Origin of the sequence: Roseovarius lutimaris, assembly GCF_900115165.1 — a bacterium.
Taxonomy (GTDB): domain Bacteria; phylum Pseudomonadota; class Alphaproteobacteria; order Rhodobacterales; family Rhodobacteraceae; genus Roseovarius; species Roseovarius lutimaris.
In genome coordinates this window covers 1-56,803 of the sequence record NZ_FOVP01000008.1, presented here as the reverse complement: position 1 = coordinate 56,803, position 56,803 = coordinate 1, and the positions used below count along the sequence as shown (strand labels likewise).

The following is a 56,803-nucleotide window of genomic DNA, read 5'->3' as shown; positions in this document are numbered from 1 at the left end:
AGTCTGCCCCGTCAAGCCAGCGACGCGCCTCCATCACGGGCGGGCTGAAGGTGCAGGCAGTGCGGGGCAGGGACATATTTCATCTCCGGATAGCGGGGTGCTCTTCGGGCCTCTCAGCCCGCTTCGCGAGGCGGGCACGCAAGGGCGCGAAGAGCCGCGCGGTTACTTGCCACGGTAAGGCTCAACGTATTGCAAAGCCATATCCCAGGGAAAGAAAATCCAGGTGTCCTGACTCACTTCGGTGACAAAGGTCTCGACCTGTGCGCGGCCCATCGGCTTGGCATAGACCGTGGCCACATGCGCCTTTGGCATATGCTGGCGCACCACTTCCAGGGTGCGCCCGGTATCGACAAGGTCATCGACGATCAGCACGCCAGTTCCATCGCCGACAATCTCGCTGTCCGGGGATTTGATCACCCGTGGCTCGCTTTGGGTCTGATGGTCATAGGATTTGACGCTGATCGTGTCGACGATGCGAATATCAAGCTCGCGCGCCACGATCATTGCGGGCGCCATGCCGCCACGGGTGATCGCCACGACCGCGCGCCAGCCGCCCTCGGGGGCGACGTTCTGCAAGCGCCATGCAAGGGCGCGGGCGTCGCGGTGAAGCTGATCCCAGCTGACGTGAAAGCCCTTTTCGTGTGGAAGCCAATCGCTCATCTCTGTCACCTGTCCAGTAAAAGTTTCAATCCCAGGGCGCCCATCACAAGCGCCGCAGCGCGATCAATCACCGGCTTGGTGCCAAGATAGGCCCGGCGCGCCGAGGCGCCCGAAAGCAACAGGGCAAAGACCCCGTAAAACAGCCATTCGACCAGCGCATGATTGGCGACAATCAACGCGATCTCTGTGGCGCCAAGCCCCTTGGGGAATATCACGACAAGCACCGAGGCGGCGAATAAAACCGACTTTGGGTTGCCAAGGTTGATCAGCGCGCCATCAACAAACGCCCGGCCGCGTGGCCGGGCAGAGGGGCCAATCACGTCTTTGGCGCCGCGCCATGTGGCAAAGGCGATGTAGAGGAGGTAGATCGCCCCGGCGGTCTTGAGCAGGGCATAGGCCCAGGGAAAGACCGCGAACACCCCCTCAAGCCCAAGTAGTGCCGCCAGCGTCCAGCCCGCCGCAACCGCGCCTAGCCCCAGACCCGCCGCAATCCCCGAGGCGCGCCCATCCGCAAGCGCGGTGCGCAGGGCAAACAACAGCGCCGGTCCGGGGCTTAGCAGGGCCGCGGCCAGAACCGCATTGAATGCCAGAAGATCGAGCCAGGTCATCACGGGGCCCTGCGCGCTCAGGTCGCGTCGATGTCAGGCGCGTCAACTGCTTTCATGCCGACAATATGATAGCCTGCATCCACGTGCAGGTTCTCGCCGGTCACACCGCTGCCGAGATCCGACAGCAGATAAAGCGCGGAGCGCCCCACATCGTCAATCGTCACATTGCGGCGCAGCGGTGAGTTGAGCTCGTTCCATTTCAGGATATAGCGGAAATCGCCGATGCCGCTGGCGGCCAGCGTCTTGATCGGGCCTGCGCTGATGGCGTTGACGCGGATACCGTCCTTGCCGAGATCCTCGGCCAGATACTTTACACTGGCCTCAAGCGCGGCCTTGGCGACGCCCATCACATTGTAATGCGGCATCACCTGCTCGGCGCCGTAATAGGTCAGGGTCAGGGCGCTTGCCCCTGCGGTCATCATTTTCTCGGCGCGCTGCATCACGGCGGTAAAGGAATAAACCGAGATATCCATCGTCATCATGAAATTGTCGCGACTGGTGTCGACATAACGACCGCGCAATTCGCTCTTGTCGGAAAATCCGATGGCATGAACCACGAAATCAAGCGTGCCCCAGCGTTTTTCCAACTCGGTAAACAGCGCATCAACCGAGGCCATGTCGCCGACATCGCAGGGCAGAACAACATCCGAGCCAAGTTGAGCGGCGAGCGGATCAACCCGCTTCTTGAGCGCATCCCCCTGATAAGAAAAGGCAAGTTCGGCGCCCGCGTCGGCACAGGCTTTGGCGATGCCCCAGGCAATTGATTTATCATTGGCAAGACCCATGATAAGCCCGCGTTTCCCCGCCATCAGATTATTTGACATTCCCAGCCCCCGGCCCAATTCTGCGTTATCTGTCCTTTAGGCGATAGGCGGGATTGCATCAAGGGCCGCGTCCCTCCACTTGGGCAGAGACCCGCAACAATGGGTATTTTCGGCACGATGCGCGAGGCCAGTGTCACGGGTATCCTATAGAAGAGAAGATCATTACCATGCAACGAGACGGAATTTTCGCAGGCGACACCCCGTTCGAGATCGCCCGCCGCTGGCTGGCCGAGGCCGAATCCTCTGAACTGAACGATCCCAATGCTGTCGCTCTGGCCACGGTTGACGCAAGCGGGCTTCCCAATGTGCGCATGGTTCTGCTCAAGGAAATCGCCGAAGACGGGTTTGTCTTTTACACCAATTACAACAGCGCCAAAGGCACAGAACTTGCCGGGAACGGACAGGCCGCGATGGTGCTGCACTGGAAATCGCTCCGCCGCCAGATTCGCATTCGCGGGCCGGTGGTGCGTGAAGAGGGCGCAAAGGCGGATGCCTATTACGCATCGCGCTCGCTCAAGAGCCGCCTTGGGGCCTGGGCCTCGGACCAGTCCAAGCCGCTGGATTCGCGCGCAACCCTGATGGCGAAGGTGGCCAGGATCACCGCTCAAAAAGGGCCGAGCCCGTCACGCCCACCCTTTTGGGGAGGTTTCAGAATCGCACCGGTTGAGATTGAATTCTGGGCAGATGGGGCATTCCGCCTTCATGATCGCTTTGTTTGGCGCACCGAAACTCCGGGTGGAACTTGGGAAATCCAACGTCTGAATCCATGAATTTCACGTCACGTGAAATGCAATATGCTGAAAAGTAAGATTATTTTTGGCTTGCATGAGGAGGGCGTTATAACGCAAGTGTTAACACAGTCTTGGGGATGAAGACTGTTAGGTAGGACAACGTGACCACAGAAAACGAAGATATTCGCAGAGTAAGAGGCCGTGTTAAGTGGTTCGACCCGGTCAAAGGGTTTGGGTTTGTAGTCGCCGACGAGGGCGGCCCTGATATATTGCTGCATGCTAATGTTCTGAGGAATTTTGGCCAAAGCTCGGTGGCCGATCGTGCCGCCGTTGAACTTGACGTGCAAAGCACTGAGCGCGGCCGTCAGGCGGTTACAGTCCATCTGATCGAGCCGCCTGATGTCTCAGAGACGGGCGGGCTGGCCGATTTTGATGATATTGACCCCGAAATCATTCGCGCGGCACCGCTTGAACCGGCGCGCGTCAAATGGTTCGACAAGGGCAAGGGATTTGGGTTTGCCAACACCTTTGGGCGCGATGAGGACGTGTTTGTTCACATAGAAGTGCTGCATCGCTCGGGTTTGGCCGATTTACAACCCGGTGAGGCATTGGCCATCCGCGTGATTGAGGGTAAAAGGGGCCGAATGGCAACTGAGGTGTGCGGATGGGAAATGGCAATAAAGGCGTCGGACTTGTAACGGCGGGTGTTCTGGCCTTTGCGGGGGCGATGGCCTCGGCCGAGGACTGTCGCGAAGATGCGGTGATTTTCCGCAGCGATGCGGGCATGGCGCGGTTTCGTGTCGAGGTTGCCGATGACAAGGCCGAGCGCGCGCAGGGCCTGATGAACCGGGAAACCCTGTCGAAAAGTGCGGGCATGCTGTTTGTCTATCCGCACCCGCAGCGGGTTGGATTCTGGATGAAGAACACCCTTATCCCGCTCGACATGATCTTTTTGGACAAAACCGGCACTGTCGCAAAAGTGCACAGCAATGCACAGCCGCATGATGAAACCCCGATCATGGGCGGAAATAACATTTTTGCGGTTCTGGAAATCAACGGTGGTCTGGCCAGCAAGATCGGCATTCGCGAAGGCTGGCAGATGCGTCACCCGAGCTTTGCCCAGGAGACGGCGGCCTGGCCCTGCGACGGATAAATTCAGGAGCGGTCAGTTAGGGCTTTTCAATCGCGGGAATCGCCTTTAGATACGCGCTCAAGTCGGGGCGTAGCGCAGCCTGGTAGCGCACCTGTTTTGGGAACAGGGGGTCGTGAGTTCGAATCTCTCCGCCCCGACCACAAAATCCCATGTTAGACGGCTTGGATCGTCCATTTTTCGAGTGGGCGGTTTTTGCTATTGGCGATGATCAAAGCCAGGGGGTGTTGCGTGGGGGTCACTTTGACCTGGGGCAGCAACCTAAGGGTGTCGCGCATGCCCGGTACTGCCGCATCGCAGCAAGATCCCGGTTGTGGTCAGTTCCGAATCCCGCTCGATCTTTCAGTGATTTTTCAACTGTGCCTGCTAAGTCAGCCGAAGAACAAGGCTTCTTCTTGGGGCGAGACAGGGGCTGGCCTGTGGACAACTCTGGAATGAATCACGCGGGCGTGACCCGGCAATGTGATCTTGCTCATAGTCAAACGATTTTTGTTAAAAAAACGTGAAAAATGTCGTTGACCAACTATGGGTGAATACGTCAGTTTGTGTCAGCAGGGTGTAAGAACACAACATATAGTGGTCAGGCCCGGCGGGGAGTAAAATCCACCAGATAGCCAGACTCGGTACAGGGCATATTCTTCGCGGCGCGTCGGGCGCAAGCGAAGGGGATATCATTGTGCCTATCGTGTCGAGCGGGCGGAAAAAAATGGCTTAGGCCGAACAGAAAATTGCTGAACATGGGGCAGTCGATATGAAGATCGAAAGAAAATTCACCACCTCCGGGACCGACGCATATGCGGCGTTGAACTTTGTGACCACCAGCTCAGAAATCCGCAATCCGGATGGCACCACGGTGTTCCGCCTCGACGATGTCGAAGTGCCCGCAGGCTGGAGCCAGGTGGCGAGCGACGTCATTGCCCAGAAATATTTCCGCAAGGCCGGCGTGCCGACGCGTCTCAAGAAGGTCAGGGAAAAGGATGTTCCGGAATTCCTGTGGCGCTCGGTGCCCGCAGAGGACGGCGTTGAAACCACTGGTGAAACCAGTGCCAAGCAAGTGTTCGACCGGCTCGCCGGGGCCTGGGCCTATTGGGGCTGGAAGGGTGGCTATTTCACCACCGAGGCCGACGCGAGCGCCTATTATGACGAGATGCGGTTCATGTTGGCCAATCAGATGGCCGCCCCGAACAGCCCGCAGTGGTTCAACACCGGTCTGCATTGGGCCTATGGCATCGACGGTCCCGGCCAGGGTCACTATTATGTTGATTTCCAATCCGGCAAGCTGACCAAATCCAAGAGCGCCTATGAGCACCCGCAACCGCACGCCTGTTTCATTCAGTCGGTGGCCGATGATCTTGTCGGCGATGGCGGCATCATGGATCTCTGGGTTCGCGAGGCGCGTCTGTTCAAATACGGCTCGGGCACCGGCACCAACTTTTCAAGCCTGCGCGCCGCGGGGGAAAAGCTGTCGGGCGGTGGTAAATCCTCGGGGCTGATGGGGTTTCTGAAAATCGGTGACCGCGCGGCGGGCGCGATCAAATCGGGCGGCACCACGCGTCGTGCGGCCAAGATGGTGATCTGCGATGCCGACCACCCCGATATTCAGGAATTTATCAACTGGAAGGTGAAAGAAGAGCAGAAAGTCGCCAGCATCGTTGCCGGCTCGAAGATGCACGAGGAAAAGCTCAACGAAATTTTTGCCGCGATCCGCGCCTGGGATGGCAGCAGCGAGGATTCGGTTGATCCCAAGAAAAACGAACAGCTCAAATCCGCGATCCGCGGCGCCAAAAAGGTCGCGATCCCCGAGACTTACGTCAAGCGCGTGCTGGATTACGCCAAGCAGGGCTATGAGAGCATCGAATTCCCGACCTATGACACCGATTGGGATTCTGAGGCCTATGCAAGCGTGTCGGGCCAGAATTCGAACAACTCGATCCGGGTGACCGATGCCTTCCTCAAGGCGGTCAAGGATGATGCCGACTGGGCCTTGCTCAACCGCACCGATGGCACCGTCGCCAAGACCATCAAGGCGCGCGATCTTTGGGAAGATGTCGGTCACGCCGCATGGGCCTGCGCCGATCCGGGCATTCAGTATCACGACACCGTCAACGCCTGGCATACATGCCCCGAAGACGGCGAGATTCGCGGCTCGAACCCGTGCTCGGAATATATGTTCCTTGACGATACCGCCTGTAACCTCGCCTCGATGAACCTGTTGAAGTTCTTTGGCGACGGAAAATTTGACGCCGACGCCTATGTCCACGCCTCGCGGCTTTGGACCGTGACACTGGAAATCTCGGTGACCATGGCGCAATTCCCCTCCAAGGAAATCGCGCAGCGCTCTTATGATTTCCGCACCCTTGGTCTTGGCTATGCCAATATCGGTGGCTTGCTGATGAATATGGGCCTTGGCTATGATAGCGACGAGGGCCGCGCGCTCTGTGGTGCTCTGACTGCCGTCATGACTGGCGTCGCCTATGCCACAAGCGCCGAAATGGCCGGCGAGCTGGGCGCCTTTCCGGGCTACAAACGCAACCAAAACCACATGCTGCGTGTCATCCGCAACCACCGCAACGCCGCCTATGGCGCGACCGAGGGCTATGAAGGCCTTGCCGTCAAGCCGGTGCCGCTCGACCTGAGCAATTGCCCCGACAACCGCCTTGTCGATCTGGCGATGGCAAGCTGGGATGAGGCGCTCAAGCTTGGGGAAAAGCATGGGTTTAGAAATGCGCAGACATCCGTGATTGCCCCGACCGGCACCATCGGTCTTGTGATGGATTGCGACACCACCGGGATCGAGCCTGACTTTGCCCTGGTGAAGTTCAAGAAACTGGCCGGTGGCGGTTACTTCAAGATCATCAACCAATCGGTGCCTGCCGCGCTTGAAAAGCTTGGTTATGGCTCGGCGCAGATCGAAGAGATTGTCAGCTATGCCGTCGGTCACGGCACCATCGGCAATGCGCCGGGGATCAACCACACCTCGCTTGTGGGGCATGGTTTTGGCGCCAATGAACTGGCCAAGGTTGACGCGGCTCTTGGTTCGGCCTTTGATATCCGCTTTGTGTTTAATCAATGGACGCTTGGGCTTGAATTCTGCACCAATGTTCTGGGCATCCCGGCCGAGCAGCTCAACAACCCGACCTTTGATTTGCTGGCGCATCTTGGCTATTCGAAAAAAGATATCGAGGCGGCCAATGATCATGTCTGTGGCTCGATGACCCTTGAGGGCGCGCCGCACCTTGCGCCTGAACATTACCATGTCTTCGATTGCGCCAATGCCTGCGGTAAGAAAGGCAAGCGTTATCTGTCGGTTAACAGCCATATCACCATGATGGCCGCGGCCCAGTCGTTTATCTCGGGCGCTATTTCCAAGACCATCAACATGGCCAATGACGCTACCATCGAGGATTGTCAGAAAGCCTATGAGCTAAGCTGGTCGCTTGGGGTCAAGGCCAATGCGCTCTATCGCGACGGCTCGAAACTAAGTCAGCCTTTGGCCGCTGCGCTTGTCGAGGATGATGAGGATGCCGCAGAGATCCTTGAAAGCGGATCGGCGCAGGAAAAAGCCGGTGTTCTGGCCGAAAAGATCGTTGAAAAGATCATCGTCAAGGAAATCCAGAAATCGCACCGCGAAAAGCTTCCGGGGCGTCGCAAGGGCTATACCCAAAAGGCGATTGTTGGCGGTCACAAGGTCTATCTGCGCACCGGCGAATATGAAGACGGCAACCTTGGTGAAATCTTCATCGACATGCACAAAGAGGGGGCCGGCTTCCGCGCGATGATGAACAATTTCGCCATCGCCGTGTCGGTTGGCCTTCAGTACGGCGTGCCGCTTGAGGAATTCGTCGATGCCTTTACCTTCACCAAGTTCGAACCAGCCGGCATGGTGCAGGGCAATGACAGCATCAAGAATGCCACCTCGATCCTCGACTATATCTTCCGCGAACTGGCGGTAAGCTATCTTGACCGCACCGATCTGGCGCATGTCAAACCCGAAGGCGCAAGCTTTGACGACCTTGGGCGAGGTGAAGAAGAGGGCGTGTCGAACGTCTCGGAAATGAGCGGCGATGCCGCCAGCCGGTCGCTTGAAGTGCTCAAGCAGATCAGCTCGACCGGCTATCTGCGCAAGCGTCTGCCGCAAGAGCTTATCGTGCTGAACGGTGGGCAGAACATGGCCCGCGCTGTCAACAATGCGATGGACCCGGTCAGCGCGCTGGAAACCCTGGTGCCGGCCACGTCGCCGGGATCAATGACCGCGACCGTGGCGACCACCACCACGGCGATGGCATCCGGCACAGTTGCCATGGATGCGCGCACCAAGGCCCGCCTGCAGGGTTATGAGGGCGAGGCTTGCGGCGAATGCGGCAACTACACGCTGGTGCGCAACGGCACCTGCATGAAATGCAACACCTGCGGTTCGACAAGCGGGTGCAGCTAAGGCTTCGGGCAAACGCAACAGGTTCTGGGGCGGGTGCGCTCGCCCTGAACGCGGATCGGGATACAGGCGAAAAACAATCGGGCGGTAAAAAATCCACCCGATCCGTGACACTGGGGGGCCTCGTGCCCCCCTTTTTCTTGGGCGATCAAGTGGGTGCATCCGGTAAATGGCATAAAAACAGCGATTTACGGCCCAAAGTTAAGGTAAATGGTAGGCCCGGAGGGACTCGAACCCCCAACCAAAGCGTTATGAGCGCTCTGCTCTAACCAATTGAGCTACAGGCCCGACCTGAGTGCCGTGGTAAAAGCTGGCGCGCGGGGCGTCAAGGCTTTCACATTGCGAAGGCCCGGCCGATGGTCTAACCGGGGCAAAGCGAAAGACGGAGCACAGTCATGACCGATAAAAAGACGGGTATAACCTACGCCGATGCCGGTGTGGATATTGATGCGGGCAACGCGCTTGTCGAGCGGATCAAACCCGCCGCCAAACGCACGCAGCGCTCCGGTGTGATGTCGGGCCTTGGTGGGTTCGGCGGACTGTTTGATCTCAAGGCGGCGGGCTATGACGACCCGGTTCTGGTCGCGGCGACGGATGGTGTCGGCACCAAGCTTCGGATCGCGATTGATACCGGGCATGTCGACGGTGTCGGCGTCGATTTGGTAGCGATGTGCGTCAATGACCTGATCTGTCAGGGGGCCGAGCCGCTTTTCTTTCTCGACTATTTTGCCACCGGTAAGCTAGAGCTTGATCAGGCCGCGCGCATTATCGAAGGCATTGCGCGGGGCTGCGAAGGCTCGGGCTGTGCCTTGATCGGCGGCGAGACCGCGGAAATGCCGGGCATGTACCCGAAGGGCGATTTTGACCTTGCCGGTTTTGCCGTCGGCGCGATGGAGCGCGGCCAGGACCTGCCGCGCGATATTGCTGAGGGGGATGTTCTCTTGGGGCTCGCGAGCGACGGCGTGCATTCCAACGGCTATAGCCTTGTGCGCCGCATCGTCGAGATGTCGGGCCTTGGCTGGGGCGATGACTGTCCCTGGGCGACGGGCAGCCTTGGCGCGGCACTGCTGACGCCGACGCGGCTTTATGTGCGCTCGGTTCTGGGCGCGATGAAACAGGGCGGGGTCAAGGGCATGGCCCATATCACCGGCGGCGGTGTGACCGAGAACCTGCCGCGCGTTCTGCCCGACGGGCTGGCGGCGACGGTCGATCTTGGGGCCTGGGATTTGCCGCCGGTGTTCCGCTGGCTGGCCGAAACCGGCGGCATGGCCGAGGCTGAATTGCTCAAGACCTTCAATTCGGGCCTTGGCATGATCGTGGTCGCCGATCCGGCGCGCGCGCCCGAGGTGAAATCGGCGCTGGAAGCTGCGGGCGAAACCGTCTCCGAGATCGGCCATGTCACGCGCGGTGATGGCACAGTGAGTTACACAGGCGCCTTGCTGTGAGCAAACGCGTCGCGATTTTTCTTTCGGGTGGTGGGTCGAACATGCGCAGCCTGGTGGCGGATATGACCGGCGATCATCCGGCGCGCCCGGCGCTTGTGCTCTCGAACCGCGCCGATGCGGGCGGGATTGACTGGGCCAAGGGGCAGGGGATCGCGACCGAAGTGGTCGATCACCGCCCCTTTAAAGGCGACCGCGCCGCGTTTGAGGCAGAGATCGCTGCGCGGCTTGTGCCCTACGCCATCGATCTGATTTGCCTTGCGGGCTTCATGCGTGTGCTGACGGCGGGATTTGTGGTGCCCTGGCAGGGCAGAATGCTGAATATCCACCCCTCGCTTTTGCCCAAATATCGCGGGTTGCACACCCATGCCCGCGCGCTTGCGGCGGGTGAGGCCGAGGTCGGTTGTAGTGTGCATGAGGTCACCGCAGAACTTGATGAGGGCCCGATCCTTGGACAGGCGCGCGTGCCGGTCCTGAGCGATGATACGCCCGAAACGCTGGCCGCGCGGGTTCTGACGCAGGAACATATTCTTTATCCGGCCGTATTGCGGCGCTTTGCGGCGGGGGATCGTACCCCGATTTTCCTGCCCTGAGTGGGACCTGACGGTGCGGGGCATTCCATCTCGTCGCAATCTGACCTATACCGCGCCCGGACCACCGCAGGGCACACATAAAAGAGCAAGAGCACCCGGTATGAAAACCATCACCACGACCGAAGAGCTGGCCAGCTATTGCGCCATGGCCGCAAAGCACGATTATGTCACCGTCGACACAGAGTTTTTGCGCGAGCGCACCTATTATTCCAAGCTCTGCCTCGTGCAGTTGGCGGTGCAGAGTGACGACCCGGATAGCGCCGTTCTGGTCGATCCGCTGGTCGAGGGCATGTCGCTTGAACCGCTTTATGATCTGTTTCGCGACACATCGGTGGTCAAGGTGTTTCACGCCGCACGGCAGGATCTGGAAATTTTCTATGTCGATGCCGGGGTGATCCCCGACCCGCTGTTTGACAGTCAGGTCGCGGCGATGGTCTGTGGCTTTGGCGAACAGGCGGGATACGAGACGCTGGTGCGCAAGATCTGCAAGCTGCCGGTTGACAAGACCTCGCGCTTTACCGACTGGTCGCGCCGCCCGCTGAGCGATGCGCAGAAAACCTATGCGCTGGCCGATGTGACACATCTGCGCGACATCTACGAATATCTTGCGAAAAAGCTTCAGACCACGGGGCGCGACAAATGGGTCGCCGAAGAGTTGCGCGTGCTGACCAATCCGGGCACCTATCGGGTTGATCCCCAAGACGCCTGGAAAAGGATCAAGACCCGTAACTCTTCCGGAAAATTCCTGGCAGTGGTGCGGGAACTGGCGCGGTTTCGCGAAGAGTTTGCCCAATCGCGCGATGTGCCACGCAGCCGGGTTTACAAGGATGATGCGCTGGTCGAGCTGGCCTCGACCAAACCCGCGACGCATCAGGATCTCGGGCGCTCGCGTCTTTTGATGCGCGAGGCCCGCAAGGGCGAGATTGCCGATGGCATTCTGGCGGCGGTCAAGGCCGGGCTGGCCTGCCCGCCCGAGAAGGCGCCGAAAGTCGATAGCAGCAATGACAAGCTACAGGTGAACCCGGCGCTGGCCGAGCTGTTGCGGGTGTTGCTCAAGGCCAAGACCGAAGATTACGGGGTGGCGTCCAAGCTTATTGCGTCGGCGGCCGATCTAGACCTGATGGCGGCGGGCAAGCGCGATGTGGCGGCCTTGCAGGGCTGGCGGCTTGATGTGTTTGGCCGCGATGCCCTGCGGCTTTGCGATGGCGAAATCGCACTGGCGGTCAAGGGCCAGGTGATCGAGGTTGTGGATCTTTAGCCGGGTCTAGCGGCTGCTGCTGCGCGCGTTGCGCGCGCCGGTCACGGTGATGGTGCGCGCCTGGTCCAGGGTCTGGGTCGAGATGAACTGGGCCGCCTGCACGGTGCGCGCGCGCTGTGATCCCGGAGGCTGAGTTTGCGGTTGCAGCGCCAGTAGTTTGTAGCTCAGCACCCCGTTGACCGGGCGTTCGTCCTTGTCGTCAGGGACCAGACGCACGTCAAACGCGCCCTGATGCGCGCTCAGCCCGATGACGCGGATGATGGCGCCGTCGCTTGTGCGCTCGATCCGTAGGTCGGTGATCTGATCCACCGGCGTGCCGTCATAGACCTCGGCCTTGTTACGGCGAAAGATACTGTCTTCCTCTTCAGGGATCAGCGGGTTCACGGTTTCGGCCGAGGCCGCCGCGACCGGGCGGGATTGGCTTTTGCCGAACCAGTTGGCCGGATTGACCCGCGAGCCGCGCAAACCGCCACAGCCCGCAAGAGCCATCGAAGAAACCATCGTGAGTGCAAGAAGGATGCGCATCAGTACCGCCTTTGACATCTTTTCCTTCGGTTACCCTATCCGGGCGGGGTTGAAAAGGTGCAAGCTGGGACTGGACGTTGATCAATGCGGCACTTAGGTCTTGCAGCAACCAATGAGGAGCACGCGATGGCCACCGAGACATTTGAAGAGATTGTTGCCGATTTCGAGTTTCTGGAGGAGTGGGAAGACCGCTATCGCTATGTCATTGATTATGGCAAGGCGATGCCGGGGCTTGAGGATGCGTTGAAGGTGCCCGCCACCAAGGTCGAGGGCTGTGCCAGTCAGGTCTGGCTGCATCCGCGTATCGAGGCGGGGAAGTTCAGTTTCGAGGGCGATAGCGACGCGATGATCGTGCGCGGTCTGATCGCGGTGCTGCGCGCGTTATACAACGGCCTGCCAGTGGGTGAGGTCACGACCGTGGATGCGCCCGGCGAGCTTGGGCGGCTTGGGCTTAATGATCACCTGTCGGCGCAACGCTCAAACGGGCTTCGCGCGATGATCGAACGGATTCGTCTGGTGGCGAGTGAGGCGGCCTGACGGGGGTGACCAGGCGGTGCGCCGTTGGCGCGCAGGTTTGGTTTGATGAGGGGTTTCACCCCTCAAACTCCCCAGAGTATTTTTGGAAAGATGAAATATTTCAGTATTTTGATGCCTGATTTTCAAGTGATGTCTTAAGGTCACCGTAGCCGGTAAAGCGGTATTCAAACGCGAGGCCAAGCCGGTCTGCGCAGGCGCGTGCCTTGCTGAGCAGCGCCGGGTCTTCGGTCTGTGCTTGATAGATCAGCGTGGTGTAATTGCCGAAAATCATGTCACGCAATTCGGGGTGGCGATCAAGCCCCATCGGTTTCCACACGAAAGCATCGAATTGGCGGACCAGAAAATCGGTCAGGAAAAACGCCCGCATGTCATCATCGCCACGTGCCGCGAAGGCATCATTGCCCTCGAAAAAAGAATAGCAATGCGGGCCTGCGATCATCTCGACGCCGAGGTCGGCGCATTTCGCCGCTAGCTGGCCACCGGTGCCGCAATCGGCATAGACCACAAAGATATGATCGTAAGCGGCGCGATTGTTTTCAACCGCCTCTGCAACCGCCTCGGTGATCTTGTCGGGGTAGAGGTGCAGTTTGGCGGGCAGGCAGGTCAGATCCATGTGATCCCACCCGTTGAGCCGTTTGAGCGTCAGGATTTCATGCGCCAGGGCCCCGCAGGCAATCAGCAGGATGCGCCCGCCGTGGTGTGCCTCAAGGCCGCTATGGGTCAGGGTGTCATCGCTTGGTGGCTTGGTCATGGCGGCTCCTCTCGCGAATACGGCCCGCAAATGACCGCGGGCCGTCACGCTTTTACGCGGCTGCGCAGCTTAGCCTGCGGCGAGCTTGTTGTGTTTGCGCGCCATGAAATCCTTGGCGGTTTCCACGGCCACGGCGGCATCGCGGCAATAGGCATCGGCGCCGATGGCCTTGCCGAATTCTTCGTTCAGCGGTGCGCCACCGACCAGAACCACGTAATCGTCGCGCTTGCCCTGTTCGATCAGCGTGTCGATCACAACCTTCATATAGGGCATCGTGGTGGTCAAAAGCGCCGACATGCCAAGGATGTCGGGCTCTTCGGTTTCGAGCGCCTCAAGGTAATTCTCGACCGGATTGTTGATGCCGAGATCGACAACCTCAAAGCCGGCGCCTTCCATCATCATCGAGACAAGGTTCTTGCCGATGTCGTGAATGTCGCCCTTGACCGTGCCGATCACCATCTTGCCAACGCGCGGGGCGCCGGTTTCGGCCAGAAGCGGTTTGAGGATGGCCATGCCGCCCTTCATTGCGTTGGCGGCCAGGAGCACCTCGGGGACAAAGAGGATTCCGTCGCGGAAGTCCTTGCCAACGATGGTCATCCCACCGACAAGTGCCTCGGTCAGCACCTGATAGGGCTGCCAGCCACGCTCAAGAAGGATATTCACGCCTTCCTCGATCTCTTCCTTGAGACCGTCGTAAAGGTCGTCAAACATCTGCTGAACAAGTTCTTCATTGTCCAGCTCCGACAGGATGATGTCGTCTTCTTGGTCAGACATTTCGGGAATCCTCAGATTGCTGTGCGCGCGGGGCACGGAGTGTTTGTGTCTTGTGCAGCTTTCGACAATTTGTCGCGGGTCCACTTTCCGGAATACGACACTGGCCGTCCTGCAACCGACTTATAGCGACAAATTGCGGAGCACCCCACGTCGAAATTGTCATGATCTATATAAGCCTGTTGCATATGTTCCCTTTATGTTCCATAAATTTCACATGTCCGAGAGTGAATCGATATCGCCCGGCCTGCGGGTCGCTGCTCGCGGGGCGTGCAGCAATCTCGCCGGTCGCTATGAGGCGACCGAGACGCGCTATGAGCCCGATGGCTGGGCGCAGGAGACGACAGAGCAACCGCTGCGCACCCATGTCAGCGATGAGGTCGCGCGCCGGATCATAACCTATAACCGCTCGCCTGATCTTCCGTTTGACCGGTCGATCAATCCCTATCGCGGCTGCGAGCATGGGTGCATCTATTGCTTTGCCCGCCCGACCCATGCCTGGCTTGGGCTATCGCCGGGGTTGGATTTCGAGACCCGGCTTATTGCGCGGCCCAATGCGGCGGCGCTGTTGGATGCAGAGTTGCGCAACCCGCGTTATGCGCCGCGCCCGATTGCGATTGGCACCAATACCGACCCCTATCAGCCGATCGAGCAGAACCGAGAGATCACCCGCGCCTGTCTTGAGGTCTTGCGCCGGTTCCGGCACCCGGTGGCAATTGTGACCAAGGGCACGCTGATTGAGCGCGATCTCGATATTCTGTCGGATATGGCGGCACAGGGGCTGGTGCGGGTTGGTGTTTCGGTGACCTCGCTTGATGCGGATCTTGCGCGCAAGCTTGAGCCGCGGGCGCCGTCGCCCAAGCGGCGGTTGGCCACAATTCGCGCGTTGAGCGGGGCGGGGGTGCCGGTGCGCATCATGACCTCACCGGTTATTCCGGGGCTGACGGATCATGAGATCGAGACGCTGCTTGCTGCCGGTCGCGAGGCGGGGGCGGATGCGGCGAGCTGGATCATGCTGCGGCTGCCGCTTGAGGTGGCGCCGCTTTTCCAGGACTGGCTGACGGCGCATTACCCCGACCGTGTGAACCGGGTGATGAACCGGGTGCGCGAAATGCACGGCGGCAAGGTATATGAGGCCGATTGGGGCAGGCGCATGCGCGGCAGCGGTGTTTATGCGCGCCTTATCGCGCGTCGATTCGAGGCCGCGGCGACGCGGCTCGGGCTCAATGGGCCTCAGCCGGGGCTTCGCACCGATCTGTTTGATCGCCCGTTTCAACGGGGCGATCAAATGTCGCTTTTCGGATGAGGCTCGTCAGGCCTGACAGCCCGCCTCGCGAGGCGCGCACGTAAGGGCGCGAAGAGCCAATCGCTAAGCGCGGCGGCGGCGATTGCGGCGCGGCGCGGGGGTGTCATCGCCGGTGCCATCCGCCGCCGAGGAAAACGCCCCAAGCGCATCGGTGATCTGATCCAGCGTCGGGCGTTCGCCACGCGGGCGGGTTTCCAGGGCCTCGCGCATTTTCGACAGATGCTCGGGCATGGTGCCACAGCAGCCGCCGATAATCGTCGCCCCGGCATCGCGCGCCAGAACCGCATAGTCTGCCATCAGATCGGGCGTGCCGTCGTAATGGATGTGCCCGTCATGATATTTCGGGATGCCGGCATTGCCTTTTGCAATGATCGGGCGCTCGCTGCCCTGGGCGACAAAGCCAAGCACGGTGCGCAACAGATCCGACGCGCCAACCCCGCAATTTGCGCCATAGGCCAGCGGCGTGTTGCCAAGCTTGTCGACCATATTCACCATATCGGCCGATGTCAGACCCATCATCGTGCGCCCGGCGGTGTCAAAACTCATGGTGCCACACCAGGGGATATCGGCCAGTTTGAAGGCTTCGGCGGCAGCCTTGTATTCTTCGGGCGCGGAAATGGTTTCCAGCCAGAGCACATCGGCCCCGCCTTCTTTCAGACCCTCGGCCTGTTCGTGAAAGATTTCCACCGCAAGCTCATGGGTCAGCGCGCCCATCGGGGCCATGATCTCGCCGGTGGGACCGACAGAGCCGGCCACGATCACCGGGCGATCATAGCGGTCCGCCACCTCGCGGCCAATCTCTGCGGAAATGCGCGACAGCTCGCGCGCGCGTTTCTGCGCACCGTGCAGTTTGAGGCGCGCCGCGTTGCCGCCAAAAGAATTGGTCAGGAATAGATCGCTGCCGGCATCGACCGCCTGTTTGTACAAAAGCTCGATCCGGTCGGGATGCTCATCATTCCACATCTCGGGGGCATCGCCCGATTGCAGGCCCATGTTGAAAAGATTGGTCCCGGTGGCGCCATCAGCGAGGATCCAGTCGCGCGCGGCCAGCATCTGGGAAAGGGCATTTGTCATGGGGGGTGTCCTGGATAAGTGTGCCGGGTGTCCTCTCATGAATGCCGGCCTGGCGCAAACTCATATTTCTCATGACAATTGTGAGGTTGGTTCCGATTGGGCCGGGTGTTGACACATTTACCGGTCATGAAAAAGGCGCACCTGCGGGGGCGCGCCTGTCTTTGGTGTTTCAGGAGAAGAGGCGCTTAGGCTTCTTTCATCAGCTGATCTTTGGCGATCTTGAGCAATTCGTTCATCTTGCCGCGGATCGTATCGGCATCGGCGATATCACCAAGATCACCGGCGACCTTGCGCACGACGTCTTCGTGGCCGGCCTCTTCGAAATCGGCTTTGACGACCTCTTTGGCATAGGCATCGGCATCATCGCCGGTCTTGCCCAGAAGCTCCGCCGCCCAGAGGCCCAAAAGCTTGTTGCGGCGGGCCTCGGCGCGGAATTTCATTTCCTCGTCATGGGCGAATTTATTTTCAAACGCGTTTTCGCGATCATCGAATGTGGTCATAGGTCCATTCCCCATTAGCCAAGGATTAATCTCTATCAAGATATGCAATTCTGTGCGCCAAAGGGCAAGGGGCCAACGTGATCTTGCGACAATGCCGCCCATGCACTATGAGAGCGCAACGGTACAGGGGACTCGGCCCCTGACCCAACCGGCGGAGTTGGCATGGCGCGGCGCAAGAAAATTTACGAAGGCAAGGCAAAGACCCTCTATGAAGGGCCAGAACCCGGCACGATCATTCAGTATTTCAAGGATGATGCCACCGCTTTCAATGCCGAAAAGAAGGCGGTGATCGAAGGCAAGGGCGTGCTTAACAACATGCTTTCGGAATATTTCATGACCGGGCTGAACACGATTGGCGTGCCGACGCATTTCATCAAGCGGATCAATATGCGCGAACAACTGGTGCGCGCCTGTGAAATTGTGCCGCTTGAAATCATCGTGCGCAACTATGCCGCAGGCTCCATGGCCAAGCGGCTTGGCATCGAAGAGGGCACGCAACTGCCGCGCCCGATTGTCGAATATTGCCTCAAGGATGATGCGCTTGGCGATCCTCTGGTGACAGAAGAGCATATCGCCGCCTTTGGCTGGGCCAGCCAGCAGGATATGGACGATATCCTCAGCCTTGCGCTGCGGGTCAATGATTTCATGGCCGGTGTGATGTTCGGTATCGGCATCAAGCTAGTGGATTTCAAGATTGAGGTCGGCCGCGTCTATGATGGCGACTTCCAGCGCCTGATCGTTGCCGATGAGATCAGCCCCGACAGTTGTCGTTTGTGGGATATCGAAACCGGTCGCAAGCTTGACAAGGACGTGTTCCGCCGTGATCTCGGCAGCCTCACGGATGCCTATACCGAGGTGGCAAACCGTCTTGGCGTCATGCCCAAAGGGGCCACCCCGATGGCGCGGCCGACGCTTATCAACTAAGGGCGCGGCTTTGCGCCCAATGACCATCCGGCGCGATACGCGCCGCCAGACCACATAGGAAAGACGCCATGAAAGCACGCGTGCATGTCATGTTGAAAACCGGGGTTCTCGATCCACAGGGCGAGGCCGTGCGCCACGCGCTTGGGTCCTTGGGCTTTGACGGGGTGAACGGCGTTCGCCAGGGCAAGGTGATCGAGCTTGATCTGGCCGAGACCGACGAGGCCGAGGCCCGCAAAGCCGTCACCGATATGTGTGAAAAGCTTCTGGCCAATATCGTGATCGAAAGCTACTCGGTGGAGCTGGGCTGATGCGGGCCGCCCGGCTGACGGCCTGGCGGGAACCGCTTGAAATCGTTGACGTGCCCGATCCTGAAGCCCCCAAGGGTGGCGTGGTTCTCAAGGTTCTGGCCTGTGGCGTTTGCCGCTCTGACTGGCATGCCTGGGTCGGGGCCGATCCTGATGTGGCGCTGCCGCATACGCCGGGCCATGAATTTTGCGGCGAGGTGATTGGCGTCGGTCAAGGCACCACTCGCTGGCAAATCGGCGACCGGGTTATTGCGCCCTTCATTTTGGCCTGTGGCGCTTGCCCCGATTGCGCCGCCGGACATCAGACGATCTGTCTAGATCAGGCGGTGCCGGGCTTTACCATTCCGGGCGCCTTTGCCGAACAGATTGCCGTGCCCTTTGCCGATGCCAACCTGACCGCCTTGCCGACAGGGATCAGCCCCGAGTTGGCCGCTGGTCTGGGGTGTCGGGTGACAACCGCCTGGCACGCCCTGACCGGGCGCGCGGCCCTGCGGCCGGGGGAATGGCTGGCGGTTTTTGGGGGTGGTGGTGTTGGAATTTCGGCGCTGTTGCTGGGGCGAGCGCTTGGCGCGCGCGTCGTGGTGGTTGATATCGTTCCCGAAAAACTGGCCTATGCCAGGGCGCTTGGCGCCGATGCGGTGGTCAATGCGGCGCAGGTCGATGCCGCGAGCGTTGTGAAAGAGATCACCGGCGGCGGGGCCGATCTTGCGATTGAGGCCCTGGGCATTGCGGCCACAACCATCGGCGCGCTCAAATCCCTGCGCAAACTCGGGCGGCTGGTTCAGGTGGGGATGCCTGCGGGCGATCACGCGACCATGCCGATTCCGATGGATGTGGTCTATTCCGGGCAGCTGGCGATTTACGGCACGCGCGGCATGCCGAGCTGGTGCTATCCCAGCCTGCTCAGCCTGATTGAGGGCGGTCATGTCGACCTGAACCCGTTGGTGACCCGCCGCATCGCGCTCAGCGCGGTGACGTCAGAACTTGCGGCGTTTGACAAGGCAGCCCCGCCTGGCGTAGCTGTCATCACAGATTTCTCAAGCTAAGGAGCGCGCCATGAAAGCGGCCATCATCGTTTTCCCGGGATCCAACTGTGACCGTGATCTGGCCGTCGCCTTTGAACGGGCAGGGGCACAGGTGTCGATGGTCTGGCACAAGGATACGGACCTTCCGCAAGGGGTTGATATCATTGGCGTTCCGGGTGGGTTTTCGTTTGGCGACTACCTGCGTTGCGGGGCGATTGCGGCCAATTCGCCGATCTGCCGGTCGGTGATCACCCACGCGCAAAAGGGCGGTTATGTCCTGGGCGTCTGCAACGGCTTTCAGGTGCTGACCGAAACCAGGCTGTTGCCTGGGGTTCTGCTGCGCAATGCCGGGCTGAAATATATCTGCAAGCCGGTCTCGCTTAAGGTGAAGACCGCCGATAGTGCCTTTACCCAAGGCTATGCTGCGGGCAGCAGCATGACCGTTCCGATTGCCCACCATGATGGCAATTATTTTGCCGATGATGCCACGCTTGATCGGCTTGAGAAAGAGGATCGTGTGGCCTTTACCTATGACGACAATCCCAACGGGTCGGCCCGCGACATTGCCGGTATCCTGTCTGACAACCGTCGCGTGCTTGGCATGATGCCGCATCCTGAACGCATGGCAGAGCCGCTTCACGGTGGCAGCGACGGCGCGGCGATGTTTACATCTCTTGTGAACCAGCTTGCCGACGCCTGACGCCGCCGTGTGGCCAGACTCTCTGAGACCGGACACCTTGAGGCAGCCGACCGTGCGGCCTAGAGTTTAGTTCATGAGCGGCTCATTGGTCAAAACCCCACCCTCCCGCATGCGCACCATAAGCTGGCGCGCGCGCCTTGTGCTCTTGGCGCTTGTGGTGCTGGCGGTGTCGGTGGTGGTGGTGACCAATCGCCTGTTGACCGACCGCTTTACCGAAAACACCCGCAACCGCGCCGAGCTGCGGCTGGTGCTTTACAGCGGCAACTTGCTGAGCGAGCTGCGCCAGAACGCGATTGTGCCCCAGCTTCTGGCGCGTGACCCGGCGCTTATTCGGGCGCTCAGTACCGATGATTACGCCCAGTCCACGCAGCGGCTTATCTCCTTCCTGAGCGAGATCGGCGCCGCGTCTTTGACCCTGCTTGACAAGGACGGGCGCACGGTGGCCGCGACCGAGCGCAGTTCGCTTGGCAAGTCGCTCAAGCAGGAGCCGTATTTTGTTGATGCCCTGCGCTCAAGAGATACTGTTTTCAAGGTGTTGCGTCAGGAATCGGGCCAATATAACTTTTATTATTCGCGCCGGATCGACACGCAGAACGAAGTGCTTGGCGTGATCCTGGTCGAGGTTGATCTGCGCAAGTATGAACGGGCCTGGGCGGGGATTTCCGATGCGGTGATGGTCACCGATAGCGAGGGCCAGATCATCCTTGCAACCGAACCCCGCTGGCGCGGTGTGACAGAGGCCGACGCGCTGCGCCGCGAGCCCGCCAATAGCGCCATCCAGCGCGCCATTCAGGCCACCGCCGACTGGACCGCCTTGCCCCCCGATGCCTATGTACGCGGCGAGGCGGTGATGCGCGTCGAGGGGCGGGTGGCGTTTCGGGGCTGGCGCATTGCCAGTTTCACCACCTATGCCGCCGTGCGCGACAAGGTAAACGGCTATCTCGCGCTTGAAATCATGGGCTTTGCGATTCTTCTGGCGCTCGCATTTTATTTCCTGAACCGGCGCACCGCCGTGCGCATGGTCCTGTTTCAGCGGGAATCGGCAGAGCTTCGCGCATTGAATGCCCGGCTCCAGCGGGAAATCGCCGAACGCCGACGGGTGCAGGAAAACCTTGCCGTGGCCGAACAGACGCTTCAGCAAAGCTCGAAACTGGCGGCTCTGGGCGAGATGTCGGCGGCGGTCAGCCACGAGCTGAACCAACCCTTGGCGGCGATGAAAACCTATCTGGCTGGCGCGCGGCTTTTGCTGACTCGAAACCGCCCGGATGAGGCGCTGTCGTCGTTCCAGCGGATCGACGATCTGATCGAGCGGATGGGCGCGATCACCAAACAGCTCAAGTCCTATGCGCGCCGGAGTGGTGACACGTTCGAGCCTGTAAACATGGGCGATGCGCTTGCCTCGGCGCTTGCGATGATGGAACCGCAGCTACGTCTGCGCAAGATCAAGATCGACCGCACCCTGCCCAGTGAACCGGTGATGATCATGGGCGATCGGGTGCGCGTGGAACAGGTCATGATCAACCTCTTGCGCAACGCCATGGATGCCACCGAAAACGTCAAGGATGCCACCATCGGTATCCTGTTGGCCGCCGGGGAAACCGCGATCCTGACGGTGCGCGACAATGGCACCGGGATTGTCAACTTCGAGAACATTTTCGAGCCGTTTTACACAACCAAGCTTCCCGGTGACGGGGTCGGCTTGGGGCTTGCCATTTCATCGGGTATCGTAAACGACCTAGGCGGGCGTCTTACGGCGCGCAATGCGATTGATGGGGGGGCTGTATTTGAAATGCAACTACCTATCTTGCAACAAGAGCCGGAAAAGACCCGTGCAGCGGAGTGATATAGAATGCCAAGTGCGATGAAGATTGCGATTGTTGACGACGAAAAAGACATGCGTCAGTCGATCAGCCAGTGGCTGGCCCTGTCAGGCTATGACACCGAGGCCTTTCCAAGCGCCGAAGAGGCGTTGAAATCTCTGGGGGTGGATTATCCGGGCATCGTGGTCACCGACATCAAGATGCCGGGCATGGATGGCATGCAGTTCCTCAAAAAGCTGATGGGGGCGGATTCAAGCCTGCCGGTGATCATGATCACCGGGCATGGCGATGTGCCGATGGCGGTCGAGGCGATGCGCATCGGGGCGTTTGATTTCCTGGAAAAGCCGTTCAACCCGGATCGCATGACCGAACTGGCCAAAAAGGCCACGCAGGCGCGCCGCATGACGCTTGATAGCCGCGCGTTGCGCAAAGAGCTGTCGGATGGCGGCCAGCTCATGAAAAAGCTGATCGGCACCAGCCAGGCGATGGAGCGGCTGAAAGAGGATATTCTTGATCTGGGGCAGGCCGATGGTCACGTTCTGATCGAGGGCGAGACCGGCACCGGCAAGACCCTTGTGGCGCACGCGCTTCATGCGGTCGGCGCACGGGCAGGCAAAAAGTTTGTCACCGTCTCCTGCGCCGCGTTCGAGGAAGAGGCGCTGATCAAGCGGCTGTTCGGCCCGATGCACCCCGAAGACACCCAGTTGCCCGCGGTCGAAGAGGCGCGCGGCGGCACGCTCGTGCTTGAGGATATCGAATCCCTCTCCGAGGCGGCGCAGGCCCGTCTTCTGACCCATATCAATGACGATGGCACGCCGCCCGAAACCCGTATTGTCGCGATTTCCAACATGCAGGACGAGGGGCGCACCTGTGAAGACGCGCTTCGCCCTGATCTGTTTTACCGATTGGCGTCGCTGCGCATCACCCTGCCGCCGCTGCGCCAGCGGGGCGAAGATATCCTGACGCTGTTCACCCGGTTCAGCGATCAGTTTGCCGATGATTATGGCTGCGACGCGCCGCAGGTCTCGGCGCAGGAGGCGACCCAGCTTTTGCAGGCGCCCTGGCCGGGCAATGTGCGCCAGCTTTTCAACGTCGCCGAGCGCGCGGTGCTGCAATCGCGCCGGGGCAGCGGCACCATCGCCTCGCTGCTGATATCGGATCATCAGGACATGCAACCGGTGATGACCACCGAGGGCAAGCCGCTCAAGGAATATGTCGAGGCGTTCGAGAGGATGCTGATCGACAACACCATGCGCCGCCACAAAGGGTCGATTGCGGCAGTGATGGAGGAACTCTGCCTGCCGCGCCGCACCCTGAATGAAAAAATGGCGAAATATGCGCTGCAACGCTCGGATTATCTCTGAGCGTTCATTCGCGCGGAATCGCATTTTCTCCATTGTAATTCCTCTGTGTGACGCTTTAGTGTACCCGAATGGAGACATGCATCGTGATGCAACCTCCGAGAGAGTTTCGCTATTGGGTGCGTGCCTAGGATGATATCCCGCAGTTCCCAATAGACCGATTGGGCCTCGTAAAGGGGCCAAATACACGCCTGATCCCTGAATGCCAGGTTGGTCAGGCCCTGAATTGGCACTCCAACAGGTGCCGGAGTAAAAGAACCGCGATGCAGCGCGCGACACATCAAAACGTCAAAGCCGGGGCCGATACAGGGCCCCTTGGCTGCGCACGCGCTATCGCCCTTATCAGACATCGCCCGCAACGCGCCGCCCTTCTGGGGCAGGTGTGTGCGCCACGATGCAAACGGAAAACATGGCTAAGAAAATGCTCATTGATGCCACCCACGCGGAAGAAACCCGCGTTGTGGTGGTCGACGGAAACAAGGTTGAGGAATTTGATTTTGAATCCGAAAACAAACGCCAACTTGCAGGCAATATCTATCTAGCAAAGGTTACCCGGGTCGAACCGTCGCTTCAGGCGGCGTTCATTGATTATGGCGGCAATCGCCACGGCTTTCTCGCCTTCTCGGAAATTCATCCCGATTACTATCAGATCCCGGTCGCTGACCGCGAGGCCCTGATGGAAGAAGAACGTGCCTATGCCGAGGCGCAAAAAGAAGAAGACGAAAAGCCCAAGCGCCGCACCCGGTCGCGCTCGCGGTCGCGCAGCAAGGCAGAGACCACCAAATCCGATGATGCGGTGGTGAATGCCGAGATTTCCGGCATGGAAACCATCGACCTTGAGGGCGAGGGCGAAGAGGGGTCGTCGCCGATGGAGCGGGTTGGCGAAACCCCCGTGGAAGAGCCGGACGGCGATACCGCAGAGGCCCCGGACGTCACCGAAACCCAAGACATCGCGCCCGCAGCCGATCAGGCCAGCGAGAGCGAAGTCGGCGATGATGATGGCGACGACGAGGACAACGGCGAGAAAGCCCGCGATCACTCATCGCGCGATGCCGAGATCGAATCGGTTGCCGACGAAGACGACAGCGAAGATATCCGCCCGGTGCGCAAACCGCGCCCGCGCCGCTACAAGATCCAGGAAGTGGTCAAGGTGCGCCAGATCCTTCTGGTGCAGGTTGTCAAGGAAGAGCGCGGCAACAAGGGCGCGGCGCTGACCACATACCTTAGCCTTGCCGGTCGCTATTGTGTGTTGATGCCCAACACCGCACGTGGCGGCGGGATCAGCCGCAAGATCACCAATGCGGTGGATCGCAAGAAGCTCAAGGAAATCGCCAATGAGATCGACGTGCCGACCGGCGCTGGTCTTATCGTGCGCACTGCCGGGGCCAAACGCACCAAGGCCGAAATCAAGCGCGATTACGAATATCTTCAGCGGCTCTGGGAGCAGATCCGCGAGCTGACGCTGAAATCCATCGCGCCCGCCAAGATTTACGAAGAGGGCGATCTGATCAAACGCTCGATCCGCGACTTGTACAACCGCGAGATCGACGAGGTTCTGGTGGAAGGCGAGCGCGGCTATCGCATCGCCAAGGACTTCATGAAAATGATCATGCCGTCCCATGCCAAGAACGTGAAACACTACGTCGACCAACAGCCGCTTTTCGCCCGCCATCAGGTCGAATCCTATCTCTCGGGCATGTTCAACCCCACGGTTCAGCTCAAATCCGGCGGCTATATCGTGATCGGCGTGACCGAGGCGCTTGTCGCCATCGACGTCAATTCCGGTCGTGCCACCAAGGAAGGCTCGATCGAGGACACCGCGACCAAGACCAACCTTGAGGCCGCCGATGAGGTCGCCCGCCAACTGCGGCTGCGCGATCTGGCCGGTCTGATCGTCATCGACTTTATCGACATGGACGAGCGTCGCAACAACACGGCCGTCGAAAAGCGCATGAAAGACAAGCTCAAGACCGACCGCGCGCGCATTCAGGTTGGCCGGATTTCCGGCTTTGGCCTGATGGAAATGTCGCGCCAGCGTCTGCGCCCCGGCATGATCGAGGCCACGACCCAGCCGTGCCCGGCCTGTCATGGCACCGGTCTTATCCGCTCGGATGACAACCTTGCGCTGTCGATCCTGCGTCAGATTGAAGAAGAGGGCGTGCGCCGCCGCTCGCGCGAGGTTCTGGTGAAATGTCCGGTGGGCATTGCCAACTATCTGATGAACCAGAAGCGCGAGCATGTGGCCGGGATCGAAACCCGCTATGGTCTGTCGGTGCGCATCGAGGGCGACCCGATGCTTGTCAGCCCTGATTTCACGCTTGAGAAATTCAAGACCGCAACCCGCGCCGTGCCCGAAATGGTTGTGCCGCAATTTGTCTCGGCTAACAGCTCGTTGATGGATGACCCCGAAGACGAGGTCACAGCGGATGTGGCGGCGGACGAGGCTGAGGCGGACACCAAGGCCCCCAATGATGAGGCCACCAACGGCAATGAGGATGGCGACAAGCCGAAAAAGCGCCGTCGTCGGCGGCGACGGCGGTCCAAATCCGGCGGTAATGGTCAGGATGAGAATGGCGAAAACGGTGAAAATGGCGCTGTAAGCGAAGAGGCCGCCCCCGAGGCGGATGCGAAACCCGCAGAGCAAGCCGCCGAACCCACTGCCGAGGCTGCGCCCGAGGCCGAGGAAAAGCCCAAGCCCAAGCGCACACGCAAGCCCCGCAAAAAGCCCGAGCCGAAGGCGGCTGAAGCCGAGCCCGACGCGGTCGCAGCAGAAACGGACGCGCCCGCCGCCGAGGCAGAGCCCGTAAAGCCCAAACGTACCCGGGCGCCGCGCAAGAAGAAAGAGCCTGTCGCGGAGGCGGCACCCGAAGCCGACGCCGTCGATACTGGTGAAATCGCGCCAGAGGACCCCGCGACCGAAGCGCCCGCGATGGTCGCCCCAGAACCCGAGCCGACGACCCCGGAGCCGGAACCGGTTGCGGTCACGCCAGAGCCCGAGCCAGCCCCGGAGCCGGAACCGGCTGCGATCACGCCAGAGCCCGAACCAGCCCCGGCACCGGTGGTTGAGGAGGTCGCAAAGGAAGACACCAAGCCCAAACGCCGTGGCTGGTGGTCGCTTGGCGGCTAGAGCATGTTGCTCAAAAGTGGGAAGCGGTTTTGAGCTTCTCGAACATGCGAAATCAAGACGGATACTCTAAGCCAAGGCGCCTGATCTAAGACATGCAAACGCCGCGCCCTGAAAAGCGCGGCGTTTCGCGTTGGCGGGCTTTAGGATTTGCGGATGATATAGGTCTGCACGCCGCCCGACTCTTTGGCCTCGACAAGGTCATGCCCGGCCTCGGCGCAGAAATGCGGCACATCAATGATGGCCGCCGGATCATCGGCCTGCATTGCAATCAGATCGCCAACGCCAAGCGATTTCAATCGCTTGCGTAGTTTCAGAACGGGCAGGGGGCATAAAAGCCCGGTGGCATCAAGCGTGTCTTTCGGTGTCATACCTGCCAGATAGCGGCCTTGTTACAACCTGTCCACAAGGATGTGACGCAATGCCGGGTGACGCGCGGGCGCGAACGGGCTATGTCACGGGGTATGTTTGGAATCGAAATTATAGACGCAGGCCTTATGCCCGCGATGATCGTGGCCCTGGTGGCCGGAATCATCTCATTTCTCAGCCCCTGTGTGCTGCCGATCGTACCGCCTTACCTCGCCTATATGAGTGGGGTCAGCCTGAACGAGTTGTCCGATGCATCCGACAGGTCCGGCGCGCGGGCGCGCGCGGTGATACCGGCCTTGTTCTTCGTTCTCGGCCTCTCGACGGTGTTCTTGTTCCTTGGCTTCACGGCCTCGGCCATTGGCACGGTTTTCTTGCAATATCAAAGCTATTTCAATACGATAGCGGGTATTCTTGTGATGGTCTTTGGGGCGCATTTCATCGGAGTCTACCGGATTTCCTTTCTGGATCGCGAGGCGCGGATTGATGCCGGGGATCGGGGCGGATCGTCCTTTGGGGCCTATGTTCTGGGCCTTGCCTTTGCCTTTGGCTGGACGCCCTGCATCGGCCCGCAACTTGGCGCGATCCTGTCGCTGGCGGCCTCGGAGGGCAATGTTGCGCGCGGCACGACGCTCTTGGCGATCTATGCCATCGGCCTTGGGGTGCCGTTCCTTCTGGTGGCGGCCTTCCTGCCGCGCCTGACCGGGCTTATGGGCTGGATGAAACGCCACATGGAACAGATCGAGCGGGTGATGGGCCTGTTGCTCTGGACGATTGGCCTGTTGATGCTGACCGGCGGCTTTTCGGCGTTTTCCTTCTGGCTGCTTGAGGTCTTCCCGGCGCTTGCGGTGCTTGGATAAGACCTTACTCTTGCCAAAATCCTGCGCTAGGCTTGCCTGTGCAAGAGGTAAGGTATGAGCAGCCCCCAAACCCCCGAAGTGCGCCGCAGGCGCGTGTTTTACATTCCGGGATATGATCCCATTCCGCCGCGTCGCTACCGCGAGCTTTACCGCAAGGAAAGCGCCGCGCAGGCAGGGGTGTCGGGCTATGACATGGCGCTTGTGCCGGGGGCGCCCGGTACGCGGTTCGGCTGGAGCGTGCAGGCGGCAATCGACGGCACCGAGGTGCAAAGCGATTTCGCGGTGCTGGTCTGGTCCGATATTGTCAAAGACAGCATGGCGCGCGGGATCATCGCGACCTATCTGCAAATGACGCGCACGGCGGCGACCTATATCGGTTCTGGCGCGCTTTTTCGGCTGATACGGCTGCGTAAGGGGCCGGTGATCGCGGCGCTTTATCCGGTCGGCTTTCTGATCGTGCAACTGATGCTGGCGCTTTTGCTGGCCTGGGGGCTGGGGCGCCTCCTTGCCCTATGGCTGCCATGGGGCGTCTGGGGCGGACTTGTGGTGGTGCCCGTGGTGCTGGAATGGTTCCGGCGCATGGATGGCCGGTTTTTCGCCTATTACCTGATGCATGATTATGCCTATTCGGCCCGCTATCTGGGCGCCAACCCGCCCGAGCTTGAGGCGCGCATGGCCGAGTTTGCCACCGAGATTGCCGAGGCGCTGACGCAAGACAGCGACGAGGTGCTGGTGGTTGGCCATTCCTCTGGTGCGCATCTCGGGGTGTCGATTCTGGCCGATCTGATCCGCTCGGGCCGGGTGCCCGAGGATGGCCCGGTGCTGTCGTTCCTGTCGCTGGGGCAGGTGGTGCCGATGGTATCCTTCCTGCCGCGCGCGGACCGGCTGCGCGCCGATCTGGCGTATCTCTCGGCGCGCCGTGACCTGACATGGGTCGATGTCACCGCGCCCGGCGATGGCTGCGCCTTTGCGCTTTGCGATCCGGTCGCCGTCACCGGCGTTGCCCCTGATAACAAACGCTGGCCTCTGGTGCTCTCTGCTGCCTTTTCCCAGACCCTGAGTCCGGCACGATGGAAGGCGCTGCGCTGGCGGTTTTTCCGGCTGCATTTTCAGTATCTCTGCGCCTTTGACCGGCCCGGCGACTACGATTACTTTCAGATCACCGCCGGGCCGAAAACTCTTGGCACCCGCTACGCCGGTCGCGCCCCCTCCAAAAGCCGGATTGAGCGACCGACCTCGGGCTATCGAAGCATGAGTGCATGAGGAAAACCCCATGACCCTGCCGCCCAAACCAACACCGCGTTCCGGGCGAGTGTCACTCTGGCGTTATCTGCGGCTGTTTCGCGAGGATATCCTCTCGGCCCAGCCTGCGCGGCTTTATCGCCCCTGGATGGCAGAGTTTCGCACGCCGTTCTTTCGCTCGTATCTTTGCAATCAGCCCGAGCTTGTTGACCTTATCCTCAAACACCGGCCCGATGATTTTCCGAAATCCGATCGCGTGGGTGAGGGGCTGCGCCCGCTGTTGGGGCAATCGGTCTTTGTCACCAATGGCGATCTCTGGAAGCATCAGCGCCGCATCATCGACCCGGCGTTCGAGGGCGGGCGGCTGCGCGATACCTTTGGTGCCATGGTCAAGGCGGGCGAGGGCGCGGTGGCGCGTCTTGCCCCGCTCGCAACCGGCCAGCCGGTCGAGATCGAGGCCGAAGCAAGCCACGTTGCGGCGGATGTGATCTTTCGCACGCTGTTTTCGATCCCGATTGAAAACGCCGTCGCCGCGCGTGTGTTTGATCAGTTTCGGGCCCATCAGCGCACGCAACCGGTACTAAACCTTGCCGCCTTTGTGCCCTTGCCGCGCTGGTTCCCGCGCTTTCACCGCCGCCGCACCCGCCAGACGGCCCGCGCCATTCGCCAGCTGATCACCACGCTGACCGAAACCCGGATGGACGAGATCACGGCAGGCACCGCGCCCGACGATCTTGCCACCAAGATCATGACCACCGCCGATCCGGTCACCGGACAGCGGTTTGAGACCGAAGAAATGGTCGATCAGGTGGCGATCTTTTTTCTGGCCGGGCATGAAACAAGCGCCTCTGCTCTGGCCTGGGCGCTATATCTGTTGGCGATGCATCCCGAATGGCAGGACAAGGCCGCCGCCGAGGCGCAGGGGGCCCTGCAATCGCGGCCCCCGGAATTTGGCGATATGGCGCGTCTCAGGGTGGCAAAAGACGTCTTTCGCGAGGCGCTGCGGCTTTATCCGCCGGTGCCGATGATGGTGCGCGAAACCGCCTGTCCCGAGCGTTTTCGTGACCGTGATATTCCGACGGGCGCGCAGATTGTGCTGAGCCCCTGGCATCTGCACCGTCACGAGCGGCTCTGGGACAATCCGGACGGGTTTGATCCGGACCGGTTTCAAACCGAGAACGGCAAGACCTGTCTGCGCAATGCCTATATGCCGTTTTCCGCCGGTCAGCGGGTCTGCCCCGGTGCCGGGTTCGCGATGATCGAGGGGCCGCTTTTGCTGGCCATGCTGGTGCGGGCCTACCGGTTCGCGCTTGTGGCCGAGCGCCCGGCGATGCCGGTGGCGCATCTCACGGTGCGCGGGCGCGACGGGATATGGCTTGCCATCACCCCGCGCACGCCGCTTGAAAAATAGCGCAAACCGCCCCTTTGCAAGCGCGTTCCGAGCCCCTATATATGTGTTGTCCTTTCGGGGACTATGGACATAAACGCGCTCGTAATAAGCGGATCGGACCCGGGGGCGGTACCCGGCGACTCCACCAATAATCCCTTCATTTGGGGGATCCTGGGGTCGAAACAGGATCGACGAACGTCTAAAGGGGTTTTGCTTTGTCTCGGTGAGGTACCACCGTTATCGGTCCGAAAAGTACAATTGCAAATGACAATCGTGCTCCGGTAGCTCTCGCAGCGTAAGCTGTTAGACAAGCCGAAACTTAAGCCCTTGCGCCTAGCCGCGTAAGGCGGGGTTCGCAGGCACCTGGCAACAGAAGCCTGCACTTTCCCCAAACCATAGCTGTGATTGACAGGCCTGCGTGATCCATGCACTTCCTGTGACGATACAGGATTGGCGACGCCTGTCCGACGTGACCGAGATTTCCCCCGGCGCCACACCATTAAAGGTGAGAAACGCATTGCAGCACATTGAGTTTGCACAGATTTTTCGTGTCTTCGGGCGCATCGGCCTATTGTCGTTTGGCGGCCCGGCGGCGCAGATTTCGATGATGCATGACGAATTGGTTGTGCGTCATAAGTGGTTGACAGAACAGAAATTTCTTGGCGCGCTGTCGTTTTGCATGCTGTTGCCGGGCCCCGAGGCGATGCAATTGGCGACCTATGCGGGCTGGCGATTGCGTGGCGTGCCCGGCGGGCTGATGGCGGGGCTGTTGTTCGTGTTGCCGGGGGCGGCTGTGATTCTGGCCCTGGCGATGGGATATGCCTATTACGGCCAGCTGCCGCTGGTGCAGGCGTTATTTCTGGGGGTCAAGGCGGCGGTGGTGGTCATCGTGCTTCAGGCGCTTTTGAACCTGTCGCGCCGCGCGCTTGTGGGCGTGCAAAGCTGGGTTCTGGCGGCTCTTGGCTTTGCGGCGATGTTTTTCCTGTCGGTGCCGTTTCCGCTGATTATCGGCGCGGCGGCGCTCTGGGGCTATCTGGCAAGCCGGGGGCAGGTCGCGGCGCCATCCGTTACCACGCCGGTGCCACTTGGCACGACGCTGCGCACGGCCACGCTCTGGGGCGCTCTCTGGGCGGCGCCGATCATCATTGCCTGGGCGTTTGGGGCGACATTCCTGGCCGATCTGGCGCTGTTTTTCAGCAAGCTGGCGCTGGTCACTTTTGGCGGGGCCTATGCGGTGCTGGCCTATATGACCGACACGGTTGTCTCGACCAAAGGCTGGCTCAGCACGGCGCAGATGATCGACGCGCTTGGACTGGCGGAAACAACGCCGGGGCCGCTTATCCTTGTGACCGAATTTGTCGGCCTGTTGGCGGGCTTTGCCCAGGGCGGGCCGGGGCTTGCGGTTGTTGCCGGGATCATGACCCTTTGGGTGACGTTTACCCCCTGTTTTTTATGGATATTTACCGGCGCCCCCTATATCGAACGCCTGCTGGAGCGCCCCCGACTCAAGGGTGCCCTGGCGGGGATATCGGCGGCGGTGGTCGGGGTGATCGCGAATCTGTCGGTCTGGTTTGCGCTTCATGTGCTGTTTGGGACGGTGCGCGAGACCCGCTTTGGCCCGCTCCCCGAGATTGCAAGTTTTGACCCTTTGAGTTTCATCATGGTGGGGCTTGCAGGCGGCTTGCTGCTTTGGCTGCATCTGTCGATGGTCCGGGTTCTGGGGCTCATGGTGGTTTTCGCGGGCGCTCTCCATGGTTTGATCTAAAGCTGCGCATTGGAGGTCTTTTGTTTTGCTTCGAATCCCCTATGCTGGAGTGCAGCAATTCCCTGAGGTAAAGCATGTCTCGTTCAATCGACTATGGAAATTTGATGCATCGGGCCATGCGTGGCCTGATTCAAGAGGTCTTGACCGAGGTTCGCGACAACGGATTGCCGGGCGCGCATCACTTTTTCATCACCTTTGACACGACTCACCCTGACGCCAAGCTGGCCGATTGGCTAAAAGAGCGGTATCCGGCGGAAATGACCGTGGTGATGCAGCATTGGTATGACAATCTAGAGGTCACGGATGACGGGTTTTCGATCACGCTGAATTTCGGCGATGCCCCCGAGACGCTCTATGTGCCCTACGATTCGATCCAGACTTTCGTTGATCCGTCGGTGGAATTCGGTCTTCGGTTTGAAACGCAAGACAGCGACGATACGGATGACGATGACGACGACCCAAGTGATCCCGCGAGCCTTGAGGTTGAACCCGAAAAGACCGAGGCCGATGTTGTCAGCCTTGACAGTTTTCGCAAATAACCTGTTTTACCCGGTGGCCTGCGCGCCGCGCGACACTGTATCCCACGGTATACAGTATTGATCTTTCCGGTGCGTGCGTTATGAACAGCACAAACCGTCAGAGAGAGGCTTTGCCATGACCGCCACCCGTACCGAAACCGATAGTTTTGGCCCGCTAGAGGTTCCCGTAGATAAATATTGGGGCGCGCAAACGCAGCGCTCGATCCAGAACTTCCCGATCGGCTGGGAAAAACAGCCCATCGCCATCGTGCGCGGGCTTGGGGTGATCAAAAAGGCCTGTGCGCAGGCGAATATGGCCTCTGGCAAGCTTGACCAGACCCTTGGCAATGCGATCCTGCAGGCCGCAGGCGAGGTGATCGAGGGCAAGTTCGATGACAATTTTCCGCTGGTCGTCTGGCAGACCGGCTCTGGCACCCAATCCAACATGAACGCCAATGAGGTGATCGCCAATCGCGCGATTGAAATCCTTGGCGGGGTGATCGGTTCCAAAGATCCGGTTCACCCAAATGACCATTGCAACATGGGCCAGTCATCAAATGATACCTTCCCCACGGCCATGCATATCGCCACCGCAATGAGCGCGCGCGATGTGCTTTTGCCGGGCTTGGAAAAGCTGTTGGCCGGGCTGGAAGCCAAGGCCGAAGAGTTCAAGGACATCATCAAGATCGGCCGCACCCATACGCAGGATGCCACGCCGCTGACCCTGGGCCAGGAATTCTCGGGCTATGCCCATCAGATCCGCCAAGGGATTGCCCGCGTCAAGGCGACGTTGCCCGGCATTTACGAGCTGGCACAGGGCGGCACCGCCGTGGGCACCGGGCTGAACACCGCGCCGGGCTGGGGCGAAACCGTTGCCGCAAATATGGCCGAGATCACCGGCCTGCCGTTTGTCACCGCGCCCAACAAGTTCGAGGCCCTTGCCGCCCATGACGCGATGGTGTTCATGTCCGGTGCCCTGGCGACGGTCGCAGGCTCTTGCTACAAGATCGCCAACGACATCCGCTTTCTCGGGTCCGGCCCGCGCTCTGGTCTGGGCGAGCTGATCCTGCCCGAGAATGAACCCGGCTCCTCGATCATGCCGGGCAAGGTCAACCCGACCCAGGCCGAGGCGCTGACGCAGGTCGCGGCGCATGTGATGGGCAATGACGCGGCGATCAAGTTCGCCGGCAGTCAGGGGCACTTTGAGTTGAACGTTTACAACCCGATGATGGCCTATAACCTGTTGCAATCCATACAGCTTTTGGGCGACGCCGCCGATAGCTTTACCGAGCGGATGCTGAACGGCATCAAGGCCAACGAGCCGCGGATCGACAAGCTGATGAAGGAAAGCCTCATGCTGGTGACGGCGCTTGCGCCTACCATTGGCTATGACAATGCGACCAAAGTGGCCAAGACCGCGCATAAGAATGGCACCACCCTCAAGGAAGAGGCGATTGCCTTGGGTCTTGTCGATGCCGAAACCTTTGACCGCGTGGTGCGCCCGGAAGACATGATCGGCCCGAAATGACATCGGGGCCGGTCAATCTGAACCGGTTCAGGAAAGACAAGGCGCGGGCCAGGGACAAGGCCCGCGCCGATGAAAACGCGGTCAAATTCGGGCGCAGCAAGGCGCAAAAAGAGCTTGAAAAGGCCCGCGCTGACAAGGCCACGCGCGATCTTGATCAACGCAAGGGCGACGAATGAGCGCGCGGCCGGTCAAGCATTCCCTGACCCTCAAGGGCCATCGCACCAGCGTGTCGCTTGAGGCGGAGTTCTGGCAGGCATTTCGCGAGATCGCGGCGCAAAAACAAATACCGATCAATGCCTTGGCGGCACAAATTGATGCAGAGCGCGGCGTCGATATCGGGCTTGCCTCGGCGATCCGGCTATATGTTCTACGTCATTTTCAGGGTCGGTAATCGTGCGAATATGGCGCCGCAGGGATGGGGTGCCATTTTCTATTTTTGTCGTGGCGGTTACTCGACCGGCACAGGCTCTGCGCCGCCATGCGTGCCTTGGTAGGGCCTCACAAGGCAGAATTTTGCCGTGGAGAGAAATACGGCGCCCGACCGCCATCTGCGATTCCGCAGGCCGGAAAATGCACATTTGCGACGTGATACGGTTCGTTTCCTTACCTCAAATGCCGCGGTTAGAGTTGCGCCGCCCCACCTTGCCTTGTTAAGCTTGCAAATCAAGCGGGTCGGCAGATTGGTATCGCAACAGTGCAAAGGCGCGGTTTTGATGTCAGTATGCCCGACCCAAAATGCAACAATAGCCGACGCATCTTGTGTGATCGCGTTCCGGCAAAGCCCGTCCCAAGACGGGCCCTTTGGCGCGCAAGATTAACAGAGCGGCTAACATAAAAGGGGGCCTTCATGGCCGATGAAACTGTAAATCAGGGCATTCCCACGCCCGATGGTCATTCTGACCTGATCGACACCGATTACGAGGTCGGTCAGGACAACGTACAACCGCAAGTGGGGCCGTTCGGGCTTGATATTCACAACCCGGTATTTTTCATTTCCGGCCTGGCGATTGTTCTGTTCGTCTTTTACGCCCTCGCTTTGCCAGAGCAGGCGACTGCGGTATTCAGCTGGCTGTTTTCGGCGGTCACCAAGAGCTTTGACTGGTTCTTTCTGGGGGCGGCGAACATCTTTGTGCTGTTCTGCCTGTTCCTGATCATCAGCCCCTATGGCAGTGTTCGCCTTGGCGGCGCCGATGCAAAGCCGGATTACACCTATGTCGGCTGGTTCTCGATGCTGTTCGCGGCCGGCATGGGGATCGGCCTGATGTTCTTCGGCGTCTCTGAGCCGATGAGCCATTTCGCAAGCTCGATGGGGGGCACGTCGTTGGGCGAAAACGGCCTGCGCTCTGACTGGGCGCCGCTTGGGGCGGCGGGCGGTGACGCGGCCGAGGCCACGCGGCTTGGCATGGCGGCGACGATCTTTCACTGGGGCCTTCACCCCTGGGCAATCTATGCGGTGGTTGCCCTGGCGCTGGCCTTGTTCAGCTATAACAAAGGCTTGCCTCTGACCCTGCGCAGCGCGTTCTATCCGATCTTTGGCGAACGGGTCTGGGGTTGGACCGGCCACATCATCGACACGCTGGCGGTGTTTGCCACGCTGTTCGGTCTGGCCACCTCGCTTGGCTTTGGCGCTGAACAGGCGGCCTCGGGGCTGACCTTCCTTTACGGATCGGGCGACGCGGCAGAGGGCACGCGAAACTTCATCGGTATCCCCTATGGCAACAGCGAGGAAAGCGGTGTTGAAAACTCCAGCCTCTTATTGGTGCTGCTGATTTCCGGGATTACGGCCGTTGCGCTTATCTCGGTCGTGCGCGGCCTTGATGGCGGGGTCAAGGTCTTGTCCGAGATCAACATGGGGCTGGCGGCGCTCTTGCTGGTGTTCACCCTGTTGGTCGGCGGGCCGATCTTTCTGTTGACATTCTTTGCCGACAGCCTCTGGGCCTATCTGCAAAATGTCATTCCGCTCAGCAATCCGTTCGGGCGTGAGGACACCAACTTCATGCAGGGTTGGACCGCGTTCTATTGGGCGTGGTGGATCAGCTGGTCGCCCTTTGTCGGCATGTTCATCGCCCGCGTCAGCCGGGGCCGCTCGGTGCGCGAATTCCTGATTTGCGTGCTGCTGATCCCAAGCCTTGTCTGCGTGCTATGGATGAGCGTTTTCGGCGGCACCGCCATCAGCCAGGTCGTCAACGACGGGTATACCCTCGCCAAGGATGCCTCGCTCGAACTCAAGCTATTTTACATGCTTGATCAGCTGCCGCTGGCCACGATCACCTCGACCATCGGGATTGTCCTTGTGGTGGTGTTCTTCGTCACCTCGTCGGATTCCGGCAGTCTTGTGATCGACACGATCACGGCGGGTGGCAAGGTCGACGCACCGGTCACACAGCGGGTGTTCTGGGCCATCTTTGAGGGGGCGGTCGCCATCGTGTTGCTGGTTGGCGGCGGGCTTGCCTCGCTTCAATCGGCGGTGATTTCGACCGGCCTGCCATTCACAATTGTGTTGCTGGTGATGTGCTGGGCGATCTTCCGCGGCTTGCAGAGCGAAAAGCGGGGCCTCTGACGCGCCCGTCAAAATAACGATCATTGCCCCCCGGTGCTTGCGTGCCGGGGGGCTTTGTTGTTTTGTGCCTGCAATCATAAAAGACCAAGGGGGATATGTCGGTGACATTGGATGTTGATTTTGTGCGGTCCCAGTTTCCGGCTTTTGCCGAGCCATCCCTTCAGGGACAGGCGTTTTTCGAGAATGCCGGCGGGTCCTATACCTGTGCGCCGGTGATTGCCCGGCTTGAGCGGTACTACCGTCAGCGCAAGGTGCAGCCCTATGGCCCTTACGAGGCAAGCCGCCTTGCAGGCGAAGAAATGGACGAGGCGCGCACGCGCCTTGCCGCAATGCTTGGTGTGGCCAGTGACGAGGTAAGCTTTGGTCCCTCGACCACGGCCAATACCTATGTCCTTGCGCAAGCGGTGCGCAAATGGATGGCGCCCGGCGATGCCATCGTCGTCACCAATCAGGACCACGAGGCCAATTCAGGCCCCTGGCGCCGTCTGGCCGAGGAGGGTTTCGAGGTCCGCGAATGGAAAGTGGACCCGGATACCGGATTGCTGAACCCCGAGGATCTTGAGAACCTGCTCGACGAACGGGTGCGCCTTGTATGTTTTCCACATTGTTCCAACGTCATCGGCGCAATCAACCCAGTGGTTGCCATCACCGCCGCCGCCCATGCGGCGGGGGCGTTCGTCTGTGTCGACGGGGTTAGCTATGCGCCGCATGGCCTGCCGGATGTGGGCGGAATGGGCCCCGATATCTATCTGTTTTCGGCCTATAAGACCTATGGGCCGCATCAGGGCATCATGGTGATCCGCCGCGAGTTGGGCAATCTCTTGCCCAATCAGGCGCATTATTTCAACGCCGATACGCTTTACAAGCGCTTTACGCCTGCGGGCCCCGATCACGCGCAGGTCGCGGCAAGTGCGGGCATGGCGGATTATGTCGATGACCTGGCCGCGCATCACGGCATCACCGGCACTGCCGCCGCGCGCGCGAGCGGCGTGCATGACCTGATGCGCGCCCATGAGGTGGCCTTGTTGCAACCGCTTCTGGATGATCTCAAGGGCCGCAATTCCCTGCGCCTTCTGGGGCCGGATCGTGCCGAGGATCGCGCGCCCACGGTGGCGCTTGCGCTCAATCGACCGGGCATAGAGGCGGCAACAGAGCTAGCGGCGCATGGCATCATGGCGGGGGGCGGCGACTTTTACGCCGTGCGCCCGTTGAGCGCCATGGGCATTGATCCCGAGCATGGCGTTCTGCGTCTGAGCTTTGTGCATTACACAAGCCGCGACGAGATTGATAAACTATTGACGGCCCTCGACGACATTCTTTGATCCGCGCCCCGCGTCGCGACGTATGTCTCTAAAACACCGGGGCAGGACATGAGTGACAGTAAACCGACAATCCTATGGCTGCGGCGCGATCTGCGTCTTGCGGATCATCCCGCACTTGTTGCGGCCTGCAAGACTGGCGGGCCGGTTATCCCGGTCTTCATTCATGACGACAGCGTTGCCACCCTGGGCGCGGCCCCGAAGTGGCGGCTTGGTCTGTCGCTCGCCGATCTGGCGCGCGCGCTCGGCGATAAAGACAGCCGTCTGATCCTGCGCAAGGGCGAGCCGCTGACGGTGCTGCGCGCGTTGGCAAAGGAAACCGGGGCAGGGGCGGTGCATTGGTCGCGGCTTTATGATCCGCAGTCGATCGAGCGTGACAAGGGTGTCAAGGCGGCCCTGCGCGAGGACGGCCTGGACGCCCAGAGCTATGCCGGCCACCTGATGTTTGAACCTTGGAGTGTAAAGACCAAGGCCGGCGGGTATTACAAGGTCTACAGCCCGATGTGGCGCGCGGTGAAAGACCGCGAGGTCTGCGCGCCGCTCGCGGTGCCTGCAAATATCCCCGCGCCTGATCACTGGCCCGAAAGCGATGCGCTTGAGGATTGGAATATGGCCGCCGCAATGCGGCGCGGCGCGGCGATTTGCGAGCCGTACCAGCGGGTTGGCGAAGTCGCCGCGATGGAGCGGTTGCACGACTTCACCAGTGATGCGATCGTCGATTACAAGGATGACCGCAACCTGCCGGGCGTGGATGGCACATCAGGCCTGTCGGAAAACCTTGCCCTTGGCGAGATTTCACCGCGCCAATGCTGGCATGCGGGGATGCGTGCGCGCCACGACGGCGCGAAAGGCGCGGAACACTGGCTGAAAGAGCTGGTCTGGCGCGAATTCGCCTATCACCTGATGGATCACACGCCCCATATCCTGACCGATAACTGGCGTCGGGAATGGTCGGCCTTCCCCTGGAACGAGGGTGGCGACACGCCCGAGGTTCTGGCTTGGAAGCAGGGGCGCACCGGCGTGCCCTTTGTCGATGCCGCCATGCGCGAGATGTATGTCACCGGGCGTATGCACAACCGGGCGCGGATGATCGTGGCGAGCTATCTGACCAAGCACCTGATGACCCATTGGCGCATCGGGCTTGAGTGGTTCGCCGATTGCCTGACCGATTGGGATATAGCCTCGAACGCCATGGGCTGGCAGTGGGCGGCAGGCTGTGGCCCGGATGCCGCGCCCTATTTCCGGGTGTTCAACCCAGAAACCCAGCTTGATAAATTCGACCCCAAGCGGGCCTATGCCGAGCGCTGGATCGCCGAAGGGCAGGCAGAGCCGCCGCAAACGGCGCTGTCGTATTTCGAGGCGATCCCGAAACGTTGGGGCCTTGATCCAAGCGACAGCTACCCCGAACCGATTGTCGATCTGGCCGAGGGACGCGAACGCGCGCTTGCGGCCTATAGCGACCGGGATTTCTGAACATCATGAAAAATATTGATCAATCGGGGCAAGTCGCCCTAGCATATTGGCATAAGGCAAGGGAACGACCCGTATGATCCTGACCGACACCACCGGCCAGAAAGACCTGCCGCGCTATTTTGCGCAGGTCTTTGACGTGACCAGAAAGATCAACGCCGGGCGGCTTGATTATGTCCTGAGCGATGGCCGCGTGTTTCGCGCCGAGGGGCCAAACCCCGGCCCGGTGGCCGAGGTGGTGGTGAAGAACCCAGATTGCTTTGCCCGGCTTATCCGCGAGGGCGATCTTGGCTTTTCGGACGCCTATCTTGACAGCTGGTGGGAGACGTCGGACCTACAGGCGCTGATGGATTTCGTCCATACCGACAATGACGTGATCTATGACGGCTTTCCGGGTATGTCGCTGGTGCGCGCCTATGAGCGGCTGCGCCATTTCCTCAAGGGCAATTCCAAGCGGCAGGCGAAGAAGAACATCAGCCACCATTATGACCTTGGCAATGAGTTTTACCGGCTCTGGCTTGATGAAACCATGACCTATTCCAGCGCGCTGTTTGACACCGGACAGGAAAGCCTTGAGCGCGCCCAGATCGCCAAATATGCCAGCATGGTCGATCAGATGGGCGTAAAACCCGGCGATCACGTGCTTGAAATCGGTTGTGGCTGGGGCGGGTTTGCCGAATATGCGGCGCGCGAGCGGGGCCTGCGCGTCACCGGCCTGACCATCAGCCGCGAACAGCTTGCCTATGCCAGGGATCGGATCGCCAAGGCCAACCTGTCGGATATGGTCGACCTCAAGCTACAGGATTACCGCGACGAGCGCGGCACCTATGATGGAATCGCCAGTATCGAGATGTTCGAGGCCGTGGGCGAGAAATACTGGCCATCCTACTTCAAGACGGTGCGCGAGCGACTGCGCCCCGGCGCCATGGCCACGCTTCAGGTGATTACCGTCGAGGATCGCCGCTGGGAAGCCTATCGAAAGGGTGTGGATTTCATCCAGAAATACATCTTCCCCGGTGGTATGCTGCCAAGCCCGAGCGTGTTGCGGGCCGAGGTCGAAAAGGCGGGCCTTGTGGTGGCGCGCTCGATCGAATTCGGCGAAGGCTATGATCAAACGCTGCGCCGCTGGCATGAAACCTTCAACGCGAAATGGGATCAGATCGCGGCCATGGGCTTTGACGACAGGTTCCGGCGGATGTGGAATTTTTATCTCACCTCTTGTGCCGCGACCTTTCACGTGGGTAACTGTGACGTGACGCAAATCACGATCACAAGGCCAAGGTGAATGCCGGTAACAGATAAAATGCCAACCGCGGGCAAGATTGCTGCGGCCATCGGGTTGGGGGCTCTGGGCTGGGTCGCCTCAGAGGTGTTTCGCCCGCTCATGCCACCCGAAACCAATTTCGGCATGTTCAACGAGGTCAATCTCGTGCTGGGCCTGCTCTGCGGCTGGTTCGTGACGGGCACGCGGCTTGGCTTTGGCTATGCAGAAGGCTTTAGCGCGGGGCTGACCGGGGTCGGGGCGATGGTGTTCTGGGCCTTGTTTCTGCAAAGCTTCAACGAGATGCTGCGGCGCGCGCTTGACAATCGCTATGATGGCCCGGTCGAAGGGTTGACGGCAGTCATGGAACTTGGCGTGGAATATGGTGCCTATATGTTGAACGGGCCATTGATCGGTCTGTTGCTGGCGGGAAGTGTCATTGTCGGTGTGATGTCGGAATGGGTGTCGCACCGTTGGTCATGACCGGACCGGTGTTTGTCTATGGCCCGCTTGGCTGGGGGCCGCTGTTGCGCGCTGTCCTTGGGCAGGACGGGCTTGACCGGGCCCGCATCGCCTATCTTCCAGAGCATGAGGTGACGGCCCAAAGCGGCGCACCCTTGATGGCGGGGCTCAGCCCCGGCACGGGGCGTGTCGAGGGCTGGCTTGTGAGCGAATGCGACGCGGCGGCGCGGCTTGCCTATTTTGCCGAAGCGTTCGGCATGGGCGCGCCAACGCCGGTCACGCTTGACCTTGCAGGCCTGAACGCCGAGGCACAGACATTTCCCGGCCAGCCCGGACCAGAGCCCTGGCATCAGGGGGGGTGGGCCAATCTCTGGGGGGATCTGATCCTGACGGCGGCGGCGGAAATAACCGAGCTTATGACGCGCATACCCGCCGCCGACCTTGGCGGGCGTCTGCAAATGGTCTTGTCGCGCGCCTCGGCGCGCCTGGCCGCCGGGCGCGGTGTTCCCGCCGATCTGCGCAGTGTCACAGAGGCCAGTCAGGTTGATGAAATCGCTTCTGATATCTCACACGCCGGGTATTTCCTGAGCCGCGACTATACCCTGCGCCATCCCCGTTTTGACGGCAGCATGAGCGCACCGATGCGCCGCGAGGTGTTTGTCGCCACCGATGCCGCGCTGGTGCTGCCTTATGATCCGGTGACCGACAGGGTCTTGCTGGTCGAACAATTCCGCATGGGCCCCTATGGGCGCGGTGACGTGCGCCCCTGGATGCTTGAGCCGGTCGCGGGGCGGATGGATGCGGGCGAGACGGCCGAACAGACCGCGCGCCGCGAATGTCTTGAAGAGGCGGGGCTTGAGCTGCGCGCTCTTGAGACGATTTCAAGTCACTACTGCACGCCGGGTTATTCGACCGAATATTTCCACCTGTTTCTCGGGCTGTGCGATCTGCCGGCCGAGACGGTCGGGCAGGGCGGTCTGGCCAGCGAACAAGAGGATATCCGCACCCATATCATCGGTTATGAGCGCGCGATGGCCCTTTTGGAGAGCGGTGAGGCCGACAATGGCCCGCTCATCCTGAGCCTCATGTGGCTGGAGCGGGAACGTGCGCGTCTGCGTGCATCCGCTTGAGTTTTCAGGGCTGAGGCCCTAAGTGTGGACAGCAATTTTACAACAGGAGCACGGGTGATGCGCATTGCAAAGGATCTGGCCTCGGCCGTAGGGAATACCCCGCTTATTCGGCTGCGGCGCGCCAGCGAAGAGACGGGCTGTGAAATCCTCGGCAAATGCGAATTCCTCAATCCCGGCCAATCGGTCAAGGATCGCGCGGCGCTGTTCATCATCCGCGATGCCATCGCGCGTGGCGACCTCAAGCCTGGTGGCACGATTGTCGAGGGCACGGCCGGCAATACCGGTATCGGTCTGGCGCTTGTCGGGGCTTCGCTTGGGTTCAAGACGGTGATCGTGATCCCCGAAACCCAAAGTCAGGAAAAGAAAGATATGCTGCGCCTTGCCGGCGCCGATCTGGTTCAGGTGCCTGCCGCGCCTTATTCAAATCCGAACAATTTTGTCCGGTATTCCGAGCGTTTGGCAGCAAAACTTTCCAAAACCGAACCTAATGGCGCAATCTGGGCTAACCAGTTCGACAATGTTGCCAACCGTCAGGCGCATATCGAAACCACCGGCCCCGAGATCTGGGAACAGACCGGCGGCAAGGTTGACGGCTTTATCTGCGCGGTTGGATCGGGCGGCACATTGGCGGGCGTCGGCATGGCGCTTCAGCCCAGGGGCGTGAAGATCGGCATTGCCGATCCGATGGGCGCCAAGCTTTATTCCTATTACACCACCGGCGAGCTGGCCTCTGAGGGCGGCTCGATTGCTGAAGGCATCGGTCAGGTGCGCATCACCAAGAACCTCGAAGGGTTCACCCCCGATTTCGCCTGTCAGGTGCCCGATCAAGAGGCGCTTCCGGTGGTGTTTGATCTGCTCGAACATGAGGGGCTTTGCATGGGCGCCTCAAGCGGCGTGAACGTGGCGGGCGCAATCCGCATGGCGCGCGACATGGGCCCGGGCCACACCATCGTGACGCTCCTGTGCGATTATGGCACGCGCTATCAGTCCAAGCTGTTCAATCCCGAATTCCTGCATGCCAACAACCTGCCGGCCCCTGCCTGGCTTGATCATGCACCACGCTCGATCCCCGGAGTATTTGCCGAGTGAAACATCTTTTTCGCGCGCTTTGCCTGATCCTTGCGCTTTGTTTTGCCAGCCTGCCCATCACCGGCGCGGGCCAGATGGCCCATGCCCAGCAAACCATCGAGGGGCCGGATTTCGCCGCATGGGAAGACACCGCGACACGGGTTGAGAACGCGATTGAAAACGGTGACGTCAGCACGGCAGTGCTTGAGGATCTGCGCCGTGAGTTGACGAAATGGCGCGAGCAGTTCACCAATGCGCTCGGCGCCAATTCAACCACCATCAAAACCGTTCAAGATCAGCTTGCTGCGCTTGGCCCGGCGCCCGAAAACGACACGGAGGCCAGCGACATCGCCGCACAGCGCGACGAGTTGAACCGGCGTTTGTCGCGGCTTCAGGCACCGGTGCGCACCGCCGAATTGGCGCGCAGCCGCGCTGACGGCCTTATTGCCGGCATTGACGAGATAATTCGCAATCGCCAGACCGCAGAGTTGTTGCGCCTTGGCCCGTCGCCGGTCAATCCGCTGCACTGGCCCGAAGGCTTGCTGGTGCTCTATCAGCTTGCTGACTCCGTTCAGCGCGAGGTGCTGGACGATTGGGAAACCCCGGTCGGGCGCACGGTCTTCAACGACAATCTGCCGGTTGTGCTGGCCTGGCTCCTGCTGGGGTTGGTGCTTTTGGCACGGGGGCGACGTTGGTCAAATCGGTTGATGCGTTCCATCACCAAGGAAGAGGTGAGCGCCGGGCGTTGGATGGTCACCTTTTTGATTTCTCTGGGTGAATGGCTTTTGCCCTATGCGGGGATCTGTGCCTTGGCAGAGGCACTATCGGCCACGGCGCTGTTTGGGCCACGCGGCACCCTTATTCTGGATACCGTCCAGCCTGCGGCGTTCATTTTCTTTCTTGCGCGATGGCTTGCCCTACAGATTTTCCCGCGTCATGAAAAGCGCGCGCCCTTGCTCAATCTCGATTCCAGGTGCCGTTATTCGGGGCGTCTTTATGGCGCGTTGATGGGGCTTGTGATTGCGGCGTTCTATTTCCTGCACACTATTGCCGAGCAAAGCAAGTGGAGCGAGCCGGCCACAAACGTCGTTCTGTTCCCGGTGCTGGTGCTGGCGGGGCTGTTGTTGTTCAACCTGGCCAAGCTGCTGTTGATGCACAGCCGCGCCGCCAGAGACGACAGCGATGACGAGGAAACCTTTCGTGACCGGCTGGCGCGGCTGTTGGCGCGGACGCTGATGTTACTTGCCGTGCTTGCGCCGATCCTGGCCGCTGTTGGTTATCTCAAGGCGGCGCAGGCGATCATGTTGCCGACCTTGTTGTCGCTGATGCTGTTGGCTGTGCTTTTGGTCCTGCAACGGGTGGTGACCGAGGTTTACGTCATGCTGAGCGGCAATCGCGAAGGGGCATATGATGCCTTGATCCCGGTTCTTGCGGGCTTTGCGCTTGTGATTCTGTCGCTGCCGCTTTTCGCGCTAATCTGGGGCGCGCGACCGGCGCAGCTTAGCGAGATATGGGTGCGCTTTACCGAGGGTGTGACCGTTGGCGGTACGCAGATTTCGCCGTCGATCTTCATGACGCTGGCGGTGGTGTTTGTGCTTGGGTATCTGCTGACGCGACTGGTGCAGGGCGCCCTCAAGACCACCGTTCTGCCCAAGACCAGGCTTGATCCAGGCGGGCGCAATGCGATCGTGTCGGGGGTTGGCTATGTCGGCATATTTCTGGCCGCGCTGATTGCCATTACCAGTGCCGGCATCGACCTGAGTTCGCTTGCCATCGTTGCCGGTGCGCTTTCGGTCGGGATCGGTTTCGGTCTTCAGAATGTGGTGTCGAACTTTGTTGCGGGGATCATCCTTTTGATCGAGCGCCCGATTTCCGAGGGCGACTGGATCGAAGTCGGTGGCAAGCATGGCTATGTGCGCGGCATCAGCGTGCGCTCGACCCGGATCGAGACCTTTGACCGCACCGATGTGATCGTGCCCAATGCCGATTTCGTCAGCGGCACGGTGACCAACTATACCCGTGGCAACACCGTAGGTCGGGTGATCGTACCGGTCGGCGTGGCTTACAGTTCGGACACCCGTGAGGTCGAGACCATTCTGCGCGAGATCGCCGAAGAGCATCCGATGGTGCTGGCCAATCCAGCCCCAAATGTTGTGTTTACAAGTATCGGAACCAGCACCTATGACTTTGAGATTCGCGCGATCCTGCGTGACGTTAATTGGGTGATGTCGGTCAAATCCGATATGAACCATGAGATCGTTAAACGTTTTGGTGCTGCCAATATCGAAATGGCCTTTCCCCAACAGGATATATGGATACGCAACCCCGAGGCTCTGTCGGGCAAGCCGACGCCCGCGCAGGAGGTGCCGCCAAGCGACGCGACATCCCCGCCGCCAAGCCAGTCGCCGCTTAAGACGGTGGCCGATTATGACGGTGATGGCGATGGTGATGGCGAAGGTGCAGATGGAGATGGAGATGGCCGATGACAGATCTGCTGTTTCGCACCGATCCCTATCTGACCGAGGCTAGTGCCAAGGTCGTCGCCCACACGCAGGAGGGCGGCGTTGTGCTGGATCGGACGTTGTTTTACGCCACCGCCGGCGGACAGCCCGGCGATAGCGGGCGCCTTGCATGGGATCGGCAGACGCTACCGATTGCCACCACCGTCAAGACAGATGACGGCGGGATTGCGCTTGTGCCTGCCGAACCCGCCGCACTTCCGCCGATTGGCGCCGTTGTAGTGCAACATCTCGATTGGGCCCGGCGGCATAAACTGATGCGCATGCATACTGCGCTTCACCTGTTGTCGGTGATCATCCCGCTGCCGGTGACGGGTGGCGCAATTTCTGAAGAGCGCAGCCGCCTTGATTTCGATATGCCCGAGGCGCCCGAGGATCGCGAGACCCTGCAAGAGCATCTCAACCTGCTGGTGGACCGCGATCTTCCGGTCACCGATGAGTGGATCACCGACGACGCCCTGCGCGCCAATCCGGGCCTTGTGAAAACCATGTCGGCGATGCCGCCTTTGGGGTCCGGTCACGTGCGCCTTGTGCGGATCGGGCAGGGGCGGGATCAGGTCGATCTGCAACCCTGCGGTGGCACCCATGTGGCACGCACCGGAGAAATCGGCAGCCTGCGCCTTGGCAAGGTCGAAAAGAAGGGCCGCCAGAACCGCCGGGTTTATCTGCACCTCGACAGTTAAGCCGCGTTCTTGTCGCGCGCGCCCGGTCCGCGCGGCTCAAGATCCTGCGCGGTTTCCGGCAGGCCCTCGCGCGACAGCAGAATCGCGACCCGGCGCAGGCCCGGCACATGGCTGCATACGATCATCAGCGCCACCATGATCGGCACCGACAAGAACATCCCTGGAATGCCCCAGACGGCGGCCCAGAACGCCAGGCTGATGATGATCCCGAAGGAGGATAGCCGCAGCGCGCGCCCCATCAGCATCGGATCGATCACATTGCCGTTCATGAACTGAATCCCGCCAACAAGCGCGAAAATCACCAGCGCCAGCGTGCCATCTGCCAGCTGCACATAAGCCACCAGGGCCACAAGCACCGTCGCCACGATCGAGCCGACATTGGGGATATAGTTGAGCACGAAGGCGAGAATCCCAAGCGGCCCGGCAAGATCTAGCCCAAAGAACAACGCCAGACCGTAAACCATCCCGCCGGTCACCGCGCTGACGGCGGTCTTGACCAGAAGATAATAGTTTACCCGATGTATGATCGAGCCAACGATCTTACTGACTTTCTGGGCCTGCTCGGCGTCGCCAAAGAAATTCTCAAGCTTGGTATTAAAGCGAATCCGCTCGGCAAAGAGAAAGCCCACAAAGAGGATCACCAGAACGGTTCCTTGCATCAGGTTGCTTGCCTGTCCGGCCAAGGCCCGCAAATAGCCCGCCACATCCAGCGTCGAGAGTGAGTTCAGCACCGATTGCTCGGCGTCGGGGCCAAGCCAGGCCACCATCGCCGCAATCGCCTGGGGCGCGCGGTCGGTATAGGCCAGCGTGGTCGAGAGCACCGTGTTGACCTGTGACAGGATGATCGCCGACAGCGACAACAGCGCCATCGAGATCATCAAGAGCGCCACCACACTCGCCAGCCAGTTGGGAATGCGGAACGGCCCGACCCGCACCCGCGCAATCGAGCTGATTGCGTCAGAGGTAAGGCTGAACAGGATGATCGCCGTGGCCAGTGAAATCAGCAGGAACCGCGCCTGTACCAACAAAAACAGGACCACCGCAAAGGCAATAATCACCTGCGCAATGGTCCGAATGCGCTGCAACTCGGAGGTCGGCGGGGCGCTGGTGAGCTTTTGGTTTGAATTTTCGGGCACGAGGACGCCTGTTTTGATGTGATATTGTCTGAAAACCAGAGGGTAGCGACCTGATTATTCAGAATTTTTGCGAAAGTTACAATCACTTGCGCACAGAACACACAGACCCCCTTGCAAATCCTATGCCCCAGCGTCTAGAAACCGCGCAACGGAGCGGTGGCCGAGTGGTCGAAGGCGCACGCCTGGAAAGTGTGTAGGCGGGAGACCGTCTCCAGGGTTCGAATCCCTGTCGCTCCGCCAGACCAGCATTTTATACGATTTGAATAGGTCGCCTTGGGCGGCCTTTTTCTTCTGTTTTTAAGGCTTTTGCGCGCCTTGCGCTTTATCTTGAGTTTCTTTCGATGATGCCTATATTCACTCCTTGAGTGGTATGGAATGTGGTATTTTTTAAATGGCCCTATCTGGTAAACTGACAAAGAAGCTGGTCGAGAACCTTGGGCTGGGGCGGCACGGTGATGGCTACGGGCTTTATCTTGTGGTCGATCCTTCCGGCGCGCGGCGCTGGATCGTGCGGGTGGTGGTCAAAGGTCAGAAAAACAAGAAGGGCGCACCGTTGCGTACTGACTTTGGTTTGGGCGGTGCTGATATTGTGACGCTGAACCAAGCACGCGAGCGGGCGTTGGAATATCGGCGGATGGCCAAGCAAGGGCTGAACCCACGTTTCAATGCGCGCCAAGAGGTGCCAACCTTTGAAGAGTTTGCCAAACAGGTTCACATCGACCGGATGCCGACTTGGAAAAATGCCAAGCATGGGCAGCAATGGATCAACACCCTGCGCGACTATGCCTTTCCTAAGATAGGGCGGATGCCGATTGATAGCGTCGGGATGCCCGAGGTGATGATGTGCCTGTCGCCGATCTGGACGGACAAGCACGAAACGGCGAAACGTCTGATGCAGCGAATCAAGACGGTGCTGGACGTGGCGCGTTCCAAAGGCTTTCGTGATGGTGAAAACCCGGTGACTGCAATCAAGGACGCGCAAGCCTTGCCTAAAGTCAAAGTCAAGCCCAAGCATCACAAGGCGATGCACTGGCAGGACGTGCCCGCCTTCTACGCCGATCTGAAAACCCGCAATGCAATGGCCGCGAAGGCGCTGATGTTCACCTGTCTGACCGGCTCAAGGACGGGCGAGGTGTTGGGGCTGCGTTGGGAAGAGATCGACTCTGACGCACGGCTTTGGACTTGCCCGGCGATCCGTATGAAAACGGGCGAAGATCATCGCGTCCCGTTGACGGATGAAATGCTGGCGATCATCGAACCGCTGCGGGCTATGCAATCCGAGTATGTGTTTGAGGGCCAGAAGCGGCACAAACCGCTGTCAAATATGTCGATGCTTATGCTCTTGCGCCGGATGCAGGTGGAAGGCGTCACGGTACATGGGTTCCGGTCCACGTTCCGCGATTGGGCCTCTGAGGTGGCCAATGCGCCCCGCGAGGTTGCGGAAATGAGCTTGGCGCATACGGTCGGGTCGAATGTGGAACGAGCCTATGCGCGGTCAGATTTGTTGGACAAGCGACGTGTTTTGATGGCTCGTTGGTCTGATTTTGTCACCGAAACCAGCGGGCAAGTGGTCAATATCGCTGGGGCGGTGAAACAATGAAATGCTGAAAGGTGCCAATAGGGGCACCTTTTGCCCAGAATCAATTTGGCAGGCGCGTCGTTGAACGAGATTGAAATGCTGAAAGGGGGCGCTTAGCCTCCCCTTTATGCAGCAGGATTCGCCACAAGACCGGATTGAAGCTATCGTTGATCGGTTGATTGGGCCGCCGATGCGCAATGCATTGGTATCTGACAGCAATGAGGAAGGACCACGACTGGATACGTCAAGGCCCAACATACATGATAGCAAAAAGGATTTTTTAAAGGAGCGAGATGCTGTTGCATCCATCGTTGAGCATCTCAACTTGGCAATAACAGAACTGTTCGGGTCCGAGGATGATGTTCAACATCAAGATATGGCTGATCGCCTGCAGGTTGCAATTGATACAGGTGCGCGAAAGCCGCAGAAGTTTGATGACCCAGAAGCTGCGCACGGTTTAGCGTTGAGAAACATTGTTCAGACGGGGTTTTACTACAATTCCCAGCTCGTGATTGTTCGGATGATTAATGTTTACCAAGAGCGGCTTAACGAGTTGAAGGATCAAGAGGCGGAGTTTTGGAGCTTAGCCAATCGCGCTCCGAACTACTACGCCCGAACGATTGCTCTAAGGCTTGCGCGTCTCTACGCCCTTCATAAGCGCCAGAAGCCGCCTTTTGGCACCGCGAGGGATGGGAACCATCCGTCCACCGATTTTGGCCGGGCGCTTGAGGAAATCTTTGACGTGCTAAAGATCAAAGCAACCGTGCGGAATGCGGCTGAATGGGCGATTAATCAACTGACGGAAGATGAGATTAACCCGTCAACGAACGCGTTTAGGGGCATGTTATTGGGTTTGAACCCGCCGTCGAGCACCGAAGAGCGGCAAAAAACCAGACAAAAGATCGCGGATATGCTGGTAAAAAGCCCCAAGAATTAAGACCTTTTTTCGTTGGTGATACGGAGTTTCATGCTTTGTTCTCAACGTGACGGAAGCATGCTTAAACCTATCCAGTCCAACAAAAAGGGATTGGAAACATGGCTAACCTATTCGAGCAAAACCGCAACTATGTCCTTGGTGATGATGAACTCAACATCATTGGCGACCGCGATAAGCTGGCTCAATGGCGTCACAAAGGCATGGGGCCAGCATTCTATCGCTTGGGCCGCAAGATCATCTATCGCGGCGCTGATCTGAATGTCTGGGCCGAGGCCCAGCGCGTTGAGCCTTCCAAGGGTGGGCAGGTCTGATGGCCAAGCGCCTATCTGCGCGTCGGGTCAAGATCCATCGCCAATACACTTATGACAGTGCAGCCGATGCGGTGGGCGTCACGGCTCACACGGTGCGGGCATGGCGACCTGCGGGGCTTGCGGTCTTGGATAGCCAAAAACCGCACCTGATCCTTGGCATCGAACTCAAGCGTTTTGTTGAAAGCCGGGCGTCAAAGAAGTCCTACAAACTTGCACCGGATGAGTTTTATTGCATGTCATGCCGCGCCCCACGCACGCCCTATGGGGCGATGGCCGACTATGTGCCGTTCAACCCTGCGCGGGGCAGGCTGGTGGCGCTGTGCGGGGTCTGTGAGGCGTCTTGCAACAAGTTTGTATCGCTCAAGATGTGCGGTGAACTGGCCAAGACCCTGACCATTGCCACACGCGCTAGATGCTGACCCTAAGAGAACCCCACAAGCCTAACGTGAAACACCACTTCTGGCGGGTCGCTGAATCCAGCGGAAATGACAAGCGAAACGAGGGTCAAAGAAAGGATCGGACCATGGCAAAATATATCGAGGAAAACGAGCGTATCAAACACGACTACGCCACCTATTTGCACCACGCCAAAGGCCAGGATGAGAAGTCTATCGACAAGACGATGGCCGCAATTCGTCAGTTTGAGGACAGCACGAAAACCAAGCCGTTCAAGAAGTTTCATCGCCAGCAGGCGGCGGACTTCAAAACCTATCTGGCCAAGCAAAAGAACGTGAAGACGGGCAGGCCGCTGGCTTTCTCGACGGTCGATGCCACCTTGCGGTTGGTCAAAGGGTTCTTTCACTGGCTTGTCAGTCGCGCGGGTTTCAAGCGGGTGCTGACCTATGCCGATGTGGAGTATTTCAACAATACGCTTAAAGCTGGGCGGGTGGCCCATACCCATCGCGAAATTCCCTATCCATCCATGCAGCAGGCCGCCCATGCGTTTCAGGCGATGCCATTTGAAACCGAGTTCCAGAAACGTGACAAGGCGCTCTTTGCGTTCTTCATGTTGACCGGGGCGCGGGATGGGGCTGTCGCATCGCTCAAGATCAAGCACGTCAACGTCGAGCTGGGCCACGTATTTCAGGATGCGCGCGAAGTGAACGCCAAGAACGCGAAAACCATCATGTGCCAGTTCTTCCCGGTTGATCTCGCCTATCGCGAGTGTTTCGTCGCGTGGGTCAGGTTCTTGCAGAATGATAAGCTGTTCGGGCCGGAAGACGCGCTGTTTCCCAAGGCCAAGACGGGCTATGTGCCGGGGCAGGGGCTTTGCAATTTGGGTCTGGCACTCGAGGGCTATGCCAATGCGTCACCGCTCAACGCGATCATTCGGGGCGCCTTCGCCAATGTGCAAATGCGGGAATATACCCCGCATGCTTTCCGCAAGACCCTCACAAAGCATGGTGATCAGGTTTGCACGTCAATGGAACAACTCAAGGCTTGGTCAATGAATCTTGGGCACGAAAGTCTGACCACCACGATCAATTCCTATCTGCCCGTCACACAGGAGCGCCAGTTGGAGTTGATCCAAGGGATGCTGGCAGGCTAATTCGGTGAATTGCTTGTTTCCGAATTAACGCCTTCAATGAAGTTGCTCGCCTTTGTTTGATAGTTGGCGCCGTTCTGACGGATTCGGGGCTTTTCCATCGTGTCCTAATCCGGCATCAATATCTGGCGCAACTTATGGAAGACCCCAATGACCGACGAACAAAAAAAGAAGCTGGAACAGAAACTTTGGGACATTGCCAATACCCTGCGCGGTAAGATGAACGCCGATGAATTTCGCGATTACATCCTTGGGTTCATCTTCTACAAATACCTGTCCGAGCGGCTGTATATCTATGCCAATTCGATCCTAAGCCAGGACGGCTTGGACTTTGCTGACGTTAACGAAAACACCGACGACGGGCGCGCGGTTCTGGATGCAGTGGCCGAAGCGGCGATTGATGAACTGGGGTATTTCCTTAAACCGTCCGAGCTATTCAGCGCCGTTGCCAAACGGGGCAGCAAGCCGGGCAACTTCATCATTGAAGACCTCGCGCGCATCCTCAACAACATCGAACGCTCGACCATGGGCACCGAGTCCGAGGATGATTTCGACGATCTGTTCTCGGATATGGACCTGACCTCGAACAAACTGGGCCGCTCAGAAGAGGCCAAGAACACCCTGATTGCCAAGGTTCTGACCCACCTTGACGAGATCGACTTTGAACTCGACAAGATCGACAGCGATGTTCTGGGCGATGCCTATGAATATCTGATCGGCAAGTTCGCCAGCGGGGCGGGCAAGAAGGCGGGGGAATTTTATACCCCGCAAGAAGTGTCCACCATTCTGGCCCGGATCGTGACCACCGGCAAAACCCGGATCAAATCGGTCTATGATCCCACCTGCGGCTCTGGCTCGTTGCTGTTGCGCGTCGCCAAAGAGGTTGAGGTGGGGGATTTCAACGGTCAGGAAATGAACCGCACCACCTATAACCTTGCCCGGATGAACATGATCCTGCACGGGGTGCATTACCGCAATTTTGACCTGCGCCAGGAAGACACGCTGGAACACCCCCAGCACGTCGACAAGCGGTTTGAGGCGGTCGTCGCCAATCCGCCGTTCAGTGCCAAGTGGTCGGCCAATCCGCTGCTGCTGAATGATGACCGTTATAGCCAATACGGGCGGTTGGCACCGGGGTCCAAGGCCGATTTCGCCTTTGTCCAGCACATGCTGCACCAGCTCGATGAAAACGGCACCATGGCGGTGATCTTGCCCCATGGCGTACTGTTTCGGGGCGCAGCCGAAGGGCATATCCGCGAATATATCATCAAGGAACGCAACTGGCTGGATGCGGTGATTGGCCTGCCTGCGAATATCTTTTACGGCACGTCGATTCCCACCTGTATTCTGGTGTTCAAGAAATGCCGCGAATGGCCCGAGGAAATATTGTTTGTCGATGCCTCGACCTGTTTTGAAAAGGCCAAGAACCAGAACATCCTTTTGCCAGAACATATTGACCGGATCGTCACCACCTATCGGTCGCGCGCGGTGGAGGATCGGTTTTCACACCGTGCCAAACTGACGCAAGTGGCCGAGAACGACTATAACCTCAACATTCCCCGCTATGTGGACACGTTCGAGGCCGAAGAGCCGATTGATCTGGCCGAGGTCGCCGCTGAGTTGAAGGCGAATGCGGCAGGCATGGCAGAGATCGACGCGCAGATTGCCGGGTTCTGTAAGGAGCTTGGGATAGAGGCCCCGCTATGAATGTGCCGAAGCTGAGATTTCCGGGATTTGGAGATGAACTGAAGTCGCGAAGAATTGGCGACTTTGCAGTGGTCAAGACTGGCTCTCGCGATACTCAAAATCGTGTCGATGGAGGGAAATATCCCTTCTTTGCTCGTTCTGATACCATTGAGCGCATCAACTCGTTCGCCTTCGATGGTGAGGCAATCTTGACATCAGGTGATGGTGTAGGGGTGGGCAAAAATATCCACTATATCAATGGCAAGTTTGACTATCATCAGAGGGTCTATGCGATCCGCGAGTTCGAAGCCGTAGTTGACGGACAGTTTTTCTTTCAATTCTTCCGCGAGAATTTTCTTCGCAGAGTAATGCGACTAAGCGCCAAGAACTCTGTCGATAGTGTCCGCATGTCGATGATCACAGACATGATCGTCGCCACGCCGAGCCTCGCCGAACAAAAGAAAATCGCGGCGTTTTTTTTGGGGGGGGTGGATGCCAAGATCGCGGCGTTGCGGGCGCGGGAGGCGGGGCTGGAGCGTTATAAACGCGGGCTGATGCAGGCGCTGTTCAGCCAAACCCTCCGCTTCACCAAACCCGACGGCACCGCCTTTCCTGATTGGGAAAGCACAACGTTCTCGGACTTTGCGGGGTTGTCTAAGGACCGACTGAACCCAGTGACATCCTCGGAAAAGCCGCCTCTTATCGAATTAGAAAATCTTGAGAGTGGGGTGGGTTCAATCATCGGATTGAGTGGCTTGGAAGGCCAGCTAAGCCAAAAAAACCGTTTCCGGTTTGGTGATGTCCTGTTTGGAAAACTGAGGCCCTATCTTCGCAAATTTGCGCGTCCTAACTTTGACGGGGTTTGCTCGTCCGAGATTTGGGTGTTGCGGGGAAAGACGGTTTCAAACGCCTTCTTGTTCTATTTAATACAAGGCAGCCAATTTAATCAGCTTGCCAACATTTCAGCAGGTTCAAAGATGCCCAGATCAGATTGGAAGACCATCGCAGATTCTGAGTTTGAGATCCCCCACCCCGACGAGCAACAAAAAATCGCCGATGCACGCTCGGCCATGGACGCCAAAAGCGCCGCCGTGTCGGATCAGGTGGCGCAGATGGAGGCCTTCAAAAAAGGCCTGTTGCAACAGATGTTTGTGCAAGGGGTAAACCATGGGTGAGTATCAATCCGAAGCGCAGCTTGAAACTGATCTGGTCAAACGCCTGACCGGCCTTGGCTATGCGCCTGTCACGCTACCCGATATGGCGGCGCTGCATGCCAATCTGCGCGCGCAGATCAACAGGCAGAACGGGTTGACCCTAAGCGATACCGAATTTGCCCGTGTCCTCAACCATCTCGACAAGGGCAATGTGTTTGAACGCGCCAAGGTCCTGCGCGGTCGGATGCAGCTTACCCGCGATGATGGCACATCCGCCTATATCCGGTTTCTCAACACCGATGAGTGGTGCCAGAACCAGTATCAGGTGACAACTCAGGTGACGGTGACAGGCCACCACAAGACCCGCTATGACGTGACCCTTTTGGTCAACGGATTACCGCTGGTGCAGATCGAGCTAAAGCGGCGCGGGATGGAGCTGAAAGAGGCGTTCAACCAGATCAACCGCTATCAGCGCCACAGCTATTGGGCCGAGTCGGGCCTGTTCCAATATGTGCAGCTGTTCGTGATCAGCAACGGGGTGAACACCAAGTATTACGCCAACAACCGGAATCAGGATTTCAAACAGACGTTTTTCTGGGCCAATGAAGATAACAGCCTGATCACCCAGCTTGATGCCTTTGCCGACGCCTTTCTTGAAAAATGCCACGTCAGCAAGATGATCAGCAAATACATCGTGCTGCACGAAAGCGATAAGGTGCTGATGGTGCTGCGCCCCTATCAGTATTACGCGGTCGAGGCGATTGTGAACCGCGTCAAGGCGGGCCGCAAGAACGGCTATATCTGGCACACCACCGGATCGGGCAAGACGCTGACCAGCTTCAAGGCGGCGCAGGTGCTGATTGAAAACCCCAAGGTCGAAAAGGTGGTGTTCGTCGTCGACCGCGCCGATCTGGATTATCAGACAACGAAAGAGTTCAACCATTTCAGTGACGGCTCGGTTGACGGCACCGACAACACAAAGACGCTTGTCGGTCAGTTAGGCGGCGATACCCGGTTGATTATGACCACGATCCAGTAACTGAACACCGCCATATCCCGTGACCGCTATGAAGGCGCGTTGCAGGGGATCAAGGACAGCCGCGTGGTGTTTATCTTTGATGAATGCCACCGCTCGCAATTTGGCGACACCCACAAGCGGATTGTAAAGTTTTTCAGCAAGGCGCAGATGTTCGGTTTTACCGGCACGCCGATCTTTGCCGACAATGCCGTGGGCAAACGCACCACCAAAGACCTGTTCACTGAATGCCTGCATAAATATGTGATCACCGACGCGATTGCCGACGAAAACGTGCTGCGGTTTTCGGTCGAGTATTGGGGGCGGTTAAAGCGTAAAGACGGCAGCCTGATCGACGAAGAGGTGCCCGCGATCAATGTGCGCGAGTTCTTTGACAATCCTGACCGGATCGAAGGCGTGGTCGATTGGATCATCCAGAACCACGACCGCAAAACCCACAACAAACAATTCAGCGCCATGTTGTGCGTCAGCTCGGTCGACGCGCTGATCGCCTATTACGAGACGTTCAGGCGAAAGCGCGAGGCGGGCGAGCATCATTTGCGCGTCGCCACGATCTTCACCTATGGCCCGAAGAGCTATGCTTGAATATGGGTGATGCGCATCATCAGGCGGCGCGGTTTTCGGTGTCGTCGGTCACTTCGACACCGTCGTTGAATTTGATTCCTTCGATGACTTTTGGCAACTGGTTTCTGCCCTTGAGCCGCAGCCATTTCTTTGATGCGGCCTGAATGAGGGTGAAAACCATCAGCTTTGCGGTCTTTTGTGACAGCGCGCCTTTGGTGCGCACCGTTCGGTGCCGAACAGTAGCGAAGACGCTTTCAATCGGGTTCGACGTGCGCAAATGGCCCCAATGTTC

53 protein-coding genes, 3 tRNA genes, 1 other RNA gene and 2 pseudogenes (1 of these 59 cut by a window edge) are annotated in these 56,803 nt (G+C 59.3%); 46 read left to right on the top strand and 13 right to left on the bottom strand.

Features of this window, described 5'->3' with window-relative positions; all coding sequences use genetic code 11:
- The 4 genes from BMZ91_RS08450 to fabI form a co-directional block, all read right to left on the bottom strand.
- Positions 1–76 carry the start of an aminotransferase gene (locus tag BMZ91_RS08450; protein WP_092837047.1) on the bottom strand. The gene continues 1,127 nt to the left of window position 1, outside the view, so the window shows 76 of its 1,203 coding nt (coding positions 1–76); it begins with the start codon at positions 74–76; its stop codon lies beyond the left edge, outside the window.
- 86 nt (positions 77–162) lie between these two features.
- Complete coding sequence (gene gpt / locus BMZ91_RS08445) at positions 163–660, bottom strand: xanthine phosphoribosyltransferase (protein ID WP_092837044.1); 498 nt, start codon at positions 658–660, stop codon at positions 163–165.
- A 5-nt stretch (positions 661–665) separates the two neighbouring features.
- The gene (locus BMZ91_RS08440; protein WP_092837041.1) at positions 666–1,268 is read right to left on the bottom strand and encodes a LysE family translocator; all 603 of its coding nucleotides are present in this window, start codon (positions 1,266–1,268) and stop codon (positions 666–668) included.
- A 17-nt stretch (positions 1,269–1,285) separates the two neighbouring features.
- Positions 1,286–2,092, bottom strand: a complete 807-nt coding sequence (fabI, locus tag BMZ91_RS08435; protein WP_092837038.1) for an enoyl-ACP reductase FabI — start codon at positions 2,090–2,092, stop codon at positions 1,286–1,288.
- Between the two features lie 167 nt (positions 2,093–2,259).
- Here fabI and pdxH point away from each other — a divergent pair, with 167 nt between their 5' ends.
- The 6 genes from pdxH to BMZ91_RS08410 all read left to right on the top strand — a co-directional run bounded on the left by pdxH (position 2,260) and on the right by BMZ91_RS08410 (position 8,408).
- Positions 2,260–2,862 (top strand): pyridoxamine 5'-phosphate oxidase, encoded by a 603-nt coding sequence (pdxH, locus tag BMZ91_RS08430; protein ID WP_092837035.1) that lies wholly within the window; start codon positions 2,260–2,262, stop codon positions 2,860–2,862.
- A gap of 122 nt (positions 2,863–2,984) precedes the next feature.
- The gene (locus BMZ91_RS08425; RefSeq protein WP_092837032.1) at positions 2,985–3,521 is read left to right on the top strand and encodes a cold-shock protein; all 537 of its coding nucleotides are present in this window, start codon (positions 2,985–2,987) and stop codon (positions 3,519–3,521) included.
- Positions 3,488–3,976 carry a DUF192 domain-containing protein gene (locus tag BMZ91_RS08420; protein WP_092837029.1) on the top strand — a complete coding sequence of 163 codons (489 nt, stop codon included), beginning with the start codon at positions 3,488–3,490 and terminating at the stop codon, positions 3,974–3,976. Before BMZ91_RS08425 ends, BMZ91_RS08420 begins: the two co-directional genes overlap by 34 nt.
- Positions 3,977–4,039: 63 nt before the next feature.
- Positions 4,040–4,116 (top strand) — tRNA-Pro (locus BMZ91_RS08415).
- A 133-nt stretch (positions 4,117–4,249) separates the two neighbouring features.
- A complete protein-coding gene (locus BMZ91_RS21420; RefSeq protein ID WP_177193822.1) occupies positions 4,250–4,411 on the top strand; it encodes a hypothetical protein in 162 nt (53 codons plus the stop codon).
- 313 nt (positions 4,412–4,724) lie between these two features.
- Positions 4,725–8,408 (top strand): vitamin B12-dependent ribonucleotide reductase, encoded by a 3,684-nt coding sequence (locus BMZ91_RS08410; RefSeq protein WP_092837026.1) that lies wholly within the window; start codon positions 4,725–4,727, stop codon positions 8,406–8,408.
- A gap of 208 nt (positions 8,409–8,616) precedes the next feature.
- Here the strand turns inward: BMZ91_RS08410 and BMZ91_RS08405 are convergent.
- A tRNA-Ile gene (locus BMZ91_RS08405) sits at positions 8,617–8,693 on the bottom strand.
- A 107-nt stretch (positions 8,694–8,800) separates the two neighbouring features.
- Here BMZ91_RS08405 and purM point away from each other — a divergent pair.
- From purM to rnd, 3 genes are all read left to right on the top strand, one after another.
- On the top strand, positions 8,801–9,850 hold the full coding sequence (gene purM, locus BMZ91_RS08400) for a phosphoribosylformylglycinamidine cyclo-ligase (RefSeq protein ID WP_092837023.1): 1,050 nt from the start codon (positions 8,801–8,803) through the stop codon (positions 9,848–9,850).
- Positions 9,847–10,440 (top strand): phosphoribosylglycinamide formyltransferase, encoded by a 594-nt coding sequence (purN, locus tag BMZ91_RS08395; protein ID WP_092837020.1) that lies wholly within the window; start codon positions 9,847–9,849, stop codon positions 10,438–10,440. The genes purM and purN overlap by 4 nt, the downstream gene beginning before the upstream one ends.
- A 100-nt stretch (positions 10,441–10,540) precedes the next feature.
- Positions 10,541–11,698: a ribonuclease D gene (gene rnd, locus BMZ91_RS08390; protein WP_092837017.1), complete on the top strand. Its 1,158-nt coding sequence runs from the start codon at positions 10,541–10,543 to the stop codon at positions 11,696–11,698.
- A 6-nt stretch (positions 11,699–11,704) separates the two neighbouring features.
- Here rnd and BMZ91_RS08385 read toward each other — a convergent pair whose 3' ends face one another.
- Positions 11,705–12,223, bottom strand: a complete 519-nt coding sequence (locus BMZ91_RS08385) for a hypothetical protein (RefSeq protein ID WP_245736263.1) — start codon at positions 12,221–12,223, stop codon at positions 11,705–11,707.
- A gap of 126 nt (positions 12,224–12,349) precedes the next feature.
- Here BMZ91_RS08385 and BMZ91_RS08380 point away from each other — a divergent pair, with 126 nt between their 5' ends.
- Entirely contained in the window at positions 12,350–12,760 is a 411-nt protein-coding gene (locus BMZ91_RS08380) for a SufE family protein (protein ID WP_092837011.1), read from the top strand.
- 100 nt (positions 12,761–12,860) lie between these two features.
- On the opposite strand, the gene BMZ91_RS08375 is transcribed toward BMZ91_RS08380, so the two are convergent.
- Together BMZ91_RS08375 and BMZ91_RS08370 are read right to left on the bottom strand one after the other, a co-directional pair.
- Positions 12,861–13,511, bottom strand: a complete 651-nt coding sequence (locus BMZ91_RS08375; RefSeq protein ID WP_092837008.1) for a DUF1638 domain-containing protein — start codon at positions 13,509–13,511, stop codon at positions 12,861–12,863.
- 69 nt (positions 13,512–13,580) lie between these two features.
- Positions 13,581–14,285, bottom strand: a complete 705-nt coding sequence (locus tag BMZ91_RS08370; protein ID WP_092837005.1) for a corrinoid protein — start codon at positions 14,283–14,285, stop codon at positions 13,581–13,583.
- 214 nt (positions 14,286–14,499) lie between these two features.
- On the opposite strand from BMZ91_RS08370, the gene BMZ91_RS08365 reads away from it, so the two are divergent.
- Positions 14,500–15,588, top strand: coding sequence for a PA0069 family radical SAM protein (locus BMZ91_RS08365; RefSeq protein ID WP_092837003.1), 1,089 nt, complete (start codon positions 14,500–14,502; stop codon positions 15,586–15,588).
- Between the two features lie 63 nt (positions 15,589–15,651).
- On the opposite strand, the gene bmt is transcribed toward BMZ91_RS08365, so the two are convergent.
- Both bmt and BMZ91_RS08355 read right to left on the bottom strand, forming a co-directional pair.
- A complete protein-coding gene (bmt, locus tag BMZ91_RS08360) occupies positions 15,652–16,662 on the bottom strand; it encodes a betaine--homocysteine S-methyltransferase (RefSeq protein ID WP_092837000.1) in 1,011 nt (336 codons plus the stop codon).
- Between the two features lie 185 nt (positions 16,663–16,847).
- Entirely contained in the window at positions 16,848–17,162 is a 315-nt protein-coding gene (locus BMZ91_RS08355; protein ID WP_092836997.1) for a DUF1476 domain-containing protein, read from the bottom strand.
- Between the two features lie 162 nt (positions 17,163–17,324).
- Here BMZ91_RS08355 and purC point away from each other — a divergent pair, with 162 nt between their 5' ends.
- The 7 genes from purC (at position 17,325) to BMZ91_RS08320 (ending at position 26,424) form a co-directional block, all read left to right on the top strand.
- On the top strand, positions 17,325–18,086 hold the full coding sequence (gene purC, locus BMZ91_RS08350) for a phosphoribosylaminoimidazolesuccinocarboxamide synthase (protein WP_092836994.1): 762 nt from the start codon (positions 17,325–17,327) through the stop codon (positions 18,084–18,086).
- A gap of 68 nt (positions 18,087–18,154) precedes the next feature.
- The gene (gene purS, locus BMZ91_RS08345; protein WP_092836991.1) at positions 18,155–18,394 is read left to right on the top strand and encodes a phosphoribosylformylglycinamidine synthase subunit PurS; all 240 of its coding nucleotides are present in this window, start codon (positions 18,155–18,157) and stop codon (positions 18,392–18,394) included.
- Positions 18,394–19,437 (top strand): zinc-dependent alcohol dehydrogenase family protein, encoded by a 1,044-nt coding sequence (locus tag BMZ91_RS08340; RefSeq protein ID WP_092836988.1) that lies wholly within the window; start codon positions 18,394–18,396, stop codon positions 19,435–19,437. The genes purS and BMZ91_RS08340 overlap by 1 nt, the downstream gene beginning before the upstream one ends.
- 10 nt (positions 19,438–19,447) lie before the next feature.
- A complete protein-coding gene (gene purQ, locus BMZ91_RS08335; protein ID WP_092836985.1) occupies positions 19,448–20,116 on the top strand; it encodes a phosphoribosylformylglycinamidine synthase subunit PurQ in 669 nt (222 codons plus the stop codon).
- A 73-nt stretch (positions 20,117–20,189) separates the two neighbouring features.
- The gene (locus BMZ91_RS08330) at positions 20,190–21,959 is read left to right on the top strand and encodes a sensor histidine kinase (RefSeq protein WP_092836982.1); all 1,770 of its coding nucleotides are present in this window, start codon (positions 20,190–20,192) and stop codon (positions 21,957–21,959) included.
- Positions 21,960–21,977: 18 nt separating this feature from the next.
- Entirely contained in the window at positions 21,978–23,300 is a 1,323-nt protein-coding gene (locus tag BMZ91_RS08325; protein ID WP_092836979.1) for a sigma-54-dependent transcriptional regulator, read from the top strand.
- 406 nt (positions 23,301–23,706) lie between these two features.
- Entirely contained in the window at positions 23,707–26,424 is a 2,718-nt protein-coding gene (locus BMZ91_RS08320) for an Rne/Rng family ribonuclease (protein WP_092837323.1), read from the top strand.
- Positions 26,425–26,564: 140 nt separating this feature from the next.
- Here the strand turns inward: BMZ91_RS08320 and BMZ91_RS08315 are convergent, their stop codons facing one another.
- Positions 26,565–26,792, bottom strand: coding sequence for a sulfurtransferase TusA family protein (locus BMZ91_RS08315; protein WP_092836976.1), 228 nt, complete (start codon positions 26,790–26,792; stop codon positions 26,565–26,567).
- Between the two features lie 93 nt (positions 26,793–26,885).
- On the opposite strand from BMZ91_RS08315, the gene BMZ91_RS08310 reads away from it, so the two are divergent.
- From BMZ91_RS08310 to BMZ91_RS08225, 18 genes are all read left to right on the top strand, one after another.
- A complete protein-coding gene (locus tag BMZ91_RS08310) occupies positions 26,886–27,647 on the top strand; it encodes a cytochrome c biogenesis CcdA family protein (RefSeq protein WP_092836973.1) in 762 nt (253 codons plus the stop codon).
- A gap of 54 nt (positions 27,648–27,701) precedes the next feature.
- A complete protein-coding gene (locus tag BMZ91_RS08305; protein WP_092836970.1) occupies positions 27,702–28,910 on the top strand; it encodes a hypothetical protein in 1,209 nt (402 codons plus the stop codon).
- A gap of 10 nt (positions 28,911–28,920) precedes the next feature.
- The gene (locus tag BMZ91_RS08300) at positions 28,921–30,300 is read left to right on the top strand and encodes a cytochrome P450 (protein ID WP_092837320.1); all 1,380 of its coding nucleotides are present in this window, start codon (positions 28,921–28,923) and stop codon (positions 30,298–30,300) included.
- A gap of 9 nt (positions 30,301–30,309) precedes the next feature.
- Positions 30,310–30,663: a transfer-messenger RNA gene (ssrA, locus tag BMZ91_RS08295) on the top strand.
- Positions 30,664–30,805: 142 nt separating this feature from the next.
- On the top strand, positions 30,806–32,044 hold the full coding sequence (gene chrA / locus BMZ91_RS08290; RefSeq protein WP_425441559.1) for a chromate efflux transporter: 1,239 nt from the start codon (positions 30,806–30,808) through the stop codon (positions 32,042–32,044).
- A 74-nt stretch (positions 32,045–32,118) separates the two neighbouring features.
- Positions 32,119–32,583 (top strand): SspB family protein, encoded by a 465-nt coding sequence (locus tag BMZ91_RS08285; protein ID WP_092836963.1) that lies wholly within the window; start codon positions 32,119–32,121, stop codon positions 32,581–32,583.
- 115 nt (positions 32,584–32,698) lie between these two features.
- Positions 32,699–34,090: a class II fumarate hydratase gene (gene fumC / locus BMZ91_RS08280; protein ID WP_092836960.1), complete on the top strand. Its 1,392-nt coding sequence runs from the start codon at positions 32,699–32,701 to the stop codon at positions 34,088–34,090.
- The gene (locus BMZ91_RS08275; protein WP_092836956.1) at positions 34,087–34,266 is read left to right on the top strand and encodes a DUF4169 family protein; all 180 of its coding nucleotides are present in this window, start codon (positions 34,087–34,089) and stop codon (positions 34,264–34,266) included. Before fumC ends, BMZ91_RS08275 begins: the two co-directional genes overlap by 4 nt.
- On the top strand, positions 34,263–34,481 hold the full coding sequence (locus tag BMZ91_RS08270) for a ribbon-helix-helix domain-containing protein (protein ID WP_092836953.1): 219 nt from the start codon (positions 34,263–34,265) through the stop codon (positions 34,479–34,481). The genes BMZ91_RS08275 and BMZ91_RS08270 overlap by 4 nt, the downstream gene beginning before the upstream one ends.
- Before the next feature lie 456 nt (positions 34,482–34,937).
- Positions 34,938–36,650 carry a BCCT family transporter gene (locus tag BMZ91_RS08265; protein WP_092836950.1) on the top strand — a complete coding sequence of 571 codons (1,713 nt, stop codon included), beginning with the start codon at positions 34,938–34,940 and terminating at the stop codon, positions 36,648–36,650.
- Positions 36,651–36,745: 95 nt separating this feature from the next.
- Complete coding sequence (locus tag BMZ91_RS08260; RefSeq protein ID WP_177193820.1) at positions 36,746–37,972, top strand: aminotransferase class V-fold PLP-dependent enzyme; 1,227 nt, start codon at positions 36,746–36,748, stop codon at positions 37,970–37,972.
- 48 nt (positions 37,973–38,020) lie between these two features.
- Positions 38,021–39,442: a cryptochrome/photolyase family protein gene (locus tag BMZ91_RS08255; protein WP_092836947.1), complete on the top strand. Its 1,422-nt coding sequence runs from the start codon at positions 38,021–38,023 to the stop codon at positions 39,440–39,442.
- 73 nt (positions 39,443–39,515) lie between these two features.
- The gene (locus BMZ91_RS08250; protein WP_092836943.1) at positions 39,516–40,724 is read left to right on the top strand and encodes an SAM-dependent methyltransferase; all 1,209 of its coding nucleotides are present in this window, start codon (positions 39,516–39,518) and stop codon (positions 40,722–40,724) included.
- Positions 40,725–41,183: a TrgA family protein gene (locus BMZ91_RS08245; RefSeq protein ID WP_092836939.1), complete on the top strand. Its 459-nt coding sequence runs from the start codon at positions 40,725–40,727 to the stop codon at positions 41,181–41,183.
- Complete coding sequence (locus tag BMZ91_RS08240; protein WP_092836936.1) at positions 41,159–42,292, top strand: NUDIX domain-containing protein; 1,134 nt, start codon at positions 41,159–41,161, stop codon at positions 42,290–42,292. The genes BMZ91_RS08245 and BMZ91_RS08240 overlap by 25 nt, the downstream gene beginning before the upstream one ends.
- A gap of 57 nt (positions 42,293–42,349) precedes the next feature.
- Positions 42,350–43,381 carry a cysteine synthase A gene (locus tag BMZ91_RS08235; protein ID WP_092836933.1) on the top strand — a complete coding sequence of 344 codons (1,032 nt, stop codon included), beginning with the start codon at positions 42,350–42,352 and terminating at the stop codon, positions 43,379–43,381.
- Positions 43,378–45,846, top strand: coding sequence for a DUF3772 domain-containing protein (locus BMZ91_RS08230; protein ID WP_177193819.1), 2,469 nt, complete (start codon positions 43,378–43,380; stop codon positions 45,844–45,846). Before BMZ91_RS08235 ends, BMZ91_RS08230 begins: the two co-directional genes overlap by 4 nt.
- A complete protein-coding gene (locus tag BMZ91_RS08225; protein WP_092836930.1) occupies positions 45,843–46,562 on the top strand; it encodes an alanyl-tRNA editing protein in 720 nt (239 codons plus the stop codon). Before BMZ91_RS08230 ends, BMZ91_RS08225 begins: the two co-directional genes overlap by 4 nt.
- Here the strand turns inward: BMZ91_RS08225 and BMZ91_RS08220 are convergent.
- Entirely contained in the window at positions 46,559–47,629 is a 1,071-nt protein-coding gene (locus BMZ91_RS08220) for an AI-2E family transporter (RefSeq protein ID WP_092837311.1), read from the bottom strand. The genes BMZ91_RS08225 and BMZ91_RS08220 overlap by 4 nt on opposite strands.
- A gap of 219 nt (positions 47,630–47,848) precedes the next feature.
- On the opposite strand from BMZ91_RS08220, the gene BMZ91_RS08215 reads away from it, so the two are divergent.
- From BMZ91_RS08215 to BMZ91_RS22060, 10 genes and pseudogenes are all read left to right on the top strand, one after another.
- A tRNA-Ser gene (locus tag BMZ91_RS08215) sits at positions 47,849–47,938 on the top strand.
- A gap of 151 nt (positions 47,939–48,089) precedes the next feature.
- A complete protein-coding gene (locus BMZ91_RS08210; protein WP_092836927.1) occupies positions 48,090–49,298 on the top strand; it encodes a tyrosine-type recombinase/integrase in 1,209 nt (402 codons plus the stop codon).
- A gap of 106 nt (positions 49,299–49,404) precedes the next feature.
- Positions 49,405–50,214: a hypothetical protein gene (locus BMZ91_RS08205; RefSeq protein ID WP_092836924.1), complete on the top strand. Its 810-nt coding sequence runs from the start codon at positions 49,405–49,407 to the stop codon at positions 50,212–50,214.
- 98 nt (positions 50,215–50,312) lie between these two features.
- A complete protein-coding gene (locus BMZ91_RS08200) occupies positions 50,313–50,525 on the top strand; it encodes a MerR family transcriptional regulator (RefSeq protein ID WP_092836921.1) in 213 nt (70 codons plus the stop codon).
- Positions 50,525–50,944, top strand: a complete 420-nt coding sequence (locus BMZ91_RS08195; RefSeq protein ID WP_092836918.1) for a hypothetical protein — start codon at positions 50,525–50,527, stop codon at positions 50,942–50,944. The genes BMZ91_RS08200 and BMZ91_RS08195 overlap by 1 nt, the downstream gene beginning before the upstream one ends.
- 104 nt (positions 50,945–51,048) lie before the next feature.
- Entirely contained in the window at positions 51,049–52,074 is a 1,026-nt protein-coding gene (locus BMZ91_RS08190; protein WP_092836916.1) for a tyrosine-type recombinase/integrase, read from the top strand.
- 147 nt (positions 52,075–52,221) lie between these two features.
- Positions 52,222–53,778: a type I restriction-modification system subunit M gene (locus BMZ91_RS08185; protein WP_092836913.1), complete on the top strand. Its 1,557-nt coding sequence runs from the start codon at positions 52,222–52,224 to the stop codon at positions 53,776–53,778.
- Entirely contained in the window at positions 53,775–54,932 is a 1,158-nt protein-coding gene (locus BMZ91_RS08180; RefSeq protein ID WP_092836910.1) for a restriction endonuclease subunit S, read from the top strand. The genes BMZ91_RS08185 and BMZ91_RS08180 overlap by 4 nt, the downstream gene beginning before the upstream one ends.
- Positions 54,925–56,238 (top strand): annotated as a pseudogene (locus BMZ91_RS21755) (type I restriction endonuclease subunit R); the annotation flags it as partial. The gene BMZ91_RS08180 and the pseudogene BMZ91_RS21755, both read left to right, overlap by 8 nt.
- Positions 56,221–56,532 (top strand): type I restriction enzyme subunit R domain-containing protein, encoded by a 312-nt coding sequence (locus tag BMZ91_RS22060; RefSeq protein ID WP_425441558.1) that lies wholly within the window; start codon positions 56,221–56,223, stop codon positions 56,530–56,532. The pseudogene BMZ91_RS21755 and the gene BMZ91_RS22060, both read left to right, overlap by 18 nt.
- Before the next feature lie 19 nt (positions 56,533–56,551).
- Here BMZ91_RS22060 and BMZ91_RS08170 read toward each other — a convergent pair.
- Positions 56,552–56,803 (bottom strand): annotated as a pseudogene (locus BMZ91_RS08170) (IS256 family transposase); the annotation flags it as partial.

What these genes read in the sequence shown, in the direction of transcription:
- gpt (WP_092837044.1), bottom strand. Translation starts at nt 660, where the DNA reads ATGAGCGATTGGCTTCCACACGAAAAGGGCTTTCACGTCAGCTGGGAT.
- BMZ91_RS08440 (WP_092837041.1), bottom strand. Translation starts at nt 1,268, where the DNA reads ATGACCTGGCTCGATCTTCTGGCATTCAATGCGGTTCTGGCCGCGGCC.
- fabI (WP_092837038.1), bottom strand. Translation starts at nt 2,092, where the DNA reads ATGTCAAATAATCTGATGGCGGGGAAACGCGGGCTTATCATGGGTCTT.
- pdxH (WP_092837035.1), top strand. Translation starts at nt 2,260, where the DNA reads ATGCAACGAGACGGAATTTTCGCAGGCGACACCCCGTTCGAGATCGCC.
- BMZ91_RS08420 (WP_092837029.1), top strand. Translation starts at nt 3,488, where the DNA reads ATGGGAAATGGCAATAAAGGCGTCGGACTTGTAACGGCGGGTGTTCTG.
- BMZ91_RS21420 (WP_177193822.1), top strand. Translation starts at nt 4,250, where the DNA reads ATGCCCGGTACTGCCGCATCGCAGCAAGATCCCGGTTGTGGTCAGTTC.
- BMZ91_RS08410 (WP_092837026.1), top strand. Translation starts at nt 4,725, where the DNA reads ATGAAGATCGAAAGAAAATTCACCACCTCCGGGACCGACGCATATGCG.
- purM (WP_092837023.1), top strand. Translation starts at nt 8,801, where the DNA reads ATGACCGATAAAAAGACGGGTATAACCTACGCCGATGCCGGTGTGGAT.
- rnd (WP_092837017.1), top strand. Translation starts at nt 10,541, where the DNA reads ATGAAAACCATCACCACGACCGAAGAGCTGGCCAGCTATTGCGCCATG.
- BMZ91_RS08385 (WP_245736263.1), bottom strand. Translation starts at nt 12,223, where the DNA reads ATGCGCATCCTTCTTGCACTCACGATGGTTTCTTCGATGGCTCTTGCG.
- BMZ91_RS08380 (WP_092837011.1), top strand. Translation starts at nt 12,350, where the DNA reads ATGGCCACCGAGACATTTGAAGAGATTGTTGCCGATTTCGAGTTTCTG.
- BMZ91_RS08375 (WP_092837008.1), bottom strand. Translation starts at nt 13,511, where the DNA reads ATGACCAAGCCACCAAGCGATGACACCCTGACCCATAGCGGCCTTGAG.
- BMZ91_RS08370 (WP_092837005.1), bottom strand. Translation starts at nt 14,285, where the DNA reads ATGTCTGACCAAGAAGACGACATCATCCTGTCGGAGCTGGACAATGAA.
- BMZ91_RS08365 (WP_092837003.1), top strand. Translation starts at nt 14,500, where the DNA reads ATGTCCGAGAGTGAATCGATATCGCCCGGCCTGCGGGTCGCTGCTCGC.
- bmt (WP_092837000.1), bottom strand. Translation starts at nt 16,662, where the DNA reads ATGACAAATGCCCTTTCCCAGATGCTGGCCGCGCGCGACTGGATCCTC.
- BMZ91_RS08355 (WP_092836997.1), bottom strand. Translation starts at nt 17,162, where the DNA reads ATGACCACATTCGATGATCGCGAAAACGCGTTTGAAAATAAATTCGCC.
- purC (WP_092836994.1), top strand. Translation starts at nt 17,325, where the DNA reads ATGGCGCGGCGCAAGAAAATTTACGAAGGCAAGGCAAAGACCCTCTAT.
- purS (WP_092836991.1), top strand. Translation starts at nt 18,155, where the DNA reads ATGAAAGCACGCGTGCATGTCATGTTGAAAACCGGGGTTCTCGATCCA.
- BMZ91_RS08340 (WP_092836988.1), top strand. Translation starts at nt 18,394, where the DNA reads ATGCGGGCCGCCCGGCTGACGGCCTGGCGGGAACCGCTTGAAATCGTT.
- purQ (WP_092836985.1), top strand. Translation starts at nt 19,448, where the DNA reads ATGAAAGCGGCCATCATCGTTTTCCCGGGATCCAACTGTGACCGTGAT.
- BMZ91_RS08330 (WP_092836982.1), top strand. Translation starts at nt 20,190, where the DNA reads ATGAGCGGCTCATTGGTCAAAACCCCACCCTCCCGCATGCGCACCATA.
- BMZ91_RS08325 (WP_092836979.1), top strand. Translation starts at nt 21,978, where the DNA reads ATGAAGATTGCGATTGTTGACGACGAAAAAGACATGCGTCAGTCGATC.
- BMZ91_RS08320 (WP_092837323.1), top strand. Translation starts at nt 23,707, where the DNA reads ATGGCTAAGAAAATGCTCATTGATGCCACCCACGCGGAAGAAACCCGC.
- BMZ91_RS08315 (WP_092836976.1), bottom strand. Translation starts at nt 26,792, where the DNA reads ATGACACCGAAAGACACGCTTGATGCCACCGGGCTTTTATGCCCCCTG.
- BMZ91_RS08310 (WP_092836973.1), top strand. Translation starts at nt 26,886, where the DNA reads ATGTTTGGAATCGAAATTATAGACGCAGGCCTTATGCCCGCGATGATC.
- BMZ91_RS08305 (WP_092836970.1), top strand. Translation starts at nt 27,702, where the DNA reads ATGAGCAGCCCCCAAACCCCCGAAGTGCGCCGCAGGCGCGTGTTTTAC.
- BMZ91_RS08300 (WP_092837320.1), top strand. Translation starts at nt 28,921, where the DNA reads ATGACCCTGCCGCCCAAACCAACACCGCGTTCCGGGCGAGTGTCACTC.
- BMZ91_RS08285 (WP_092836963.1), top strand. Translation starts at nt 32,119, where the DNA reads ATGTCTCGTTCAATCGACTATGGAAATTTGATGCATCGGGCCATGCGT.
- fumC (WP_092836960.1), top strand. Translation starts at nt 32,699, where the DNA reads ATGACCGCCACCCGTACCGAAACCGATAGTTTTGGCCCGCTAGAGGTT.
- BMZ91_RS08275 (WP_092836956.1), top strand. Translation starts at nt 34,087, where the DNA reads ATGACATCGGGGCCGGTCAATCTGAACCGGTTCAGGAAAGACAAGGCG.
- BMZ91_RS08270 (WP_092836953.1), top strand. Translation starts at nt 34,263, where the DNA reads ATGAGCGCGCGGCCGGTCAAGCATTCCCTGACCCTCAAGGGCCATCGC.
- BMZ91_RS08265 (WP_092836950.1), top strand. Translation starts at nt 34,938, where the DNA reads ATGGCCGATGAAACTGTAAATCAGGGCATTCCCACGCCCGATGGTCAT.
- BMZ91_RS08260 (WP_177193820.1), top strand. Translation starts at nt 36,746, where the DNA reads ATGTCGGTGACATTGGATGTTGATTTTGTGCGGTCCCAGTTTCCGGCT.
- BMZ91_RS08255 (WP_092836947.1), top strand. Translation starts at nt 38,021, where the DNA reads ATGAGTGACAGTAAACCGACAATCCTATGGCTGCGGCGCGATCTGCGT.
- BMZ91_RS08250 (WP_092836943.1), top strand. Translation starts at nt 39,516, where the DNA reads ATGATCCTGACCGACACCACCGGCCAGAAAGACCTGCCGCGCTATTTT.
- BMZ91_RS08245 (WP_092836939.1), top strand. Translation starts at nt 40,725, where the DNA reads ATGCCGGTAACAGATAAAATGCCAACCGCGGGCAAGATTGCTGCGGCC.
- BMZ91_RS08240 (WP_092836936.1), top strand. Translation starts at nt 41,159, where the DNA reads ATGGGTGTCGCACCGTTGGTCATGACCGGACCGGTGTTTGTCTATGGC.
- BMZ91_RS08235 (WP_092836933.1), top strand. Translation starts at nt 42,350, where the DNA reads ATGCGCATTGCAAAGGATCTGGCCTCGGCCGTAGGGAATACCCCGCTT.
- BMZ91_RS08225 (WP_092836930.1), top strand. Translation starts at nt 45,843, where the DNA reads ATGACAGATCTGCTGTTTCGCACCGATCCCTATCTGACCGAGGCTAGT.
- BMZ91_RS08210 (WP_092836927.1), top strand. Translation starts at nt 48,090, where the DNA reads ATGGCCCTATCTGGTAAACTGACAAAGAAGCTGGTCGAGAACCTTGGG.
- BMZ91_RS08205 (WP_092836924.1), top strand. Translation starts at nt 49,405, where the DNA reads ATGCAGCAGGATTCGCCACAAGACCGGATTGAAGCTATCGTTGATCGG.
- BMZ91_RS08200 (WP_092836921.1), top strand. Translation starts at nt 50,313, where the DNA reads ATGGCTAACCTATTCGAGCAAAACCGCAACTATGTCCTTGGTGATGAT.
- BMZ91_RS08195 (WP_092836918.1), top strand. Translation starts at nt 50,525, where the DNA reads ATGGCCAAGCGCCTATCTGCGCGTCGGGTCAAGATCCATCGCCAATAC.
- BMZ91_RS08190 (WP_092836916.1), top strand. Translation starts at nt 51,049, where the DNA reads ATGGCAAAATATATCGAGGAAAACGAGCGTATCAAACACGACTACGCC.
- BMZ91_RS08185 (WP_092836913.1), top strand. Translation starts at nt 52,222, where the DNA reads ATGACCGACGAACAAAAAAAGAAGCTGGAACAGAAACTTTGGGACATT.
- BMZ91_RS08180 (WP_092836910.1), top strand. Translation starts at nt 53,775, where the DNA reads ATGAATGTGCCGAAGCTGAGATTTCCGGGATTTGGAGATGAACTGAAG.